Origin of the sequence: Campylobacter concisus (assembly GCF_003048615.2) — a bacterium.
Lineage (GTDB): Bacteria > Campylobacterota > Campylobacteria > Campylobacterales > Campylobacteraceae > Campylobacter_A > Campylobacter_A concisus_C.
Map to the genome: position 1 here is coordinate 805,041 of NZ_CP049263.1, position 57,347 is coordinate 862,387.

Here is a 57,347-nt window from a genome sequence, read left to right on the forward strand (position 1 = left end):
AGAAGAGGTATTTGTAAAAGATAGCATCGCTCTTGCAGTTACAGTAAATGGCAAGAAAAGGGCTGAGTTTGAAGTAGCAGCGAGTGAGAGTGAGAGTGAAATTTTAAAACAAGCTAAGCAAAATGTGGCTAAATGGCTTGAAGGAAAAGAAATTTTAAAAGAGATTTATATAAAAGGCAAATTAGTAAATTTTGTCATTAAAGGATAAATTTTGAGATATTTTTTAGCGTTTTTTATTGCTATATTTATCTGCGGATGTGGCTATAAACCAGTTTCAAAGATCTCGCAGGATTTGGTTGGAGATAGAGTTTATGTTGATGTTATCATCAGCAAAGAAGAGCCAAAAAATAGTGTCTGGATAAAAGATGCAGTAAAAGAGGGTATGGTCGCAAGGCTGCATAAATCACTATCAAGCAAAGATAGCGCTGATACTTCGATAATAGTTTCGGTAAAAAGCTTAAATTACGAGGCGATCATCTATGATGAATACGGCTATATCACATCTTATAAAGCTCTTTTAACTCTAAACTATAAAACCAAATTTAAAGATGGCCATGTCGTAGATATACCTGCTACTGGCGAGTATGATTTTAGTGTGGCAAGACGTCAAAAGAGCGTAAGATACGCAGATAGTATCATTAGCGATACTCAAAAGTATGAAGCTATAAAAGAGGCTTCAAAAGAGGCGTTTGATGAGTACATCGCAAATTTAGCTGTAAAAGGATATAAAAATGGCAGCAGTAACCGTTAGTCAAATAGTCAAGGAAGCCTTGAGCGAGATAAAAGATCGCCATTTGATGCTAACGCCAGAAAATTACACCGAAGTTTATAATGAAATTTCTAAAAAATATGGCTTTACAACTGAAGAGAGCAAAAAGATAGAAAAATATATCTCAAGGCTTGGTGATGACTATAAAGCGCAAGCTATAAGCCTTCATATAAAAACGGTTGATGAGTTTGTAGCTTTTATGACAGCTAGGCTCTCTCATGGTGCTAAAAATGGCACAGCCCAAGTGGTTGATGATAAAAAGTTAAAGTCACTAAATGCCTTTGCAAGAAGAATCCTCCAAGCCATCTCTATGCTTCACAACAAAGATGCAAAAGCTCTAGCAGAGCAGGGCATGCAGCTACTTGCTAGAAGATATGATGAGAAAAATCTTGAAGAGATGTGCCTTAAATGGTTTGATTTTGTAAGCTCTTACGATACTGAATTTTTGGACTTTTTGAAATATTATGGCGTGAGAGACTTTGACGATCTAAAGACTATGAGCGCTGAGCTTGAGAAATTCTTATCTCAAAAAAATGAAAATGCAGAAGAAAACGCTCTAGTAGAGCTTTTAAATTTTGCGCTTGAGCCTTCTATCACAAAGGAGCTTGGTGAAGAGCTTAGCAACATTAGAAGCGTTTTGAAACAAAATCCACAAAGCCTAAATAGCAAAGAATTTCAAGATAAGATAAAAGGTTTTGTTGATCGCAGGATCGAAGAAGATAGAACCGAGATCATCGAAAAGGTTGGCTCATTAAACAACATCTTGCAAAGCATAGGCGATAGGATTTCAGATATCGCAGCTAGCTCTCAAAGTAGCTCCGCTAAGGTGCAAAGCATCAAAAATGATCTTAAAAATGTAAATTTAAATGCAAATAGCATCGATCATGTAAAGAGCATGCTTATCGAGATCGCAGGTGCCTTGGAGATCGAGAGCAAGGAGCTTGGTCTTGAGATGAATAGTAAGCAAGCGACCATTTCTGAGCTTCAAAACAAGGTTATTAGCCTAGAAAAAGAGCTTGAAGCTGCTAAGCTTGAGAGCAAAGAGGACTTTTTAACAAAAGTGGCTACAAAAAGAGCTTTGATGAGTGAAATTCAGCGTATCGAAGAGGCTTATAAACGTTACGGCACGGACTATTCGATCTGCTTTGTTGATATTGATTTCTTTAAAAAGATAAACGACACCTACGGACACGAAGCTGGCGACGTGATCCTTTCAGCCGTGGCTCAGGTGCTTAAGAAAAATGCTAGAAAAGTTGATTTTGTCGGTAGATATGGTGGCGAGGAATTTGTCATTTTGCTACCAAGCACGAGCTTAAAAGATGGCGTGAGATTTGGCGAGAAGCTAAGAAGCATGATCGAAAATTTCAAATTTATCTATAAAAACGAGCGCATCAAAGTTACCATTAGCTCTGGTGTGGCGACAAGAAGTGCAAATTTAAGTGACACGATGACGCTTGAGGGTGCTGATAAGATGCTCTATCTTTCAAAAGAGGGCGGCAGAAACCAAGTCATGCCAAAGATAATCGAGGAAAAATGAGCCTAGCGAAATTTCTTGATGGCAAGCCACTTTACTACAAAGAGATCGACTATGGTAGGATCATAAGGGCTTATGATACGATCAAAGGCCATCTAAAGCCTTTTAAGATAATCCACATCATCGGCACAAATGGCAAAGGTAGCACAGGCCGCTTTTTAGCGCAAATTTTAAGCCAAAGGGGCGCAAAAGCAGGCCACTACACGAGCCCACATATATTTAAATTTAACGAGCGATTTTGGCTAAATGGCGAGGTCGCTAGCGATGAAATTTTAGAGGTGGCTCACGAGCGCTTACAAGCTCTTTTGAGTGATGAGTACAAGATAAAAACGAGCTATTTTGAGTATATGACGCTGCTTTCTGCGGTGCTTTTTGAGGGTTGTGACTACTTTGTCTGCGAGGCTGGCATGGGTGGCGTGCTGGATGCGACAAATGTCTTTGAAAAAGAGCTAAGTATCTTTACTCCGATCGGTTTTGATCACACGGCGATATTAGGCAACAGCTTAGAAGAAATTTCACGCACGAAATTTGAAGCCATGGGCAAAAGAGCTATCTTAAATGATGAGATGAATGAGATAAGTGTGGCTATCGCAAAAGAGATCGCAAGTGAAAAAGGTGCAACTCTGAGCTTTCCAAGAGAAATTTTAACCAAAGAAAATTTAAACGAGATCGCAAACTACGCAGATAAATTTAATCTACCAGAGTTTTTGCGCTCAAATTTAACTCTAGCCTACGCCGCAGCTAAAATTTTAGATAGTAGCATAGATATCAAAAAGCTTGGCGCTTTATCGCTTCGTGGTAGATGCGAAAAGATCGCTTCAAATTTATACGTTGATGTCGGTCACAACGAGCTTGGTGCAAATGCTGTGGCTAAGAAATTTAGTTCAAAAGAGTTTGGCGGTAAGAAGCTAACACTAATTTATAACTCGTTTTTAGATAAAGACTTTAAGGCAGTTTTAGCAGCTCTAAAGCCAGCCATTGAGGACGTGCTACTTTATCACTACCACTGCGAGGGCAGGGAGCTTGGCGGAGAGCTCATAAACAAAGCACTAAATGAGCTTGAAATTTCGCATAGGGAGTTTGAGTCAAGCGATATGAACGATATAAAAGAGGCAAAAAACGGCAAAATTTACCTAGCATTTGGCTCGTTTCACCTGGTCGAAGCCTTTTTAAAAGAGTACTATGCAAGCAAAGGTCTATGAGTATCTTTTAACACACGCCCCACAAATTCTCATCTGCGAAGATGACAAAGAGGCGGCACTCTGCGCTGACGCGGCCAGTTTTGCTGGCTTTAGCGCATTTAAACTACCTGATTTTAGAGCTAAAAAGGGCGATGATCTAAGAAGTTTTAACGAAGAGCTCTTTGAAATTTCATCCGTTCTTAGCAAATACTATAAATTTGATGGCAAAAAGATCATCATAAGCCCATTTAGCACGCTTTTAAACCCACTTCCAACGCAAAAAAACCTAGAAAGCTCAACGATCAAGCTAAAAGATAATCTAAATTTAAGCGAATTTGCCGACTTGCTCATACGATTTGGCTACGAGTGCGTCGATATCGTTGAGAGCGTTGGCGAGTTTAGCATTCGCGGCGAAGTGATCGACATTTATGGCGTAAATATGGACGATCCTGTTAGAATTTTGCTCTTTGGCGATGAGGTGGAGAGCATCAGAAACTACAACACCGCTACGCAAATTAGCAACAAAAATGAGCTAAGCGAAGCCGAGATCATGCCATTTATCGCAAATTTGAGCAAAGATGAGTTTGAAAAAGTTAGCCAAAAGATCGAGGATATGCAAAGCGATGCCTTGGTGAGTGATCTAAATTCGCTTGGATTTTGGGCGATAGATAGCTTTAGCGACTACTTGAAAGAATTTGACTCAAAGCTTGTTAAAAAGATCGATTTTGAAATTTATGATGTGCCTGAGGAGAAATTTAAGGGCATTGAAATTTTGCCTGAGCCAAAGGTCTATAAAGACTTAGAAGTTACTTTAAATTTTGACTTTTTTGAGCTAAATAAGAGCAAAAGCATAACCGTTCTTTCAAGAAATGAAGGGCTTTTTAAGGGTTATGAGCTTGATGGCTTTGCCAACGTAAAGCTTGAAATTTCGCCCCTTGTAGTAAATTTAACCTCAAGTGACAAGATAGTAGTCTCTTTAAATAAATTTGAGAAAAAAAGGCGAGTTAAGCGCTCAAGCCTAGTGGTCGATGAGCTAAAGGTAAATGACTACGTCGTGCATGAAGATTATGGTATAGGCAGATTTTTGGGGCTTGAAAAGATCAAGGTTTTGGGTGCGACGAAGGAATTTGTGGTTATTGCCTACCAAAATGACGACAAGCTTCTTTTGCCGGTTGAGCATCTAAATTTGATAGATCGCTACATCGCTCAAAATGGCTCTATGGCGGTGCTTGATCGCTTAGGCAAGGCAAATTTTGCCAAGATAAAAGAGAAGGTTAGAGAAAAACTCTTTGCCATCGCTTCAAAGATCGTAGCGATGGCGGCAAAAAGGGAGCTAATCGCTGGTAAAATTTTGCAAAAAGAGGATATCTCTTATCTAAATTTCGTCCAAGACGCTGGCTTTTCATACACGAGTGATCAGCAAAAGGCGGTAAATGATATAAAAGATGAGCTAAAAAGCGGCAGGGTGATGGATAGGCTGCTTAGCGGAGATGTTGGCTTTGGCAAGACTGAAGTTGCGATGAATGCCATATTTACCTGCATAAAATCAGGCTTTAGCGCATTTTTCTTCGTGCCAACGACGCTTCTTAGCTCGCAGCACTACAAGACACTAAGCCAGAGATTTAGCAAATTTGGCATAAAGGTCTTTAGGCTGGATCGCTTCTCAAGTGCCAAAGAGAAATCAAGCCTGCAAAAAGCGCTAAAAGAAAATGAGCCCATAGTTTGCGTGGGTACGCATGCGCTTCTTGGCGTAAAGGCTGAAAATTTAGGGCTTATAGTGGTTGATGAAGAGCATAAATTTGGCGTTAAGCAAAAAGAGCAGCTAAAAGAAATTTCTCAGCACTCACACATCTTAAGTATGAGCGCCACGCCGATACCAAGAAGCCTAAATATGGCGCTTAGCAAGATAAAAACATATAGCATTTTAGCCACTCCACCAAGTTCGAGGCTGGATGTGAGAACAAGCGTGAGAGAGTGGGACGAAAAGGTCGTCAAAGAGGCTATCATGCGTGAGCTAAGACGCGGAGGGCAGACCTTTTACATCCACAACCACATCGCAGACATCGAGCAGACGGCAAATGAGCTAAGAAAAATTTTGCCAAAGCTTAGAATTTTGATACTTCACTCAAAAGTAAATGCAAAAGTCGCTGAAGATGAGATGATGAAATTTGAGCGGGGCGAGTATGACTTGCTACTTTGCACTAGCATCGTTGAAAGCGGCATCCACTTGCCAAATGCAAACACTATAATCGTAGAAAATGCTAATAAATTTGGTATGGCTGACCTGCACCAGCTGCGCGGGCGAGTTGGCAGAAGCGACAAGCAGGCTTATTGCTACTTCTTGGTAGAAGATAAAGATGCCATTAGCAAAGACGCTCTAAAACGACTTGTCGCACTTGAAGGCAACTCATTTTTGGGTGCTGGCTCAGTGCTAGCTTATCACGATCTTGAGATAAGAGGTGGTGGCAACATCATCGGCGAGGCGCAAAGCGGTCACATCGAGGCTATCGGCTACTCGCTATATCTAAAGATGCTAGAAGATGAGATAAATAAGCTTCTTAATCAAGACTCCGCAAAGCTTGACAAGATCGATCTAAAGCTTAGTGTGAGTGCCTTTTTAAATCAAGAATTTATAAGAGAAGATAGGCTAAGGCTTGAAATTTACAGGCGCCTTAGCAAGTGCAAAGAGGTCGCTGAAGTCTATGAGATACAAAGCGAGCTTGAGGATAGATTTGGCAAGATAGATACATTTACAAAGCAGTTTTTAGACCTTATCATCATCAAAATTTTAGCTCTAAAAGCTGGCATAAAGACGATCTCAAATAGCGAGCAAAACATACTAATAACAAAAAATGATGACGAGAAGATCAGGCTAAAGTCACGTAGCAAGGACGATGACGATGTTTTGGCTGAAATTTTGGTCTATCTAAGAAAGGATAAGAAATGATAGATTGGGGTGTGAAGTACGCAGCGATTTATAAGAGTACAAAAGGGATGTTAAAGCCAGTTGAGGATATCGATTTTGTCGATATCGACTCACTTTATGGGCTTGAAAAACAAAAAGAAATTTTGCTAAAAAATACTAGAAATTTTATAGCTGGCGACGAGGCAAATCACGTGCTTCTTTGGGGTGAGAGAGGATGCGGCAAGTCAAGCCTTGTAAGGGCTGTTTTTACTAAATTTTATAAAGAGGGACTTCGTATCATTGAGATCGGCTGCGAGGATCTAAAATACCTTGGCGACATCATCGATGAGATCAGAAAGAGCGAGTTTAAATTTATCATTTTCTGCGACGATCTAAGCTTTGAAAATGGTAGCAATGAGTATAAATTTCTAAAGCCTATCATGGATGGCTCTATCCAAAAACCGCCAAAAAACGTCCTTTTATACGCCACTTCAAACCGCAGGCATCTAATAAGCGAGTTTAAAAGCGAAAATGAAAACTCAGAGCTAATAGACGGAGAAATCCACTATAGCGACGCAGCTCAGGAGAAAATTTCGCTCTCGGACCGCTTTGGTCTTTGGATCAGTTTTTATCAAGGCAACTACGACGAGTACCTAAAAATGGTTGATTTTTACTTTAAAGACTACACTGGCAACAAAGACGAGCTTCACACACTTGCTAAAAATTTCGCCACCCTAAGAGCTAGCAGAAGTGGCAGGACAGCAAAGCAGTTTTATCTAACTTTTAAAGAAAATTTAAAATGAGATCAACTGATCTGTTTTTAGCCCTACTAAATCACAAAAGTAGAAATTTTGACGAGCTAAAATGGCCAGGTGAGGGCACTTTTGAGGTTGTTTTGGGTGCTATTTTAGTGCAAAATACCAACTGGAGAAACGTTGAAAAAGCGCTAGATAATCTAAAAAATGCCAGCAAAGATAGCCTGCAAGGCATTTGCACGCTTGAAAACAGCGAGCTTGCCACACTCATAAAGCCAAGCGGCTTTTACAACACAAAGGCAAAACGGCTAAAGACGCTTTGCCTAGCTATAAAAAATGAATTTGAGAGCTTTGATAATTTTAAAGAAAACGCTAGCCGTGAGTGGCTCATAAACGTAAAAGGCGTTGGCGCTGAGACTTGTGATGCGATACTTGCTTACGCTTGCGGCAAGCCTTACATGGTCGTTGATGCTTATGCGCTTAGGATAATGGCATATTTTGACTACATTTTTGAGAGCTACGACGAGGCTGCTGAGTGGTTTAGCTCGCTTGATTATGATGAAATTTATAAATTTCTTGATAGCGAGAAATTTGACGAAACTGAGGTTTTAAAGCTCTATCATGCACTCATTTTGGAGTTTTGCAAAGAGAATTTCAAAGGTAAAATTTTAAGCCAAAGCGGACAAGAGGTGCTTGATAACATTAAAAATTAAAAATTTTATTTTAAATTTAGCGCAAATTAGGACTTTTTATGTTTTATTTTAAATTCTATGCTAAATTTACGTAAAATTTATATTAGGAGAGGCAATGATATACGACAATATCGTTAAAACGATCGGTAATACACCTATCGTAAAGGTTAAAACAGGTGCTGACGAGGCTGAAATTTACGTAAAATTAGAGTTTTTTAACCCAGGCGGCTCTGTAAAAGATAGAATCGCATTTAATATGATCACAAAAATGCTAGCTGATGGCACACTAAAACATGGCGACACTATCGTTGAGCCAACAAGCGGAAATACAGGTATCGGCGTAGCTATGTGCGGTGCTGCACTTGGCTTTAAAGTGATCCTTTGCATGCCTGAGAGCATGAGTATCGAAAGACGCAAGATCGTTGCAGCTTATGGCGCTCATCTTGAGCTAACTCCTGCAGCTGGCGGTATGAAAGCAGCGATCGCAAAAGCTACTGAGCTAGCTTCTCAGCCAAATCACGTAATGCTAAGCCAGTTTGAAAACAAGTACAACCCACAAGCTCACGAGCTAACAACAGCAGCTGAAATTGTGGCTGATTTTAGCAAGCTTGATGCCTTTGTAGCAGGCGTTGGCACAGGCGGCACTATAAGCGGCGTGGCAAAGGTTCTAAAAGAAAAAGGCTATGACACTAAGATCATCGCAGTAGAGCCTGAAGCATCACCAGTTTTAAGTGGCGGTAACCCAGGACCACATAAAATTCAAGGCATCGGAGCTGGATTTTTACCAAATACAATGGATATGAGCCTAGTTAGCGAAGTAGAAAAAGTAAGCAATGATGACGCACTAAACGCAGCTAGAGCGATCGCAAAGAGCGATGGCTTGATGATAGGCATAAGTGGCGGCGCTTCTTACGTGGCTGCAAAAAGGGTGGCTAAAAGACTTGGCGCTGGCAAAAAAGTGCTTTTCATAGCTCCAGATAACGGCGAGAGATACCTAAGTACAGAGCTTTACGGAGCGTAAAATATGTGGGAGAGTCTAAAAGAGCTAGTTCAAACCGTCCGTGAAAAAGACCCATCGGTGCATAGTTGTTGCTTTTTGGCGATACTTATAAACACTCCTGGCATCCATGCGGTTTTGTTTCACAAAATTTCTCATTTTTTATATGAGAAAAAGTGGTTTTTTCTAGCTAGACTCATCTCGCAAATAGCAAGATTTTTAACAGGCATCGAGATCCACCCGGGAGCGAAGATCGGTAGGAGATTTTTCATAGATCACGGCATGGGCGTGGTTATCGGTGAGACGGCTGAGGTCGGTAATGATGTGATGATGTATCATCAAGTGACACTTGGCGGCACTGGCAAAGAGTGTGGCAAGCGCCATCCAACCGTTAAGAATGGCGTGACTATCGCTGCTGGCTCAAAGATACTTGGTGCTATAACGATCGGTGAAAATGCTAAGATCGGTGCAAACTCAGTCGTGCTAAAAAACGTCCCAGCAAACGCAACTGTCGTTGGCATACCAGCAAGAGTTGTCAGAGTAAATGGGACGAAATTTGAGCCAGAATTTATCATTTAAACTGAAATTCTAAATAAAAATTATTTTTGCTCTTTGTATTTTAAAACTTGAGCGTAAATTTCATCTTTCAGTTTTAATTTTTCTTTTTTCAAGGCATCAAGCTCAGAGGCTTGTGCTGCTTTGCTATCTATCTTTTCATTTAGCTCGTCATGCTTTTTGCAAAGTGCGGCAAAATGAACATCAACCTTTTTCAACTCATTTATGAGATCAGTGTATTCGTGTAACATACGTAGCTCCTGTAAAAAATTTATAAATTTTAACAAGGCTTTGTAAATGTTTGGCTATCCAAATTTAGATCTATAAAAGCTTAGTATTTAAGTCAAATTTATCACAAAATGCAAAAAACTAAACGTATTTTAGCTCTTCTGGCTTGTGTTTGCTCTTTACTAGGCGTTTGGTTAGACGTATGCCATCAACTGTACCGATAACTAAAAGCTTTGTGCCTGTGCCAATTAGAGTGTCACCATTTGGCATCGGGATAAATTTGTTATTTATGTCTCTAATGCCTACCACGTCAGCATTTGTGATATTTCTTAGGTGTGTCTCTTTTAGTCTTTTAAACCTTATCCAAGAGTAGTCAGGCACAAGAATTTCTTCTATGTCGATAGGCGAGCTTTTTGTGTATAGAAATTGCTCGAGTAAATTTTCCATATCAGGTCTTACGCTCATGGCACTTAGACGCTGTGCGACTAGGCGAGATGGGCTTACGACGTTGTCAGCACCAAGTTTTTTAAGCCTTTGTGTGTCATCTTCACTATCGGAGTTTGTGATGATATGGTAAGGTTTTTTGCGGCCTATCTCTTTTTCATAAAGTCTAACAGATGCTATAAGTGCGATGTTGTCAGCTATATTTGGGCTAAGAGTGATTAGTCCTTTTGCACTTGATAGATGCGTTTTTAAAAAGGCGATTTGAGTGTGAGGCTGAGCTTTTATAAAGTATGGATACTTGTAAATTTGAGCTAATTCTGCGATATCTTCTCTGTCATCAACCACTACAAATGGTATGTGATTTTCGCGAAACTGAGCACTAAGCTCGATCGTGTAGAGGTTGTGATAACAAATAACGAAGTGATTTTTTAGTCTTGCGATCTTGTAAAGCATACGCCTTTCCTTTAAAATGCTAATTAATGTGCCTCTTTTTAGAACTTCTACAACGATACCGATTGATAGCGTAAAAATGATGAAGCCAACAAGGATAAATGTTATAGTAAAAATTCGCCCCTTTGGAGTTATGGGCGCAACTTCGGTAAAACCGACCGTCGTGAAGGTCATACCTGCTTGGTAAAAGGCATCTATGAGAGAGAAGTTATCTATAAAGATATAACCAAGTGTTCCAAAAAGTAACAGTAGTACGACTGAAATTAGTGGAAATCTAAAAGGTTTTAGTTGTTCGTAAAGCTCAGTATCTAGGCTTATTTCTGGTTTTGCGGAGTTTGACCAGTTGAGGAATTTTAAAAGTCTTGAGAGAAAAGACATAAATTCCTCTTCATTTTATCTCTTAGTTTGACTGCTTTTTCATAGTTCTTAGGGTAGAAGCAGCAACTTTTATTCTTCTTGTTGTGCCATCTTCTAGAGTAACACGGATAGTTCTAAGATTTGGTAAAAATCTTCTTTTGGTTTTATTGTTGGCGTGGCTCACGTTGTTGCCTACCATTGGTCCTTTGCCAGTTATCGCACATCTTTTTGACATTTTTTTTCCTTATAAACAAAAATTTCTGCTGATTTTATCTAAATAAAACAAAAGCATTGCTTAAATCGTTTTTTTTTTTTTTTGTTAAAGATTAAGTTGATTTTTACTAATAATCTAGTTAAAATAATATTTTTTATTATAAAAAAATCAAAATATTTAAGTAATTTTAAGTGATTTAGTATGCTTAGTAGAGAATTAATAGAAAAAAACGTTAATATTGTTTTACAGATGCCAAGCCTTTTTGATAAAGTAGAGCAATGTTTAACTACTGGTGATTTGGTTGCAGCAAGTGCTATTTTGGAAAACACAGCTTCATTTAGGGTCTATTTTGAATCTGTCTTTAAACGCATCAAGCTTGAAATTCCTTATGATGGCAAAGATATAACAGTAGCAGCAAATATGCTAGGTATCGATCTTTTTAGATCGATCGTGCTTTCTTATTTTATATTTTTAAAATCTCCTAAAACTTACAGAGTATTTAATTTAAAAATTATTGATTTAATAGAATTTAACTCTAAAATTTTATCTGATTGGGTAAGGATCATAAATACTTTTGATGATAAATTTCGTGTCTATCTGCCGTTCGCTTCTTATTCTTTAGCTTGCCTGATAATTTGCGAAAAACTTTTCTCGATGTATCCATATCCTGTTTCTGATATAGTTTTATACTCCGATGTAAGCTACAATAAAATTTTACAAAAAAGGTACGGCTTTAGCCTTTGGGAGATCGTACTAAAAGCGATGAATATGGAACAAAATTCACTGAGTGAAGATGATCGAAAAATGCTTTACTATTTTAAAATTTTACTTTCTTATGAAGCCAGCAGACCTGAGTTTTATGAGTTTGGCATTGATAAAATTTTAGATGTTAGTGTTCATGCAGATATGCAAAGCATAATATTTATAAAAAAAGCGATACAAAAATGAAGCTGACATTTAACGGCTCAATAGCCATTGTGAGGCCATTTGGATTTTTAGAAGTAAATATGGTTCCGTTAAAACTAAGTGATAAGCATATTGGTCAAATATCTTCGCGCAATGTTGATGCTATATTGCTTTCTTTAAAAAATGTTACTTTTTTTAGTCCTCTTTGGCTTAGCGGAGCTATTGAAAATTTAAGCGAAGAAGCGCAGAAACTTGGTATTACACTTGCTATTTGCGATTACAATGAGATTTTTTACGAGCTAATGATCAAAACTGTAAAAAATATCCTAAACATTTCACTTTTTGAAAACGAGCTAATTGCGGATTTGTTTTTAAATAAATTTATAAGTGAGACAAATTCTCAAGTACTTGTCTATAACCCAACTGAGCAGTATAGACACTATCTAGCAGAATATTTAAAAGACCGTACATATGATGTAGTGGAAGCAAAAGATATTAACGAATTTAATAGTAAAAAAAGTTCGTTTACTTGTGTGGTATCGCCACTAAACCATATTAAACTAAGCCAAAAGCGAATAGATACATTTATAAAAGGCGGGATTGTAATTTACTCTGTGCGAGGATTTATCGATTCAGACTTTGTAGAGAATTTTGATCTAGAAATGCATAATATAATGTTAAGGATCGGATATAAATTTTTTATCTTATGGGTAAATATCGCATGTGCTTTAAATATAAGAGGTGCAAATTTTTTAATCAACCTTGCAAATACTGCTCAAAAAAATGGTGCTTTTATATCGCTTTGTGGTGTCAATGAAGCAAATTTGTCAAACGAATTGACAACAAATTTGAAGGGCTCAAACATATTAATATATAAAAATTTGTATGATTTTTATAAAGATAATTCTGTTTTATATCTTGAAAAGAGAACTTTTGATATAGAGCCAGCAAATATAAGTAAAGCAGCTACACAAATTTCACCCTATGTTATACAATGTGTGAGTAAGACGATTTCGTCTTTGGTTGAACAAGATACTTTGTGTGTAGATACAAAAGCTGGCACCTTTGATATAGAAGGTGAATGCGAATTCTTGCGTGTTTGTGTCCAATTTTATGGCGATATTGATATGAGAATATTGTTTGGGTTAAAAAAACAAAGACTTGATAAAATTTGTTCAATATTTATGTCAGATAAAGATGATTTAGATGGTTATTTAAGCGGATATTCTCAAATTTTTAGTATCATTACAAATAAAATTTTAGCCCAACTCTGGCAAAAAGAGATAGAAGTAAAAGTTAGCCTACCTAAGTTTCTGACTGATGAAATGTTTTTTGATCGTAGTAGCGTAGGGATTATAACCAGACTAAATGTGAAAGATGGGGAAACGGGCTTTATATTTATAAGTAAATAAGGATTTAAAATGTACGTTGCACCTAGTATTTTGTCGGCTGATTTCGGAAATTTAGCAGCTGAGATAAGAGCCATTTGCGAGGCTGGGTGCGATCTGGTGCATGTTGATGTTATGGATGGGCATTTTGTGCCAAATTTAACCATCGGACCAGTCGTGGTAAGTGCTGTTGCAAAGGCTGCTACAAAGCCACTTGATATTCATTTGATGGTTGAAAATAACTCATTTTTTGCTGACCTTTTCTTGCCGTTAAAGCCAAAATTTCTAACCTTTCACATAGAAGAAGAGAAGCATCCGATGAGGCTCATCGATCACATCAGAAAAAACGGCGTAAGTCCTGGCATCGTGCTAAATCCGCACACGCCAGTTAGTGCAATCGAGCACATCATCGATGAAGTTGATATGGTGCTTTTAATGAGCGTAAATCCTGGCTTTGGTGGTCAGAAATTTATGCCAGTCGTGCTTGAGAAAACAAGGGCGCTAAGGGAGCTAATAGAGCGCAAAAACGCCAAGTGCCTCATCGAAGTAGATGGCGGCGTAAACGGACTAAATGCGCCTGATCTTGAAGAGGCTGGAGCTGATGTCTTGGTGGCTGGCAGCTATATCTTCTCATCAAATTCTTACGAACAAGCCATCCGCGCCATAAAGCTTGAGTTTTGAAACCAAAAAAACAGCGTTTAGAAAATAGCATTGAAATTTTAGCTAGGCAAAATTTAGGCTATCACGAGTTTATTTTAAGATTTGGCGATATCGAGGAAATTTCATCGCTCATAGACGTGCGCGACCTTGATATGTGGCGAACTCTTGGGCTTGACATCACTAGAAACGAAGATAATGAGATCGAGCTTGGCACGAGATTTAGAGATATTAGCGAGCAGGAATTCTGCGTCGTGGATATCGAAACGACTGGTGGCACGACAAATGGCCAGATCATAGAAATAGGCGCTATAAAAATGAAAAATGGCACCGAAATAGGGCGCTTTGAAAGCTTTGTGGCAGCTAGTGCGGTGCCTGAAAATATCACAGAGCTAACTGGTATAAAGGCAAGTGATCTAGTTGGTGCGCCAAATTTGCTAAACGTGCTGGAGCGGTTTAAAATTTTTCTTGGAACTAGCGTCTTTATCGCGCACAACGTAAATTTTGACTACGGATTTATCTCGCATAGTCTAAATGAGATCGGCCTTGGCATACTGCTAAACAGAAAACTTTGTACCATCGATCTTAGCCGCCGCACCATCGCCTCGCAAAAATACGGTCTTGGCTCGCTAAAAGAACTCCTTGGCATAAATAACACCCACCACAGAGCCCTAAATGACGCAATAGCAGCGGCCGAAATCTTTAAAGTCTGCCTCACACGCCTACCTTTTAGTATCCAAACGACAGAGGACCTTATAAACTTTAGCAAAAATGCCCCAAGCGTAAAGCTAAAACCAGAGCCAGTTTTACGCGGATTAGAGTAAGAATTTATATATGTCAGATAGGCTATTTACTAAAATTTGCAGAGATTTTGTAAAAAAAGAGGCAAATGAGCCAGAAAAGTTCAGTTTCAAATTTTGCTTCAGCTGATGACGAGGTGCTTGCTTTTTTGTCAAATTTGGGGCAAAAATGGCACAAAAGCGATGATGTAGCAAATTTTATAGAGCGAAATTTTACCTTTGTCGGTTCAAAACCACTTTTGCAAAATTTAAAAGATTATAAAACGGCTGATTATGAAAATTTTGCTGATATTAAAAATTTTCTAAGCTCACTCACAAGCATTCAAAGTAAAATTTTAAGTGGCGAGATAGGCTACGTTGGTGATGGTCTAACAAGCGTAGAGCTTAAATTTGCACCTGAATGCTTTTATGATCTTTTAAAATTTATGGTTGAAAATGTCCCACAACATCACTATTTTTGCAGCCTAAAAGAGGGCTGGATATTACTCATTGCGATGGAGGGATACGTAGAATTTGGCGTTTTAGATAAACAAACTTTTTGAATAAATTTACACGCAAATTTAAAAATAAATTCCGTCCATAAAAGTCCTAAAATTTAGCAAAAAAGTCAAATTTACACGCAAGCATCGCCTTTTGCTAGCAAAATTTAATCATTTTTTTTATATAATCCAAATTTTTCACAAAGGTAGATAATATGGATAGAAAATCGTGGAGTTCAAGACTTACATATATTTTAGCTGTTGCAGGGGCTACGGTCGGCTTTGGCGCGACGTGGCGGTTTCCTTACTTGGTCGGTCAAAACGGCGGCGGGGCCTATGTTCTCGTGTTTTGCATAGCGATGATAGTCATTGGTATTCCTATGATTTTGGTTGAAAACGCCATCGGCAGGCGACTAAAGTGCAACGCCGTAGACGCATTTGGCGGCACGATAAATGGCAAAAAGATCAGCAAAAAGTGGCAGATAGTGGGCTGGATGGGGCTTGTGGGCGCATTTGGCATTATGGCTTATTATATGGTTATCGGTGGCTGGGTCTTAAACTATATCGCTCAAATTTCATTTGGCCTGCTTGATCTCTCGCACATCGTGAGCTTTGAGCAAACTAGCGCATTTTACGAGCAAAATATCGTCAGCAACCCACTAGCCATCAGCTTTGCGACCCTTGTTTTTGTGCTAGTTAATTACGCTATCTTGGTGCAAGGCGCAGTTGGCGGCATCGAGCGCTCAGCAAAATACCTAATGCCACTTCTTTTTATCTTAATGCTAGTCATGATCGCTAAAAATATCACGCTTGGGGGTGCGATGGAGGGTGTGAAATTTTACTTAACGCCTGATTTTTCAAAGATAAACTTAAAACTTTTTGTTGAGGTCTTGGGGCAGGTTTTCTTTGCGCTTTCGCTTGGATTTGGCGTGATGATAACGCTCTCAAGCTTTGTGAAAAAAGACGAAGGCTTAGTTAAAATTTCTATCATCACAGGCATCTTAAACACCGTCATAGCCGTGCTTGCTGGCTTTATGATATTTCCGTCGCTCTTTAGCTACGGAGTCTCGCCAGATAGCGGTCCTAGCCTAGTTTTCAAGTCGCTTCCGATCGTCTTTTCGCACATGCCGTTTGGCGGATTTTTCGCGGTGGCGTTTTTCGCGCTTCTTATGATAGCTGCGCTTACGACGTCGCTACCGATATATGAAGTAATCATTACAACGCTGCAAGAGAAATTTAAGATAAAACGCAAAAAAGCGATATTTTTAGTGCTTAGCGTCATTTTCGTGCTAGGAAATTTACCATCACTTATGGCTACAAATTTACTAAGCCACGTGAGTATCTTTGGTAAAAATATCTTTGACGCATACGACGCAATAAGTGCTACCATATTTTTCGTGCTAACCTCACTTGGATGTGCGATATTTGTGGGCTGGGTGCTAAAAGATGAAGCGAAAAAAGAGATCTTGCAAGGCAGTGAAAAATACGCAAAGCTTATAAATATTTGGTTTTTCTATATCAAATTTATCGTGCCTTTTGTCATTTTGGTGCTATTTATCAGCAGTTTTTACGACAACTTTTTGAAGTAAAATATGCGTGAGCTTGTAAATTTTGATAGTGGTGAGCGCCTAAGACTTAGCGTAGAAGATAATGCCTTAGTGAGCATGAGCCAAAAAGGCGGCAAAACAAAGCAGAGTAAAAAAGAATTTGCAAGCGAGACGGAGGCTAAAAAAGCCTGCGTCAAAAAAGAGTGGGAGAGCCTAAAAAAGGGCTTTAACTTGCAAGATAGCGAGGCAAAGACTGGTGAAGCGAGTCTGCACGTTTATATCGGCGGCGGATACACTGGAGCGCTCTCGTTTGCAGGCTTAAGAGATGAAATTTACGTTTATAAAAGTGGCGGTCAAAAAGATGGAGGCAAGCCTAGCGATCTTTTGGTGAAGCTTGATCGAAACGGCACTATAAAAGAGCAGATCGCCTTGCCAAAGCCGCTCGCGTGGCATGCCGAGCATGTAGGCGAAAATTTACTTTTAGACCTTGACCATGAAATTTACATTTTTGAGCCAAAAGATGCTAAATTTCGTGAAATTTTAGCCGAGCAAAATCTCAAGCGAAATAACGAGATAGCAAGCTTTATCTGTGCTTCAAACGGCGTGGCTATTTTTGGTATGTTTGGGCAGATTTTTACTTTTTGTGAGGGTAAAATTTCAAAACTTGGCGAGTATAAATGCAGCACAAAAAACCACGTGCCGATACTTTGCACAGCTCTTAGTGCGGATGCTAGCATGCTTGCTCTTTGCACCAAAGAAAATGAGCTGCAAATTTTAAATGCAAAAAATGGCGAAATTTTAAGCGAGCTAAGAGCAGAATTTGGCGTGCTAGATAAAATTTGCTTTTTGGACGAAAAGACGCTTTTACTTAGGCAACATCTTGAAAACAAGCTATTAAGCCTTGATATCAAGAGTGCAAAGGTGACAAAGCAGCCTTGGATAAAGGATGAGTACCTAAGAGCGAGCGAGTTTTGCGCGGAGGCTGGCAAGCTTGTGGTGATAGATCAAAGCAGGGGCTATGCTATCAATCTAAAAAGTGGTGATGTGAGAGCTGAATTTACGCTAGATCATGTCGTGAAAAGCTGCGAGGCTAAATTTATAGATGGCAAGCTCGCAGTTAGAACGGACTATGGCTGCTTTAGTCTTTATGAAATTTAAGGGAGAATATGTTTTATACACTTTTATCTATCTATATTTTTTATGTGATTTTTAAGCTTTTTTTGGCGAATTTGCAGATCGGCTTTGTAAGAGCTGAAGCCAAAAAAGAGCCAGTGGTGCTTGAAGAGAGCGAATACAAAAACGCTGCAGACGCCGCCGTGACAAATCTAAAATTTGAAATTTTTAGCCTCATCTATCACGCCGTTATCTTCTTTGTGTGGATAAGTTTTGGGCTAAAAATGCTCTCAAACGCTTGCATAAAAGAGGGCACTACGTTTGAAAATATCATCTTTGTGATGAGCTTTTTGCTGATCTCGTCGCTGCTTGATCTGCCGCTAAATATATACGAGAGCTTTGTAAAAGATAAAAAACTTGGCTTTTCAAATATGAGTGCAAAGATATTTTTGGTTGATACTATTAAGTCGCTAGCGCTAATGCTCATTTTTGGCTCGGCTTTCGTCTGGCTCGTGCTTTTATGTATAAATTTTCTTGGCGATTTTTGGTGGTTTTGGGCGTTTTTGCTAAGTTTTGGCATCGCTTTAATTATAAATTTAATATATCCAACGCTCATCGCACCTATCTTTAACAAAATGTCACCGCTTGAAGATGGCGAACTAAAGGGCAAGATAGAGGGTTTGCTTACAAAATGTGGCTTTAAAAGTAGCGGCGTTTTTACGATAGATGCTAGCAAGCGCGACAACCGCTTAAATGCCTATTTTGGCGGGCTTGGAGCGACAAAGCGAGTGGTGCTTTTTGACACGCTGATAAAAAAGCTAAGCACCGCAGAGATCGTGGCGGTTTTGGGGCACGAGCTTGGGCACTTTAAGCATAAAGATATTCTAAAGATGATAGCGCTAAGTGCCATTATGCTATTTTGTCTATTTTTCATCTTTGGAAACGTTGGCGCAAGCGCATACGAGGCGATAGGACTTGGGCAAAATGGCGCTAGCATCATCATCTTTTTGGTGCTTTTCTCGCCTATTTTTAGCTTTCTTTTTTCGCCGATCATTTCGCACTTTAGCCGCAAAAATGAATTTGGCGCAGATAGATTTTCAAAAGAAATTTCAAACAAAACTGACATGATAAACGCCCTAACCAAGCTTGGCAGCGAAAACAAAGCATTTCCAAAGTCGCATTGGCTTTACTCATTTGTCTATCACTCGCATCCAAGCCTTTTTGAGCGGATAAATGAGCTAGAAAATGAGAGTTGAAGAGGCTCTAAGAGAAGCAAATTTAAGGCTAAAGCCACTTTGTGAGAACCCAAGCAGGGTGACTAAAATTTTGCTCATGAGCTACCTTGATGTGACCGTTGAGTGGATATTTTTAAACCAAAAGAGCGAATTTGATGAGAGCGGCTACTTTGCCCTTGTAAAGCGCTTTGAAAGCTACGAGCCACTTGAGTACATTACCGGCAAGGCTGGCTTTTATGGGCTGGAGTTTGAGGTAGAAAGTGGCGTTTTGATACCGCGCCCTGAGACTGAAATTTTAGTCGATAAAGTGCTAGAGATAGCAAGCAACTACAAAGCGCCAAAGATCGCTGAGATCGGCACTGGTAGCGGGATAATAAGCGTCATGCTTGCCCTTAAAACAAACGCTAAAATAGTAGCCACCGATATAAACGAAAAGGCTCTAAAACTAGCTAAAAAAAATGCGCTCAAATTTAATGTAAGTGATAAAATCGACTTTGTAAAATGCTCATACATAGATGAAATTTCAGGCGATATCGACATTTTGGTCTCAAACCCACCTTATATCGCGCGAGACTATAAGCTTGATAAATTTGTGATAAATGAGCCGCATGAGGCGCTATTTGGCGGCGAGGTCGGAGATGAAATTTTAAAAAACATCATCCTTATCGCTAGAAATCGCAGCATAAAAAATATCGCCTGCGAGATGGGATATGATCAAAGAGCTAGCATGGAGATGGCGCTAAAATTTAATGGCTTTAAAAGCACATTTTACAAGGACTTAGCAGGCTTTGACAGGGGCTTTTGCGCGAGATTAAAACTATAAAGGAGAGAGGTTGAGAAGTATCTATTTTTTACTATTAGCAGCGGTGATCGGCACTGAGCTAACGCTTGGAATTTTGGTCGCACCAGTCATATTTTTCCCGCAAAGCATCATAGGCGAGGGGGTGCTCACGCATTTTATGAGCGGGCAGATGATGACAAAGATATTTTTAAAATTTAACTATGTTTTGCTATTTGTAAGCGCATTTGTGGCAGTTAGCGAGCTCTTTGATCTAAGAAAAAAGCTTGCATTTTCACTAAAATTTAGCACATTTATGCTCTCGTTTTTAAACTTAGCCCTAGCACTTAGCTTTGTCTTTATCTTTACGCCTTTTATCGTGCAGGCTCAGGACCTTGGCACAGAGGCGACGCAGACAGCGGAGTTTGCCAAGATGCACAGCACAAGCGAATATGTGATGAAAGTGATGCTTGTTTTGCAGCTCATTTTGTTTTTTGTGAAATTTAAGATCAGCCAAGATGAACGCCAAGCCTGATATCCAAATCTTAACAAATTTTCTCGCCGAATACACGACAGCGATGGTGAGCGCTGGCACATACACTGCGCGCGTAGAAAAGTGCGTCGACCGCATAGCTAAGCACTACGGATACGACGTTAGCGTGACCATTTTTGTGAAGTATTTTACCATTAGCGTGATGGACTCACAGGATAACTCCTTGCGCCGAACTTATGTGAGAAAGATCCCTCTAGGGCAGGTTAGCTTTAATAGAATTTCCGAGCTATCCTCACTTAGCTGGCAAATTTTAGATGAGGGTTTAAGTTTAGACGAAGCTAAAGAGAGCTTTGATAGTGTAATGAGTGTCAGTGCAAATAAATTTGCTAGCTCACTTATCTTGATAAGCCTTGCAAATGCGGCATTTTGCAGACTTTTTGGAGGCGATGCTGGCTCGGTTGTTTGCATATTTTTTGCAACGCTTGTTGGCTACACTCTTAAATTTGCCCTTGCAAAAATGGGCGTAAATTTAAAAATTCAATACGTCCTGACATCCTTTGTCGTCTCATTTATCGCCTATCTTGGCGTATCTTACGGGCTTACACATACAAGCGACGTGGCGATAGGCTCGTCTGTGCTCTTTATGATGCCTGGCGTTTTTCTCATAAATTCAGTCTTTGACATCCTAAATGATAACACCCTTGTTGGCATCAGTAGAGCCATAAGCACGGGTATCCTCATACTTTGCATGGCTGTTGGCGTCTATATCACGCTAACGCTTAGCAGCGCGGAGATATTAAATGTTTGAGCTTTTAAGTGAAACGCTTGTAGATGCTGGCTTTGCTGCGGTGGCTGGGCTGGGCTTTGCCTATGCTAGCTCGCCTCCAAAAAGAACTCTCATCTTTTGCGCTTTGCTTGCTGCATTTGCGCATGCTAGCCGCTTTTGGATCATGCAGATGGGATTTTTTAACATCAGTGTCGCAACGCTCATTGTCTCTTTTATGAGCGGAATTTTAGGCATGCTCTTTGCCAAACGGCTAAAGGTGCCAGCTGAGATCATCGCATTTCCAGCGCTTTTGCCGATGGTGCCAGGAGTTTTTGCGTATAAGGGGATATTGGCACTTTTTTCATTTTTAAATGAGACAAGTATCGCTAAGAAAAACGAATATCTAATCATATTTTTTGATAACGCTATCACGACTACGACGGTCTCACTAGCCTTAGGTGTGGGCGTTTCGGTGGTGCTTATTTTATTTTATGATCAGTCGCTTACGATAACTAGAGGCGCTAAAGGCAAGCCTAGTAAGAGCAAATAAAATTTAAAGGAGCTTTGCTGTGAAGATAAGAATTTATTACGAAGATACCGATGCAGGCGGTATTGTCTATCATACAAACTATATTAAATATTGCGAGCGAGCCAGAAGCGAGGCGTTTTTTGAGGCTGGGCTAAATTTCACAAAAGAGGGCGGATACTTTGTCGTTTCAGCTCTTGAGGCTAAATTTCTCGCTTCAGCCGTGCTTGGCGATGAGGTTGTTGTGAGAACAAAGCTCATAGAGCTTAAAAAGGCAAGCCTTGTTTTAGAGCAAGAAATTTATAAATTTGATGAAAAAGATGCCGAAAAAGTGCTCTTTAAAGCGACTATCACGCTAGCTTTTATGAAAGAGGGCAGACTAGCAAAGATAGATGAGAGCATGAAAACTTTTATAAATGAGGTTAAATTTTAGCAAGCAAAACTGCTAAATCCCGCTTGTGCTGTTTTGCTCCTGCGAATTTGCCTCATTAAAGTGATCGCTTTTTGTATCATAAATTTTCACATCATATAAAACTTGCGAGCCTTCAACCCTCTCTGTGAAAATTTTGCTGGCACTTTTGTTTATAAAATTTGTATAGATATACTCCACTCCCAAGGCACTTGAGTAGCCGATCTGTGAGTATCTAAAATCAACTCCAAAAAGATCTCCAAGCCCTAAAAATCTCTCATCAAGCGAATTTAGCGAATTTGCCACAAAGAGGTTTTGCCTGTCTCTTTGCGTGATGGCGCTAAAGATATTTGGCAAGAAATTTATCTGCGTGCTTAAAAGCGCGTAAGGCTTTATCTCAAAGCCTCTCATCTGCGTTGCTACAAGAGAAGCTTTAACTATAGGGATGTTTAAAAAGACGCTTGCGTTATCAAATTTAGACTTTTTGCTTAAAGTGTTGTTTAAATTTATATCTTTGCCAGTGATCGAGCTCTCGTAGTAGTCGCTACTTTGCATGCGTACATACTCGTTTAGCTTTTGTGCTAGCGCGCTGCCATCGTCAAAGGCGACTATTTTTTCGTTGGCAAAAGCGAGCAGGGCTGAAATTTGCGCTTTGTAATCAACTCCGCCAAAGATCAAATTTGGCTTTGGAGCTGTCACAAAAGAGCTATGAACGCTTGGGATGTAGATGAGTTCGTTTGGCAAGATGAGAGAATTTACCATGTTTGCGCCATTTTGAGTAAGGGCTGCTATGAAGTAGATAAAACCCTCGTTTCTAGCGTTTTGAAGCGCGTTTTGAAGGCTAGGCAAACTTTCGTCGCTGCTATTTATAAATTTCACTTCAACATTTGCATCTTGCTTTAAGATGTAGCTCAAAATAGCGTTTGATACGACATTTGCGTATGATTTTATGATCTTTTGTGGGATAATAACTGCGATCTTTTGTGCGCCATCAAGCTTTAAAACAGCCTCGCCGCCAAGCGATGTGTAAAGCTCCAAAAGCGCGCTATCATCTATCTTTGCTGGCTCAAATCTCGCCATAAAACTAGCAAGCATATCGCTCTTTACAAGCTCGTTTAGGCAAGAGATGTCGCAAAATTCTGGCTCTAAATTTATGTAAGTGATCTTTGCTGGTGGGATATTTGAGAGGCTTTGATTTTTTGTGATGTTGCTTTCAAATTTTGGCTCGTCAGTAAGCGTGTCTTGCATCTCATCTTGTGCCGCAAAAAGGCTCGCAAATATAGCTAGAAAAAGTAAAAATTTTCTCATATCACTCCCTTGATTTTTCTCAAATCATCTATGTAAATTTTCTCAAAACTTGGGTTTTTACTGATCCACTCTGGTGAAAAAGTTGGCATTATAAACCTGCTATTATCTTTTAAGATACTTCCTCTTATGCCTGAAAATCCGCCCTTTGAGAGCAAATTTGGATAAAGATGCATGAAAGCTTCCTCTCCTAAAGTGATGATAATTTTTGGCTTAATAAGCCTTATCTCTTCTAAAAGATATGGCCTACAAAGCTCAAATGAGCTCTTTAACGCTGGATTTTTCGCGTCACTATTTGAAATTTCACAGCGTAAAAGCAAGCTTATATAAACACTATCTTTTTCTAAATTTAAGCCATTATTTATAGCTTTTTCTAAAATTTTGCCGCTTGTGCCTTCAAAATAATCATCTTTTTTGCAAAGCGAGATAAACATTATCTTGCTATTTTTATCGCCAAAGCCAGTAAAAACGCACTTTGAGCTATTTCTTAAAAAGCAAAGAGAGCACTTTTTTATCTCACTATTTAGCTCGTCTATGTTGTTATAATCTTGATATTTGCTTAAATTAAGAAAATTTTCATCTATAAAATTGTAACCGATCGCTTTTAAAAAAAGTAATTTTTCTAAGAGATCTTTATTTTTATGAAATTTCATTTTTGGATTATAACTTGATTTACTTAAAGTTTAAATTATAGTTTTTTCGGGCTGATTTATTCAAAGGAATTTAAGTATTGCTTTGATAAAATCCCACTTTTTATATTAACTTTAAGGATAGAAATGAAAAGGACTTATCAACCTCATAAAACCCCTAAAAAACGCACTCACGGCTTTCGTTTAAGAATGAAAACTAAAAATGGCCGCAAGGTTATCAACGCTAGACGTGCTAAAGGTAGAAAAAGATTGGCTGCTTAGCTGGTTTTGAGTCACTAAGTGACTCGAGAGAATTTTCTCAGGTTTATAAAGAGGCCAGTAAATGGCACTGCGACGCTTGCGTAGTTTTTTATAAACCTACAATTGAAAAAAAATTAGCAGTTGTTGCTAGCAAAAAAGTGGGAAAAGCAGTAGTTAGAAATAGAGCAAAGAGACTTTTAAGAGCTGCTTTCTTTTCTATTTCTAACGAGCTAAAAGATGGCACTTACATTATGGTCGCAAAAAATGGAATTACAGAAATTTCATTTGACAAAATTTGTAAAAATTTGAGCTGGTCTATAAAAAAAATGGGATGTCTAAAATGAAAAAATTTGCGATTAAATTTATCGCTTTTTATCAAAAATATATTTCCATACTTCTGCCAAAAAGCTGTCGCTACTATCCGACTTGCTCACAATACGCCATTTGGGAATTTCAAACAAACAGCTTTTTCTCTGCTTTTTTTGCAACATTCATGCGAATTTTAAGATGCAATCAACTTTTTAAAGGCGGTATCAACTACCCAATCATCCGCAAAAAATTTAACTCATGTTTTATATTTCAAAAAAGCGATGCCAAAAATGTAAATTTCTGGTTTATCCCTTGCCAAAATAGTAAATTTTATGTCGTAAAAGTATTAGATAAATTAAAGGAAAAAAATTAAATGGAACAGATGTCTATGCAAAAAAGGTTGCTTCTTGCAGCACTTTTGTCAATCGTATTTTTCATAGTATATGACTTTTTTATGCCAAAAAGAGCTCCACTAGAGCAAAACCAAACAACAATCTCTCAAACAATGGATCAAAGCAAAGCCCCAGCCTCTACTAACGATACTCCAAAATCAAATGAAAATTTAGCTTCAAACGAGATAATCGCTACCATCAAAGGTCAAAGCTATGAAGCAAAGATAGATAAGTTAGGCAGGATTGCGAAGTTTTATCTCACCGAAGATAAGTATAAAACAGAAGATGGCAACAAAATCGAGCTTGTTTCACAAAATCCACTGCCGCTTGAGCTTAGATTTAATGATAGCACTTTAAATACTGATGCTTTTAAGGTTGCATATAGCAGTGACGCTAGCGAGGTAGATGCTAGCAGCGAGCCTAAAACTATAAAACTCACTCAAAATTTAAGCGGCGTTACAGTCACAAAAAATATCAAATTTTATCCAAATGGTCATTACGAGGTTGAAGTAAATTTAAGTAAAAGTGTTGATTATTTCATCACTCCTGGCTTTAGACCAAATATCGCGATAGATAGCTACACGGTTCATGGTGTCATGCTTAGAAATACAGACGATAGCCTAAATATCATAGAAGATGGCGATGCAAAAGAGGTTAAAAAGTATGCAAACACAACTATAGCGGCTGCATCTGATAGATACTACACAGCGCTATTTTACTCATTTAATAAGCCATTTGAAGCTGTTGTTGATAAAGATGCAAATAACAATCCTATCGTCTTTGTAAAGGCAAACGATAGTCTAAAACTAGGCGCTTACATCGGACCAAAAGAGCATAAAATTTTAAGCTCGATGGATGAAAGACTAAACGACGTTATTGAGTATGGTTGGTTTACATTTATAGCAAAGCCGATGTTTGCATTCTTAAATTTCTTACATAACTACATCGGCAACTGGGGTTGGGCGATAGTTGTGCTAACGCTTGTTATAAGGATAGTTTTGTTCCCGCTTACATATAAGGGTATGCTATCGATGAATAAGCTAAAAGAGCTTGCTCCAAAGGTAAAAGAGATCCAAACAAAATATAAAGATGATAAGCAAAAGATGCAAGTTCATATGATGGAGCTATACAAAAAACATGGTGCAAACCCGATGGGTGGCTGCTTGCCGATCTTGCTTCAAATTCCGGTATTTTTTGCGATCTACCGCGTTTTACTAAATGCGATCGAGCTAAAAGGTGCTCCTTGGATACTTTGGATACACGATCTTTCAGTGATGGATCCATACTTTGTGCTACCTATCTTGATGGGTCTAACGATGTTTTTACAACAAAAACTTACACCAACAACATTTACTGATCCTATGCAAGAAAAGGTTATGAAATTCTTGCCGTTAATTTTTACATTTTTCTTTGTGACATTCCCAGCAGGTCTTACGCTTTACTGGTTTGTAAATAACGTTTGTTCAGTCGTTCAACAAGTCTTTGTAAATAAACTTTTTGAAAAACATAAAAAAGCTGCGGAGGTAAAAGCTCAATGAAAATAGAAGCAAATACCCTCCAAGAGGCATTTCAAAAGGCGGCCGAGCAGCTTAACTGTTCAGTCACTGAGCTTGATATAAAGGTCTTGCAACACCCAAGTGGCGGAATTTTTGGATTTTTTAAAAAGACAGCGATCATTGAGGCAAATTTAGAAAATCAGCCAAAACCACAGCATAAACCAAAGAATGATAGAAATTTTGCTAAAAAAAGTGATGAAAACGAGCCTGCAAAAGAAGAGAAAAAACAGGGCAAAAAACACGATCATAATGATAAAAAGCGAAATCCTAAAAAGCATAAAGATGAGAAAAATGAGGCTAAGTCTGAGCAAAAAGAGCATAAAAATGAAAAGCCAAATTTAAGCGAGAAAAACTCAGCTCTTGCTAAAGATGCCTTTGCTGAAAAGGGCGAAAAAGAGGCTGAAGAGCCAGGATATGTCATAAAAAGACTTGATGAGCCAAAAGAGCAAAAAGAGACTAAAGTGGCAAAAGAGCCACAAACTAGCAAAAGTGCTCCTAAAAATATCCTAGATACTTCAATTATCGAAAATTTCAACCATACAGATGAAGAGAGCGCGCCTCAAGCTTTACCAAAAGAGAAAAAAGAGAAGGTTGTAATCGACTTTGATAAAATTTTGCCTGAGATAAAAGAGGGCATGACGCGTCTTTTTAAAGCAAGCTGCTTTGAGATAGACAAGGTAGAAGTTAGTAAATTTAACGATGAGACCGTGCTTATCGAGCTAGACGGTGCTGACGCGGCGCTACTTATCGGCAAAGAGGGTTATAGATATAAAGCGATCTCTTATATGCTCTATAACTGGCTAAATTCAAAATACAACCTCGCTATCCGCCTTGAGATCGCGCAATTTTTGCAAAATCAAGAAGCGATGATGGATCAATATCTAAATGGTGTGATCGAGCGTGTGCAAAATAGCGGTAGAGCTCAAACAAAGCCACTTGATGGAGTTTTGGTTAAGATCGCGCTTGAGAAGCTTAGAGAGAAATTCCCAGATAAATATGTCGGCATAAAAAGTGGCAATGACGGCAAATTTGTCGTCGTAAATGACTTTTTTAAAAAATGAGTGAAACTATCGCAGCCCTTGCCACAGCTTATGGCATCGGCTCAGTTTCTATCGTAAGGCTTAGTGGCAAGGACGCCCTGACCACTTCTTTAAAACTACTTAAACTTTCAAATTTAGAGCCAAGATACGCAAAACTAGCCAAAATTTACTCCCTTGATGATGAAATTTTAGACGAGGGCATCGTTATATATTTTAAAGCCCCAGCAAGCTTTACTGGTGAGGATATCGTCGAGTTTCAAACCCATGGCGGCGTGATGGTGAGTGAGAGAATTTTAAATGAGCTAATAAGAGCTGGCGCTAGGCTTGCAATGCCTGGCGAGTTTAGCAAGCGAGCATTTTTAAATGGCAAGATGGATCTAGCAAAGGCTGAGGCGATGCAAGGGCTCATCACTTCAAAAAGTGAGATCGCTGCTAAAATTTTAACGCGCCAAATGCAAGGCGATCTTAGCAAATTTGTAGGCGAGATCAGGGGCGAAGTGGTCAAAACTCTTGCTTTTGTTGAGACGATGATTGACTACGCTGATGATGATCTGCCTGCAAATTTGCTAGAGCAGACAAAAGATATGCTTTTAAAAAATAGCGAGAAATTAGAGCGCATAGTCACTCTTAGCGAGCAAAGAATGGGGCTGATAGATGGCTTTAAAATCGCTATCGTTGGCAAGCCAAATGTTGGCAAAAGCTCTATCTTAAACTCATTTTTGGCATACGAAAGAGCGATCGTTAGCGACGAAGCGGGCACAACTAGAGATAGGATAGAAGAAAATTTTAAGATAGGCTCGCATCTAGTTCGCATAATAGACACCGCAGGCATCAGAAAAGATGCTGGAAAGATCGAGCAAATCGGCATAAACTACTCAATCTCTGCCATAAACGAGGCCGACATCATCCTAGCTGTCTTTGATGGCTCATCTTTAAGCGACGAGCAAGATAAAGAGATAATAAAGCTCGTTTCTAACTCAAACAAAAAAGCCTTTTTTATCCTAAACAAAAGCGATCTTGAGTTTAAATTTGACATAGAGCTAGAGGGCGCTATCAAAATTTCTGCAAAAACTGATACAAGCGTAGTTTTAAAAGAGCTTGAGGGCTATCTCAAGACGCAAGACACCGACGAGATCATGCTAAGCTCAAACCGCCAAATTTTAAGCTGCAAAGAGGCGAGCGAGGCTTTAAAAAGAGCATTTTTAAGACTAAGTGAAGAGGAGCTAGAAATTTTTGCTTATGAGCTAAATACCGCGATAAAGGCGCTTGCAAGCATCACAAAACCATTTGAGAGAAGCGAAATTTTAGACGAGATGTTTAGCCATTTTTGTTTAGGAAAATGATACTTTTTTTGGCTAAAATCTGCGCTTTTTAAGGGAGAGAATATGAAAATTTTACTTATAAATGGTGGCAAAAAATTTGCTCATTCAGATGGTAGGCTCAATCAAACACTTCACGATCTCGCAAGCGAAAAACTAGCAAAAATGGGTCACGAGGTAAAGCAAACAACAATAGATCAAGGCTATGATATCGAGGCTGAAGTTGAGAAATTTCTCTGGATGGACGCCGTAGTTTGGCAGATGCCAGCTTGGTGGATGGGCGAGCCTTGGATAGTGAAAAAATATATCGACGAGGTCTTTACAGCAGGACACGGCAAGCTTTATACGAGTGATGGCAGGCATAGGATAGATCCAGCCAAAAACTACGGCAAAGGCGGCTTGCTAAATGGCAAGAAATTTATGCTAAGCCTTACTTGGAATGCCCCAGCTGAGGCATTTAGCGATCCAAATGAGTTTTTTGAGGCACGTGGCGTTGATGGAGTTTATTTTCATTTTAGAAAGGCAAATGAATTTATGGGCTTAAAGTCGCTTCCGCACTTTATCTGCTGCGATGTTATCAAGATGCCAGACGTGCCAAGATACCTAAAAGAGTATGAGGCGCATCTTGAAAAAGTTTTCAAAGCGTAAAAAACAAATTTCTACCGCTCTTTAGCCATTTGCGCTAGAGGGCATTTAAATTTATATCTATTTTGGTTGGGGAAAATGAGGACAAAATTTCTATTTTTAGCTGCAGTTATATTTTTTGCAGGGTGCGCTGGCAAGCAAATTTTAAAGCTAAGCGATGAGGCAAATTTACTCTATCTTGAAAATAACGAAACCTTGCACGAGATGAAATTTTATAAGCTGCAAAACAGCCTAGATGACTTTAATAAATTTGCAAACATTGTCGGTAAGGCTGAGATAAAAGCAGCCAGCACAAATGCAGAATTTAGTGCTCTTGGCGATCTCATGCAAGGCAGCGAAGCAGACAAAATGGTGCTTGTTAAAAATTTGGGCACAAATCATGAGCTCATCTTGTCAAATGCTAGTGACATAGAGGAGCTAGCAAATGCAAAAAATATCAAATTTTATGAAATTTCAAATGGCGCTATCAAAAGCGTAGTTTATAGCACAAAAAGCATGCCAGTTTGCGAAGCTTTTGCAGGTGGCAAAGAGGTGATAAAAGTAAAAAGCGTGACAAATCACCCTTTGAAAAATGGCTTTTTTGCGGTGATCTTAAACTCAGATATATCTAAAGATCAAGGCTTTTTTCTAAGAGAGACGAGCTATTATTTCAACCTTTCAAGCGAAGATGAAGAGAAGATTAAGGCTGATACGCTAACGCAAAATTTTTATAAAACATTTATCGAAAGCGACCTCGTAAAACAAGGCGAAATTCTCTCAAATGTGCTTTGTTTTAGTAAATTTCAAAAGGCTTTTTAGTAACTTTTTATAAGCAAGGTTGTAAAATAGCTTAAAATTCTTAAAAGGTTACATCAATGGATAAAGCTACCATACAAGCACATAAAATCAGCGACGAAGAGTATGAAGAGATCTTAAAAATTTTAGGCCGTGAGCCAAATTTACTAGAGCTTGGCATATTTTCAGCGATGTGGAGCGAGCACTGCAGCTACAAATCAAGCAAAAAATACCTAAACGGCTTTCCGACAAAGGCGCCTTGGGTCATCCAAGGACCTGGCGAAAATGCTGGCGTCATCGACGTTGGTGACGGGGTTGCGGCTGTGTTTAAGATGGAGAGTCACAACCACCCAAGCTTTATCGAGCCGTTTCAGGGCGCTGCAACTGGCGTTGGTGGAATTTTAAGAGATGTCTTTACGATGGGCGCAAGAGTCGTTGCGAACATGAACTCACTTCGTTTTGGCGAGATAAGAGGTGAGAGCGAGCTAGCCAAAAAGCATAGATATTTGCTAAAAGGAAGTGTGGCTGGTATCGGACACTATGGCAACTGCATGGGCATCCCAACGATCGGCGGCGAAACTACATTTGATCCTAGCTTTAATGGCAATATCCTAATCAACGCTTTCGCGCTTGGACTTTGCAAAAGTGATGAAATTTTCTACGGCAAGGCTGAAGGCGTGGGCAATCCAGTTATTTACGTGGGCTCAAAGACCGGCAGAGACGGACTTGGTGGCGCTGTGATGGCGAGCGATAGCTTTAACGACGAAAATAAATCACTTCGCCCAACGGTGCAAGTAGGCGACCCATTTGCTGAGAAACTGCTCATGGAGGCGTGCTTGGAGCTCTTTAAAAAAGACTACATCATCGGCATCCAAGATATGGGCGCAGCAGGACTTACAAGCTCTAGCTTTGAGATGGCTGGCAGAAGTGGCAGCGGTATGAAGATGTATTTAGAGCGCGTACCGATGCGCGAAGTTGGCATGACGCCTTATGAGCTAATGCTAAGCGAGTCTCAAGAGCGTATGCTAATATGCGCAAAAAAAGGCTATGAGCAAAAGGTACTTGAAATTTTTAGAAAGTGGGACCTTGACGCTGAGATCATCGGTGAGGTCACAAGTAGCGGTGTGATGCAGCTTTACTGGCACGGCGAGCTTGCAGGTGAAATCCCTATTGGCCCACTTAGCGAGGCAGCTCCGGTGCTTGATCGTCCAGTCGCACGTCCAAAATACCTTGATGAGATAGCAAATTTAAAAATTCAAAACAATGTCGATAACAAAACTGCATTTTTCAAGCTTTTAAAAGAGCCTGAAGTGCTAAATAAAAGCTTCATCTACGATCAATATGACGCAAATATCCAGACAAATACGATAAAACAGCCAGGTCACTTAGGCGCTGCAAGTATCAGAGTAAAAGGCACTAAAAAGGCCGTCTCTATGGCTGCTCAGTGCGATCCAAGAGCAAATTTCGTTGATCCAAAAATAGGCGCTGCAAGAGCTGTCGCTGCAGCTGGTAGAAAGGTAGCGATGAGCGGCGCTGTGCCACTTGCGATAACTGACTGCCTAAACTACGGCAACCCGCAAAATCCAGAGGTTATGTGGCAGTTTAAAGAGGGATGTGAAGGCATAAAAGAGGCTTGCCGTGAGCTAAATACGCCAGTTGTTAGTGGCAATGTGAGCCTTTATAACGACACTGACGGCGTAAGCGTCTATCCAACTCCAGCCATCGTCACGGTTGGTGTAAATGAAGATGCAAATTTAAACCTAAAAAGCACATTTTTAAGCGAGGGCAGGGCGATTTACTTGCTTGGCGAGACAAGCGGTGAATTTGCAGCTTCGCTTTACGCAAAGGCTCTATTTAACGTGGTTGGCGGCAAGCTAAAAGAGGTTGATTATAAAGCTGAGCGAGCCCTTTGGGACCTAGTAATCGAGGCAAATAAAGAGCAAATTTTAGAGTTTGCAAATAGCGTAGGCGTGGGCGGTCTTGCTATCACGCTGGTAAAAATGGCTAGCATCTCAAACATCGGCGTAAAATGTGAAGTTAAATTTAAAGAGCCAAATTTTATCTTTGATGAGAGCTTTTCAAGAGCGGTTGTGGGCGTGAAAGACGAGGCTAAATTTGAAGCGCTTGCGACTAAATTTGGTGTGAAATTTGAGAAGATCGGCGTTAGTGGAGGCAAGAGATTTAAGCTAAATGAGATAGATGAGAGCTTAGAGGACGTAAGAGAAATTTATCTAAATGAGTTTGCAAAAATCGTAAAAAAGGAGGACTAAGAGATGTTTTCTAAAAAGGAAAAAGTAAGCGGAGAAAAGGAAGTAGAGCAAAACGAGAAAAAGGGCGTGGCAAAACCGCCAGTGCTCTTTAGCGATACTCAAAATTTGATAAGTACGATCGAAAAAAGGCTAAATGCCCCTTTGATAACCTACTACAACTCAAACGCTGGTAATGTCTGCGGCAACGACGCAAGCGCAATGTATGAAATTTTAAAGGGTAAAAAGATAGACACTGCCTATCTTTTCATAAAAAGTGATGGCGGAAGCGGTATAGCCGCACTTAGGATCATTAGCACCCTTAGAAACTACTGCAAAAATTTAATAGCACTGATCCCATCAAACTGCGCTTCAGCTGCTACTATGATGGCGCTTGGCGCAAATGAGATCGTGATGGGCCCGCTTGCCTATCTAACGCCAGTTGATACATCGCTCAAGCACGAGCTAAGCCCTACAAACAAGGGCAACGAGCTAGTTAGTGTCTCTATGGACGAGCTTAGCCGTGTAGTCAAGCTCTGGAAAGAGCAGGACAAGGATAGACCAAACGACACAAACCCCTATAACTCGCTATATGAGTATATCCATCCGCTAGTTTTTGGTGCGGTTGATCGTGCTAGCTCGCTTTCGCTTAAAATTTGCTCTGAGCTACTTAGATATCACATAGATGATGATAAAAAGATCGTTGAAATTTCAGAGCGTCTAAACGCAGACTATCCAGCGCACGAGTATCCGATACTCTTTCGTGAGGCGCAGGAGATCGGTCTGCATGTCAAGAAAATGGACGATGATCTAAACGAGATGCTTCAGGAGCTAACGCTACTTTACTCAGAGATGGGACAGCGAGCCTTTACTGACTACGATGAGAACAGCTATCACGATAACAACATCGCAAACATCATCGAGACAAACGGCAAGCAAATTTACTATCAGATCGATAAAGACTGGTTTTATCGTCCTGAGGAGCGCCGCTGGAACGTGATGAACGACGAGAGCTCATGGCGCAAAAATGAGCTAGTAAATGGCAAGATAAAAAATACAATCTATCACTTGTGGTAATATGTCTGGAGTCCTGTTTTTACTGATATTAGGCGGTGCGATATTTTTATTTATGAATGTCCAAGCAGGTAGTAACCGCAAGAAACAAGCAAATGTAGATGAGGCTAAATTTCTAGTCTCACTGCTTGCAAAAGTCGCTAAAAGTGACGGCAGAGTTAGCGAGCTAGAGGCTAGGCTGATCACTCAAGTGCTTGATGATCTAAGCCAGAAAGTTAGCGGTGTTAGCGGCGTGCGTGAGTATCTAAAAGAGGTCTATAAGAGCCAAAAAGAAAATGTAGATAACGCCTATGAAACCGCCAGAAACTACAAGCGCGCGTTTAATCTAAACTACAATACCTGCGTGGCTAGGCTCACTTTTTTTCTAAATTTAGCCTATATAGACGGAGAATTTAACAAAAGCGAGCAAGATGTTATAAGAAATATCGCTTATGGATTTGGCATCGACAAAGAGACGCTTGATGAGATAATCTATAAATTTGATAGCTTCTATGGCTCAAGATTTGGAGCGGATCACGATGAGATGAGCCAAGAAAACGATGCATTTGAGGTTTTAGGACTTAGCAAAAATGCAAGCCTTGATGAGGTAAAGGCTCGCTACAAAGAGCTTGTGAGGCAGTATCACCCTGACATTTTGATGGGCAGGGGCGAGAGTAAAGAGATGATAGAGCGCTCTACTAAGAAGCTTCAGGAGATAAATGAGGCTTATGGGCGATTAAAAGAGAAATTTGGAGTTTAGATGAAGAAATTTGTGATTTTGCTTTTGGCTGTGGCTGGCTTTTGCAGAGAGCTAAACGTAAGCGATCTTGATGGAAATGAGATCAAATTTGAGCTAAAAGATAGCACGCTTTTTGAAAATAGCAAAAAGATCGGCGAATATAATAAGACAAGCGCTGCTAGCATCATCCTAGCTGGCAGTGATGGTGTTGAGGCTGATTTTAAGGCAGTTAGAGCTAAAAATTTAAATGAGTTTAAAGAGTATATATTTTCAGATGAGGGCGGCATAAAGGTGGTGAAATTTAGCGCTAAAAGCCCGATCTGCAAGGCATTTAGTAAAAAAGAGGCTGTAAATTTAAGCGTGCTAAGTTCAAGCTATTTTGGTGGCAAACAAATTTCAAACTATGCCTTTAGTGTGGATATCGCAGGTGGCGAGTTTCAAAATTTAGTTAAAAAGAGCCACTTTGCAGTAAATGCTAGCGGCAAAAGTTTAGAAAAACTAGAAAACATAACAGAAGAAAATATCAAAAAAGACACAGCGATGGGGCTACTGGTGCTTGAAAAAGCGATGTGTTTGGCGGAGAAATAAATTTAAAAAGGAAGACAAATGAAGGAAATTTTGTTAGCGGTTGTGATAGCGATAGGATTAAGCGGGTGTTTTGCTCCGCTAAAGCCTATGTATTTTAAGACGAAAGATAAGGTTGTCGAATATAGTTTTGACGACAAAGGTAAATTATATGAAGATGGAAAATTACTCGGAGACTACACTAATATCTCACGGGCAACACAGGTGTTGCTTAGAGATGATAGTGGCAAATCCTATGTGAATTTCAATGTTTATAAAACAAAAGGTGTGAAGTCGGCAACTATATATCTGTTTCAGCGAGGATCAGAATTTTCTACTATCATAACAAAGAGTAATGGCGATAGTATTTGTTACTCTTATATGGCAGGAGAGAATTTAGATATTAGTGGATTTGCAAGTGTTTATAATAAGCAAGATATACTTTTTTCATACACTTTTGAGGGCACGTTATACAAAAAAGAGTCTAAAATGCAAAAAATTAATGAATTGTATGTTAGTAGAAGTTTCTTGGATGCTAATGGTGGCGAGGAAAAATCAAAAGTGATTAGAGGAGAGATAATCAAACTATATGCTTCTTATAAGCTAAAATTTATAAGAGATATTTTGAGTAAAGAGTGTAGATAATAAAATTTAATAAAGGAGAAAAAATGAGAGCATTGCTTAGCGTTAGCGATAAAGAGGGCATTGTAGAGTTTGCAAAGGGGCTAGAAGAGCTTGGCTGGCAGATACTTTCAACTGGTGGCACCTATAAACTTTTAAAGGCTGAGGGCGTCAAAGCCACTGAGGTTAGCGAATTTACGGCGTCACCTGAGATGTTTGAGGGCAGGGTAAAGACCCTTCATCCAAAGATACATGGTGGCATCTTGCACAAACGCGATGACGCTACACACGTGGCTCAGGCAAAGGAGTATGGCATCGAGGGCATCGATCTAGTTTGCGTAAATTTATATCCATTTAAAGAGACTACGATTAGGACTGATGACTTTGCCGAGATCATCGAAAATATCGACATCGGCGGCCCAGCTATGGTAAGAAGTGCTGCTAAAAACTTTAAAGATGTGCTTATAGTCACAAGCATGCTTGATTATGATGAAATTTTAAAGCGCCTAAAAGAAAAAAGCGATGATTACGAGTTTAGAAGATCGCTGATGATAAAGGCGTTCGAGCATACAGCAGCCTATGACAGCATGATCGCAAACTATATGAATGATAGATTTAATGGCGGTTTTGGCGATGCTAGATTTATTGTGGGAAGCAAGGTTTTTGACACTAGATACGGCGAAAATCCTCACCAAAAAGGCGCGCTTTATGAGTTTGATTATTTCTTCACAAACAACTTTAGAGCCCTTAAAGGCGAGGCAAGTTTTAATAATATGACCGATATAAATGGCGCTTTAATGCTTGCAACTAGCTTTGATGACGCTCCGGCAGTGGCTATCATCAAGCACGCTAACCCTTGCGGCTTTGCGATAAAAGATACGCTGCTTGAGAGCTACGTGGCAGCGCTTAAGTGCGATCCGATCTCGGCATACGGCGGTGTGGTGGCGATAAATGGCACGCTTGATGAGGAGCTAGCTAAAAAGATAAATGAAATTTATGTTGAAGTAATCATCGCTGCAAATGTCGATGATGCCGCGCTTAAGGTGTTTGAGAGCAAAAAACGCATCAAAATTTTCACTCAGGATAATAAATTTTTAGTCCGCGCAAATGATAAATTTGACTTTAAGCACATCGATGGTGGATTTGTATTTCAAGAAAGAGACTTCGTAAAAGACGAAGAGCTTGAAAATATGAAACAAATGAGCAAGAAATTTGCAACTGGCAGTGAGCTAAAAGACGCTCAGATCGCTTGGAAAGTGGCTGCACTAACAAAGAGTAACTGCGTAGTTTATGTAAAAGATGGCGCGATGGTGGCTATTGGCATGGGTATGACTAGCCGTGTGGATGCTGCTCGTGCGGCCGTGGCAAAGGCAAAAGAGCTAAAGATCGATCTAAGTGGCTGCGTGCTTGCAAGCGAGGCGTTCTTCCCATTTAGAGACAGCATCGACATCGCTAGCAAAGTCGGAGTAAAATGCGTCATCGAGCCAGGGGGTAGCATCAGAGATGATGAGGTGATAGAGGCTGCTGACGAGCACGGCATGTCGCTATATTTCACCGGCGTTAGACACTTTTTACACTAAAATTTAGGGGCACTTTGCCCCTTACTTCACACTTTATAACTTTAAATTTTATATAATCCTTCAAAAAAGGAGCTCACATGAAAAAGATATTAAATTTTCTCTTGGTTTTGGTGGTATTTTTGGGTGTAAATTTGATGGCAAAAGATGAGTTTATAAAGGAGCAGACGATGGCAGGGCAAAATTTGAAAGAAATTTATTTAGCAGGTGGCTGCTTTTGGGGCATGCAGGGATATTTTAAAAAGATATTTGGCGTGGTGGATACAAAAGTGGGCTACGCAAATGGTAAGAGCGAGAGCACAAGCTACCGTGAGCTGCACGAGAGCGATCACGCCGAGACACTTTATGTGAAATTTGATGAAAACAGGGTCGCTTTGGCTGAAATTTTGGCTCATTTTTTTAGGGTGATCGACCCGACCTCGCTAAATAAACAGGGCAATGACGTCGGCAGGCAGTATAGAAGCGGGATTTACTATGTTAGTAAGGACGATCTGCCAGTTATTGAGAGCTTTATGAAGATAGAGCAAAAGAAATTTAAAGATAAGATCGTGGTTGAGGTCGCACCTCTTAAAAATTTTATCATTGCCGAGGAGTACCATCAAGACTATCTTGATAAAAACCCTTTTGGATACTGCCATATAGATCTAAATTTGGCAAGCAAGCCGCTTTACGATGAGGCTAAATTTAAGCCGCTTAGCAAAGAGGAGCTAAAGAAAAATTTAAGCAGCGAGCAGTATGCCGTGACGCAGGAGGCGGCGACTGAGAGGCCATATAGCAGCGAGTATGATAAATTTGACAAAAAGGGCATCTATGTTGATATCACCAGTGGCAAGCCGCTCTTTTCAAGCGCTGATAAATTTGATGCGGGGTGTGGCTGGCCAAGCTTTACAAAGCCTATCACAACAACGGCGCTTGCCTATAGCGAGGATAACTCTTTTATGATGAAAAGGGTTGAAGTTAGGTCTCAAAACAGCGACGCACACCTTGGACATGTCTTTGATGATGGACCAAGCGATAAGGGCGGGCTAAGGTACTGCATAAATGGCGCAAGCCTTAAATTTATACCGCTTGAAGATATGGCTAGACTCGGATACGAGGAGTTTATCCCTTACGTAAAGTAGCTTTTGTTGAAGCAAATCAATGGTTTGAAAAGTTTAATCAGAGTATAATTCTCCAAAATCAAAAGGAGAAAAAATGAGTGAATTTTTCAAAAACGCAGAGCAGTTTAGCGTCGATGGTGCGACGGTGCCGTTTTATAAATTTAGTGAAAATGGTGTAAGCTTTGTGGGCTTTGACTCACGTCCTTGCGTGCCGCCAGAGCCAATGATGAACGCGCTTTTGGCTATCAAATTTGCTGATAAAAATACAAAGATCGTGATGGTAAATCACAAATTTCCAGCTGGGCTCATCCCAAAGATAGAAAAGAGCTTTGACATTAAGCGCGAGGACCTTGAGGGCGGAGCTGTGAAGATGACTTTTAGCCTAAAAGAGGGTGCGAGCATAGAAAACATAGACAACAGCCTTTGCCATTAAGATGCTTTTAAACACTTATGCGCCGCCATTTAAGCTAGTTGGCGGCTACTTTATCGCTGGCATTTTTTTCTTAGTGCTTAGCGCCCCGTCCTTTTTTTACGCTGATTTTGAGGCGATTAGTTCGCTAAATACGGCTGGCTTTTTGCATATATTTTTCGTGGGCTTTGTGATAAGCATCATCATCGGAGCTCTCTATCAGCTAACCTCGGTCATCTTGGAAAAGCCATTTTTTACGGTCAAAGGAGCTATTTTAAATTTAGCCATCTTTTGCCTGTCGCTACTTGCTATGAGCTATGCGATGATATTTGGCGAGGCCAAAATTTTACAAATCAGCGCAGTTTTTCTCTTTGGCGCACTTCTCTTTTTTGGCTCAACCTATGCGCTAAGCTTTATGGGCAATCAAAAAAGAAGCTTTGCTGCCTTTGCGCTCTTTGCCTCGGCGATATTTTTGCTAGTTGGCATAACGCTTGGATTTTGCCTAGTGATGATACTTGGCGGCACGCTTATGCTTGATTTTACTATGACGCTAAAATTTCACGTATATTTTGTGCTGGGTTTTGTGCTTTTTGTGATACTTGGGGCTGCAAGCGTGCTTTTACCGATGTTTGCTTTGGCTCATGATCTTAAATTTACACTTAGCAAAGCCTCTCTTTCCTCTTATATTTTGGCTGGAGTTTTGCTGGCAATCGATGAAAATTTAGCTATTTTTGCGGTGGCTGTGGCGGCTTTGCTTTTTATAGCTCAGGCGTTTTACATACTGAAAAAGCGCGTGAGAAAGGCGTATGATTACTGGAACGTAAATATTGCTCTTTCACTGCTTGCTTTGCTTTGCGCTGCTATATTTATGATTTTTGAAAAGCTAAATTTGGCTGCATTTTTTATGATATATGGCTTTTTATTTGCTTTTATCGTGGCTCATCTTTATAAGATCGCGCCATTTCTCATCTGGTATCACTACGTAGCACCCTTTGTTGGCAAGGCAAAAGTACCGCTACTTGATGCGATGATACTAAAAAAAGCTGCATATTTTGCCATAGTATTTAATGCCATTTCTCTTGTGTGCTACTCTTTGGCGGTTAGCTTTGAGATGAGAAATTTGGTCTATGCAAGTATGATTTTTATGGCTTTAAGCATCATTTTACTTGCTGTAAATATGATAAATGTTTTTAAATTTACTGGTTTTAAAGGATAAAAAATGAAAGAAAAAATTTATGATGCTCTATCAAATATCGTCGATCCCGAGGTTGGCTTTGATATCGTTTCGCTTGGACTGATATACGACGTAAGCTGCGATGAAAACGGCAAAGCAAAGGTAACGATGACGCTTTCAACCAAGTCTTGCCCGCTTCATGAGATGATACTTGGCTGGGTTGAAACGGCTGTGCTTGGTGTAGAGGGTGTGAAAGAGTGCGAGATCGACCTAGTTTGGGAACCTGAGTGGAATATTCAAATGGCAAGTGATTTTGTAAAAGCACAGCTTGGAATTTGAAATTCATTATATGACTTGTAATTTAATGCTGGTAACTAAAAAATTCTGGAAATTAATAATGAGATAATTAGAGAGCAAAAAGCTCTCTACAAATTTTAAGGAGTTGTTTTTATTTAATTAATCCATTTGATGACGCATAAATGATGGAACATCAAGCTGTGCCATATAGTCCTCGTCAAAGCCACCACTTACTTTTTTAAGTCTTAGGATACGTTCTTTTTTTATGATGTCATTCGTATTGGATACTTGTGTATCTTCATTTTTCTCTACCTCTTGCTGAGATCCTTGAAAACCAGTTGCAATTATAGTAACCTCAACTTTGTTGTCTTCTATTTTGTCATCAGTTGTTGTGCCAAATATTATCTCAGCATCTTCATCTGCCGCCTCATGGATAATGCTCATTGCATTATAAATATCAGTTAATGGGCAGCTAGGACTAATTCTAAAGTGGACTAATATACCAAATGCACCGTTTATTGTCATGTTATCAAGAAGTGGCGATTGTATAGCATTTTTTATTGCTTCTTGTGCCGCATCTTCACCATTTGCTTCACCAACACCCATTAACGCTAAACCTCTATGACTCATAATTGTTCTGACATCAGCAAAGTCTAAATTTATATCGCTTTTTCCTGAATCAAGTACAATTGTGCTCATACCATTCACTGCTCTTGCAAGAACTTCATCCACCATTTCAAAGCTCTCTTTTATGCCTGCATTCTTATCAATAAGCGTTAAAAGTTTATCATTTGGAATAACAACAATAGAATCGCTTTCTTTTCTAAGTTCTTCTAATCCACAATCAGCTAATTTTCTACGTTTTTTACCTTCAAACATAAAAGGCATAGTTACAACAGCAACTGTTAATGCACCAATATCTTTAGCTGCTTGAGCCACTACTGGAGCAGCACCAGTTCCTGTGCCACCACCAAGACCAGTACCTATGAATACTATGTCGGATGTCTCAAGTGCGCTTTTTACTTCATCATAACTCTCTTCAGCTGCAGCTTTTCCTACTTCTGGTCTCATACCAGCGCCTAGACCTTTTGTTGTTTTCTCACCAAGTTGAATTTTTGTATGTGCTAGAGAATTTTCAAGAGCTTTAGCGTCTGTGTTGGCCACTATAAGGTCTATATTCAAATTTGGGTTAACTCTAATAATATGGTTGACCATATTACCACCACCACCACCTACACCTACAACTTTTATTTTTGCGCCGTAAATGCTTTTGTTTTCTTCTACTGTGAAGTTACTCATTTTTAGAATTCTCCTTAAAATAATTGTGTAATACTATGCCAAAATTTTGCAAAAGCATTTGGCTTTTTTTCTTGTTTACTAATATCTGCGATGTTAGCAAGTTCTTCTTTATTGTTTGAATCATCTAATGTATTTAGCCTAAAATTTATATCAGAAAGGCTATTGTCTTCTTCTGTGCTTTTATTTACGTCCTGTGCATTTTGAACTAAAATTTGTTTATTGTTATCTTCGTCAAAAACATTTCTAAAAGTTGCTTTTGGTTTTGAAATCGCTTCACCATGATATCTCATCTTTTTCTCTGAATCGATCTCATAAGGAGTAAAATCACCAGCACCATACAAGCAAAGTCCAATAGCACAAGAGTTTGCTGGATCTCTCAAAATTTCAAATAATCCATCCATCTCTTTTGGTTTAGCAATCCTAACAGGCATTTTGTCAAATATTGCAGACGCTAAATCTCTAATGCCGTCTAACTTTGTCATGCCTCCTGTTAAAATTATGCCAGCGCCAATACTATCTTTATATCCACTATCATCTAACATTTTTGCAAGTACCATAAGGGTTTCTTCTGCTCTTGCATAAATGACATTTGAAATAATATCTAGCGAAACTTCGTGGCTTTTTGCCTCATCACCAAGAATAGGTAGTTCTATTAGATCAACTGATTTATTTATTAAAGTACCATAGCCTAGTTTAATCTCTTCGGCTTTTGGTAGAGGGGTATGAAGTGCCATTGATAGATCGTTGGTAATATTTGCTGAACCGACTGGTAAAAATTCATTATATCTTATAGAATTCCCAGAGTGTACTACAAGATTGCAAGTAGCTCCTCCCATATCAACAAGAGCGGCACCTAGTTCTTTTTCATCTTTTGTGAGCGTTGATATTGCTGAAGCATATCCTGAAAGAACTATATTGTCCAATTGAACACCTGCTAAGTTTATAGCTTTTCTTAGATTGCTAATAGACGACTTCTGTACAGTTACAATATGAGTTTGTACTTCAAGTCTTGTACCATTCATTCCTATTGGGTCTTCAATATGTTCTTGTCCATCTACCTTGAAATTATAAGGAAGAATATGCAGCTTTTCATATTCGTGCGGTATATCAGCCGTATGATCAGCCATCTGCATAGCACGTTCAATCTCTTTTATGCCTATTTCATGATTTGGAATGTTTACAACACCGCTGCTATCAACACTTTTCGTATATGCTCCTGAGATAGAAACTATAACTCTTTCATAATGTGTACCAGCAACTCTTTGTGCTTCTATTAGTGCATTTTTTATAGATTTTGCCGCTTGCTCTATGTTGGTTATTACACCTTTTCTTATACCTTGTGTTTTTTCAGTTCCTATTCCGATTATCTTTATCCCACTTTCATCATGCTGTGCTATGATTGCACAAACTTGGAAAGAACCGACATCTATACCTAAAATTTTCGTACTCAAAATATTTTACCTTTTGACATATTCTTTAACTTCATAATATTTTAGAAGTTTGTTTGTTAAATCTTTTATCAACTCATTGTTTTTAAGCATTGCAACATTTTGTTGTGTTATTTGCTTATAGTTGTTATTTATATTGTTAGTAAGCAATCTTTGTTCCAAAATATCGTACACTACGGCTTTGTCATCTAATATAACATAACCTTTTGTGTTGTTAGTGTCAAAAAGTTGAGATACAAAAGCTCTTGTATCGCTCTCATTTAAGCCCGCAATAGAGCCATTTACCTCTCTGCTAACAAAGCCAATATCTGTGCCTTTAAAGTTTTGTAGAGTATCTTTTGCTTTTGCTGTTAAAATTTCTTTTTCTTTTTTGCTTTTGTAAATTTCAAGCACATTGGCTCTTGCTTGTTCAAAGCTCATAGGTTGTGGAGGAGTTATACTTTTTATTCTAGCTATCAAATAGCCATCTTTGTAGATAAATGGTTTTATCACTTCGCCAACTTTTGCGCCCTTTATCTCATCAAGTGAAAAAGTAGCGTTGTCTTCATTTACACTTATAAAACCGTTAGTTGCAAGCTCAGCTTTTTTAACAGCGACATACTTTTCTAAAGCATTAGTTTTACTTTGCTCTATGTTGTAGTCTTTATTAACTTCAGCTTTTACCTCACTAAAAGGTTTTATCTTGTCATCAGAACCCTTATATTTATCTTGGTTCTCGTTATAGTAAGATTTTAAAACGCTTTCATTTGCGTCGCTTTTTTCTGACTCGACAAAGTATGTATCTATACCATAAAGTGTCTTTGTCATATAGTTATTTTTATTTATCTCCCAAAGATCTTTTAGCTCTTTCTCGTCTACTTTGATCTCGTTTTGATCAGCATTTACTACTTGCACAGCTAATTTATCTTGCATGAAAAAGCTAGCTTCCATCATGGCGATATCTTCTTTGCTTGCAGGTAAATTTAAAATAGTTCTAAGTTTATCTAGTAAGATAGTTAGTTTTAGATTATCTTCAAAATCAGTTGGATTTATCCTAGCTCTTCTTAGCACATCGTAGTATAAATTTTTGTCAAAAACGCCGTCTTTTTGAAATGTTGGATCGACGATTATATACTTTAAAACATCGTCTTTATTAACGCTTAGACCGATGTCGTCTGCAAAATTTAATAGTAAATTTTCTTGAATAGCAGCCTGAAGTGCAGCATTTTCTAAGCCTAACTCTTCAGCTTTCTCTTGAGTTAATTTGCCTTCAAATACATTGTTGTAGTACTGATATAACCTATCGTATTTTTGTTGCAACTCTTGAACGCTTATATTTCTATGTCCTACTTTGGCTACCGAAGTAGCTCTGTTGCTGTTTAGGTCGTATGCGCCCCAGCCGACAAAACCAGCACCGACAAAAGCTATCGTGCTTACCCAAATTGTCACGACAAGGTATTTTTTATGTTTTTGCATCCAAGATAACATTAAGTTCTTCCTTTAAAATACTAACAAAGCTTGTGCGATATTTTATAGAAATTTGGCTTAAATAAGCTTAAAATGGGGCTTTATAAAAACGTTTCTTGCTAAATTTTTACTAACATTTTTTATCTTTGTTAGCAAAAATTTAAATGCTAAAATCGCTGTAATCACCAGTAAAATGAAGCAGTTTGCAGCTATTTTCTAACAAGGCTATATCTTTTGCAAGTAGCTGAGGGCTCCTGCTATACGCGTAAACGCCGTATCCTTTGATCACGACGACGTTAGTATTTTTCTCTATCATCGCTCTATAAATTTCTGTCTCAGCACGCTCATACCAGTCGTCAAACTGCTTTGGATCATAGACTAAAATTTCATTAAATCTCATGCATCCAAAATAGTCTTTCGGTGCTATTTTTTCATGTTTCATTGCATAAGCTGTCACGTATGGAGGCATGGCGTAGCAGACAAATTTTGCTTCATTTATGTTTTTGTAGATATTTAAGTGTATATCAGCATCCAAGCTCGCATCATTCCAGCGGTAGTCTTTTTTTGATGAAAGAAGTGTTAGATCACTATCTTGCAAGTCGTCAAAAATGGCACTTTGCTTGTTGATGATGAATTGATTTTTTTCTACTCTTGCCGAGATAGAGCCATGAAAAACACCAAAAAAATTCTTTCTAAACATCGAAAGAGATATCTTTTTTATCTCATTTGTTGAGTGCAATAAGTCCATTTTTTCTCCTATGTTTGGGTGATTATATTTAAGCTATCTTAAAATTTGTGTAAAATTTTATGTAATGATAGCTTTTTAAGTAAAATTTCGATAAATTTTCACACTAATTTCATTAAAGAGGCAGTGTTGCAAAGTCCGCATATTAGCGTTTTACTTGACGAAGTTTTATCTTTTTTTAAAGGCCTGCGTGGAAATTTTATAGATTGCACGCTTGGATATGCTGGACATTCTAGTGCCATTTTGTCTCAAAATGAAAATTTAAATTTGATCGCTTGCGATAGAGATAGTGAAGCTATAAATTTCTCGCTCAAAGAACTTGAGCCATTTGGCAGCAGAGTGAAAATTTATAAGAGCAATTTCTCTGAGCTTATTAGCAAACTTAGCAGCGATGAAATTTCAAATGTTAGAGGAATTTTAGCTGACATCGGCGTTAGCTCTTTGCAGATAGATAAGGATGATAGGGGCTTTAGCCTTGGCTCAAGCGCGCTTGATATGCGCATGGACAAAGAGCGAGGATTTAGCGCCTATGACGTGGTAAATGGCTACTCGTTTGATGAGTTAGTTAGGATTTTTAGAGATTACGGTGAGCTAAAAAATGCCTCTGGGATCGCAAATAAGATAATAAATGCTAGAATTTTAGGCAAGATAACAAGCGCAAAAGAGCTTGCAAATATAATAGGCACAGCCCAGATAAAAGGGCGCGGTGTTAGCCCTGCGATCCTTGCTTTTCAGGCGATCAGGATAGAGGTAAATGGCGAGCTAGATGAGCTAACAAATTTGCTTGATAGTATAGAAAAGGGCGGTTTTAAAGATTGCTTGGTGGCGATTATAACGTTTCACTCGCTTGAAGATAGGATCGTAAAAGAGCGCTTTAAAAAGTGGGCAAACAGCTGTATCTGCCTGCCTGGCATCTACCGATGTGAGTGCGGAAACAACCACGAACTGGGTGAAATTTTAACTAAAAAACCACTAACAGCAAGCCAAAGTGAGCTAGCACAAAACTCACGAAGCAAGAGCGCAAAACTGCGTGTTTTTAAGATAAAAGGATAAAGATGCAAGAAAAAGAAGAGCTGCTAACACTTCACGACGAGGAGCAAAAACGTGAGGTAAATTTAAGCTTTAAGACGCTAGTGATGGTCTATCTGGCGGTTTTTATAGCGCTGGCTCTATTTTTGCCAAAAATTTATATAGCAAATCAAATTTATTATATAAGTAGAGATATCGCCGACATCAGCGGCAAACGAGATATGCTCCTTGAAGAAAACAGAGCTCTTAGCATAAAGCTTGAAAATTTGCGTTATAAAAATCAAATTTTAAACAATATGCAAGAGCGTCAATGGAAATAATCAAGAAATTTAAAAGCTTTACTCGCTACTACGACCCTGCAAATTTCCAGCTCATCTACTCGCTAAAAGCTGCCACAACCATCGCTTTTAACTGCTTTTTGTGCTTTTACTTCTTTCATCTAAGTGGCGCTATCATGGCTGTAAATATCACGATGGGTATCTTCTTTCTTGGCGAGCTTGAGTGCAAGGATAGGAGCAAATTTGCATTTTTGCTGCTTTACATCGCGCTTTCTTGCGCTTTTATGCCCTTTGTTGGTCCATTTATCAGCCTTGGCGTTTGGCTCTCGCTTATCGTATTTGTCTGGATATTTGTGGTGGGCATTAGCCAAATTTATAGCTCAAATTTAAACAAAATTTTACTCGCTGTAAATGCAACAGGGCTAGTTGCCTTTGTGACAAAGGCCGCAGTTGGGCTAAATGTGCCTGATAGTATCGGCGGACTTCTCTTGGCTGGCGTGCTAAGCATCATCATAAAATTTGAAAATTTTGGAAAATACGGCAAATTTACTAAAAAAAGCATCGGCTTTTTACTAGATAACGCCATCTTATCGAGCAAGGCGCTTGGCACGAGCCATTTTTACGCAAGTATTGCAGATTTGATGAGCTCGATTGATAAATCAAAAGAAATTTTCGCAAACAAAAGCCTAAAGATAAAAGATGTTAAGCTAGTTAGAAATCAAGCCAAAGCACTATTTTATTTTTATAAAGTTGAAGAGATCGCTCTTTTGCTTCGAACATTAGGCGCTTCGTTTGAAAGGATCGAGGACAAAGCGCTTTTAAATGAGGTAAAAAATGAGATCGCTTACAACCTTTTTGAGCTTAAAAAAATTTTCAAAAATCAAACTCCAAAGCTAAAATTTGATGCGCTAAATTTAGCTAAAAACTCAAATTTTAAAATTTTTGCAAGCTCGCTTGGCGTGCTTTATGATAAATTTTTGCTTATAAAAGAGGGCGGCGAGGACAAACTCTCGTTTAATAACACAAAAAAGATCACGCTAAAAGAGGCGTTTAAAAAGCTAAATTTAAAAAATGAAATATTAAAAGAGTCTTTAAGGCTTGCCATTTGCATGTCGATAGCCATTTTTATAGCGCAGGCGATGCATATAAATCATGGAATTTGGATAGCCATAGCAGTGATGAGCCTAAACAAAAGCGATGAAGATGCTTTAAAAAATGCTGGCAGAGATAGCCTTCTTGGCGGAGTTATCGGCTTTTTTATCGCACTTGTTTTTGTGAAATTTATGGGTGAATCATACGCATTTTACGTGGTTGTCTTTATCGGAATGTTTTTGGTTTATTATCTAAAATCTTACAAACAAATCGTCTTTGCAACGGCTTTTATGTTTGAATTTACAGCTATTTTTTCGCTTATAAAAAGAGACTTTTTAGCCCTTATGGTAGATAGACTACTTGACGTGGCGGCTGGCTTTTTGATAGTTTTTCTCACTTACTTGCTAACTAGGAAAAATGACTATACAGCGATAAAAAATAGCTTAAGCAGTGCCTTGATAGGTTTTAGAAATTTAGTGCAAATTTCTCTAAATGAGTCAAACAAAGATGCTTTTAGCACGGATGAAAAAAGGGTTTTAGGCTCGCTAAATGAGCTAAACTACGCTATAAAAGTTAGTAAAAATTTAGACGATGATAATATGAAAAATGCAAAATTTATAGCTTGCAAGCTTGATGATATAAATAGCGATCTGGTTAAGCTTAGAAATTATCTAAATTTAGACGACTTAAAAGAGAAAAACGCCTTGCAAAATGATATAAAAATCATCTCAGATAGGTTTTTGATGCTAGATAAAAAGATCAAAAAACTTCCATATTATTTCATAAGCGAGATAGAAGCGAAACTGCTTTGCAAAGACGAAAACGTTAAAAAGCTAATTTTACGTATTACTTTAAAACAAAATGAAATTTACTCAGCGCTCTCTTTTTGAGAGATTAGCTTTTCATATATATATTGTTCTAAATCTTTTTTTGAAACGTCATTTTTAAGAGCGGTGTTGTAAATTTCTTCAACCTTGCTTGAATACTTTTCATATCCAAAATATGGAAAATGCACGCTCCAAGCCTTTTTTATAAGATCCAAGCTTATCTCTCTTCTTGCCCAAACCTTAAACATATCAAATCCGATAAAAACAGCTGAAGTGACGACGGTGGTTGCTATTATCGAGATGTGCGCGTCAGCCTTTGCTAAAAAGTGGTGCGTGATGATGAGAAGCGGAAACAAGACTACAAAGCAGATAAGTGCATAAATTTGATAGAGCTTCACGTGGTTAAATCTAAAATTTAGCTTTGCGCCATCAACTAGCATACCTTCGTTAAAAAGGGCATTTGCTTCAAGTAAATCTCTAAATAAAACTGGCTGTTTTGAGACGAAAAAAATATTTTTAATGATAGTGTTTCTTAGATTTTCTTTCATTTTTTATAGACTTTTTACCTTAAAAATTTCAGCTCATTGTATCTAAAAATCTATAAATTCAAACAAAATTAGATACAATTTGCCTAAAATTTAAGGAGCTAAAAATGGTAGATAAAGCTTTAGAAACGGTCTTTTTAAATGGCGAGTTTTTGCCAAAAGATGAGGCAAAAGTTAGCGCATTTGATAGAGGATTTATATTTGGCGATGGAATTTATGAAGTAGTGCCTGTGATAAATTCAAAAATGGTTGATAAAGAGGGCTTTTGGGCGAGATTTGAGAGAAGCTTAAACGAGATAGATATAAGCCTGCCTTATGAAAAAGAGAAATTTGAAGCGATCTTAAATGAGATGATCGCCAAAAATGCCTTAAAAGAGGGTGGAATTTACATGCAAGTAACAAGAGGCGTGGCGTTTAGAAATTTCTATTTTATGGAAAATTTAACCCCAAGCGTCTTCATCTTTTGCTACGAGAGTGAAATTTTAAACAACCCATCTGCAAAAACTGGCATAAAAGTGGTAAGCGTCGAGGACATCAGGTGGAAAAGACGCGATATCAAATCAATCTCTCTTCTAGCTCAGTGCTATGCTAAAAACGAGGCTCACAAAAAGGGCGCGGACGAGGGCTTTATGGTCGAAAATGGCTTTGTCACTGAGGGCTGTAGCTCGAGCGCTTTTATCATCAAAGATAAAACTCTCATCACCAAGCCACTTTCAAATGAAATTTTGCCAGGGATCCGCCGTATGAGGCTTTTAAGGATCGCTAAAGATATCGGACTAAAGATAGAGGAGCGTAAATTTAGCATGGACGAGGTTTACGCGGCTGATGAAGTCTTTATCTCGGCTGCTACGCTCATACTTTTGCCAGTCATCTATGCTGACGGCAAGGCGATAAACGGCGCAAAAGTGGGCGAAATCTCAAGCAAACTTCGTGAAATTTATGCTAGCGAGCTTTTAAAAGAAGCTGGACTTTGAGAGAAAAGGTCTTAATAAGCGCTTGTCTTGCTGGCATAAACTGCAAATTTAACGGCGAAAATAACCTTTTGAGTAGTGGCGTTTTAGATGAAATTTCAAAAAAATATCATCTGCTTTTTATCTGTCCAGAGGTGTTTGGCGGACTTGGCACGCCAAGAGAGCCAGCCGAGATGAAAGATGGGCTTGTTGTCACAAAAACAGCTAAAGATGTGAGCGAAAATTTTAAATTTGGAGCTAAAATTTGCCTGAAGATAGCTAAGCTAAATGGCTGTAAAAAGGCTATTTTAAAAGCTAGAAGCCCAAGCTGTGGGAGTGGACAAATTTATGATGGAAGCTTCACTAAAAGGCTCATTTTAGGTGATGGCGTAGCGGCAAAACTGCTAAAAGAAAATGAAATTTTAGTTTTTAGCGAAGATGAGATAGGATGGCTTGATGTTTGAGAGGCTAAAAGATAATGTCTGGCTCGAGGTCGTCTTTAAGTACATCATCTTGCTGCTACTTTTTGTCTGCGTGGTGGGGCTTTTTGTAAGCGGCGTGCTCTTTTTAAAGGGAGAGATGAGCGAAATTTCGCTAAATTTGCACATTTTCTTTGGCTTTAGCTTGGTTGTCCTCACCATAATCCACAGCTACGTCAAGAAGAAAAAACTAAAAAAGCTAAGTCTTGAGTTTAAAAATATCTTAAAGCATAAGCCAGTGCAGATGGACTGCAACACGACAAGATTTTTAAACGCGCTAAATGATGTCAAAGTTGGGGAAATTTCAAAGAAATTTGGCTCAGATATTGCAGAAATTTTAAGATCAAACGATATAAAGGTCAAGGATCAAAACGAGACGATGAAGCAAATTTGCAAAAACAACGATGAAAAGATGTTTTATATCTTTGTTTTGATCGTCGAAGCTATATTTAAGGATAAGGAAGAAATTTGAAAAAAGGTATATTTTTAGCACTTAGTGTTGCTTTGTTTTTGGGTTGTTCGCAGACAACAAAACCAGAGCCAAACAAGCAGCAAAATGCCCTGCCAGACGAAAATGTCTATAAGCCAAATGAGCGCATCAGCTTGCTTGAATTTGAAGTAAAACAAGACGCATCGTCGCTACCTCAAAATATGCAAAGTGCGAGCTTTGCTCAGGATGAAATTTTAAAAAGAAGGTTTAAAGTTTTTACTCTAAGAGGCGTGAAATTTAACCCAAATGACGCTTTTTGGGCGTTTAATGTATATAAACCAAGCGAAAAAAGAAAGTATTTTGGTTCAAATTTTAGGCAGATACCGCAAAGCTGGTTTGACGCGCAAAAGGACAATGCAAATTTTGCTGGCTTTTTGCAAATTTCAGCTTACGCTCTAACTTCAGCAAACACAGCTGTAAGAAATTTCCCAACCGACGAGCCGATATTTTTAAACCCGCAAACTCCAGGCGAGGGCTATCCGTTTGATTATTTGCAAGAATCCACCCTAAGCATCGCTCATCCGCTCTTTGTATCGCACCTCTCAAAAGATAGGGCGTGGGCGTTTGTGAGTGATGATGCGGTTTGGGGCTGGGTGAAGGTTGAAGATATCAAATTTATAAGCGATGAAGAGGCGCTTGCCTATCAAAAATCAAGCTTTGTAACGATAAAAACCGACAAGATGCCAGTTTATGACAAGGGCGGAAACTTTTTGTTTTACTCACGTGTCGGCGCGATACTGCCAGTTTTGGCGCAAGATGACAAAAACTACTACGGCAAAATTTATGTAAGAAATATGCTTAGGGAGTTTGTCCTCCCAAAGTCTTTTAGCGCCCTTTTTCCACTTAAATTTAACGACTCAAATTTAAAAACAATTCTTAGCTCGCTTCTTACTCAACCTTATGGCTGGGGCGGGGTGGATAAGCTAAGAGACTGCTCGCTTTTTACAAAAGACTTGTTAGCAAGCTTTGGCGTGTGGCTACCTAGGAACTCAAGGGCGCAGGCAAATATGGGAGAAAAGATCAATCTAAAAGGTCTTAGTAACGCTGCAAAGAGCAAAGAGATAAAAGAAAAGGGCGTGCCATATCTCACGCTCGTGCATCTGCCAGGTCACATCATGCTCTATGCTGGATACAAGGGCGATGATATCTACGTCGTGCATGATGCTTGGGGGCTAAAGACTGCAAACAACGGCCGTGCGCTAATCGGAGCGACCGCGATAACTACGCTAAACATCGGACAAAACAGGAGCGACATACAAAGTGCAAATTTGCTAATTTCTAAGGTTGATTCTATAAATGTGATGAGACCTGAGCAAGGGATGCTAGATAAGGCTAGAAAGATCTCGGCTTTGCAGCGAGCTTATGGCGTAAAGATCGAAGAAAATTTGGTTAAATTTAGTGATGGAACGAGCCTAATCTATGATGATTTTAAACAAAAAGATGAAGAGTGCAGCACTGGCGCTGATATAGAGGATATGAACGCGCTTGATTACGCTGCGTTTTCGCCACTTAGCGCGGCGCTTAGTGATGCTGGCAGATGCAGAAACTACGAGCTTTTAGGCAAAATTTATGGCTCAAGCGAGAGCGCGGTAAAGGCAAATTTGGTTGATGTCATCTGGCTAAAGGATTTTTTAAATTTGCCTTTAAAATTTAACTCTAAAAATGGCGCCGCAGCTGCCTTGCAGGATGTGAGCAACGAGCTAAACGAAATGGTAAAAAGCGATCCAAATTTACTTGAATATCTAAAAGATCCAGGCGGGACATTTAAGTGGCGCATCATCGCTGGCACAAACCGCCTAAGCGCGCACAGCTACGGCATCGCGATCGATATAAATGTAAAAAAGAGCCACTACTGGCAGTGGAGCAAGGGCTATGAGAACTTGATCCCTGAAAAGATCGTGCGAGTATTTGAAAAGCATAAATTTATCTGGGGCGGACGCTGGAAGCACTTTGATACGATGCATTTTGAGTATCGCCCAGAGATGTTTGAGTAGATGAAAGATCAAATTTTAGAAATTTTATCTCGCTCAAATGTCTTTTTAACTGGCGGCGGCGGTGTTGGCAAGAGCTATCTAACCGCCTCCATCATCAGACACCACAAAGAAAATTTCAAAAATGTCGTCATCCTTGGCTCAACTGGCATAAGCGCTGTTAGCCTTGGGGGCGTGAGCTTGCATAGCTTTTTTAAATTTGGCTACTGCAAGGACTACGAGGAGCTAAGACGGCTTGACTACCGCCAAAAAGATAAGCTAAGCAAACTCCGAAATATGCTAGATGCCTGCGATCTGCTTGTAATTGATGAAATTTCGATGGTTAGCTCAAACGTGATGGAGATGATAAGATACCGCTTGCTCACCTCTAAATTTAAGGGCAGAGTGCTTATAGTGGGCGACTTTTATCAGCTGCCACCCGTGCAAAAAGAGCAAAATGAGAGCAAACTTTTTAACTTTTTATACGCCTTTAACTCCAGTGCGTGGGAGGATATGAAATTTACAAATGTCGAGCTGCTCGTCTCAAAACGCACAAATGATCTTAAATTTTATGAAATTCTCTCTCGTCTTAGAGTTGGCGAGCTAGATGATGAGATGATGGCCTACATCGAGAGCTTGCGAGTGGATGCCATAGAGCCAGATAGCGAGACTAGCGTGCTTTTTGGCAGAAACGCCGAGGCTGAGATGCTAAATCAAAAGAGGCTTCTTGCGCTTAATGCGCCACTTGAAATTTCAAACTCGGACGTGCTTGTTATGGATGAAAATTTAGACAAAAAAGAGTTTGAAAAGTGGGCAAATACGCTAAATATCTCGCGAAATTTGGAGATGAAGATAGGCGCAAAAATCATCTTTACTTCAAATAAATGGGGTGAGTACTACAACGGCGAGCAGGGCAAGATCATGCAAATTTTAAAAGAAAAAGGCGCCATATCAAGCGTGATTGTGCAAAAAGATAGCGGCGAGATATGTGAGATAGAAAAGTGCGCTTATAACTTTTGCGCGCTAAATTTAAACGAAGACGAGATCGAGGAGAACGTGCAAGCTTCGCTTTATCAGTTTCCATTTAAGCTTGCCTATGCGCTAACTATCCACAAGTCTCAAGGCATGAGTATAAATTCGCTCATTTGCAACATCAACCACATCTTTGCCAAAGGACAGCTCTACGTCGCACTTTCTCGCGCGGTAAATCCTAAAAATTTAAAACTTTTTTATGATAAGAAAAGTGATTTTAGGCAGCATTTAAGAAAAGTGGTTAAAATTGACGACGAAGTTAAGAAATTTTACCAAGAAAACGTATTTTTGCATATTAAGGAGAGTTTATGAAAAAGCTATTTTTAAGCCTTGTTTTTGGTGTTTTTGCATTTGCAGACGTGCTAAAAGTGAGTGACTTTCAAACAGATATCTACTCAAAAGCTGGACAAAATTTAACAAAAAAGATAAGCATGAACCTTGAAGTAGTCGGACGTGATGTGGAGGAGAACGAAGCCTACGTGCTTGATGCGCTAAACGTAGTTGTTGGCAGCTTTTACGTGGAGGATATCCTAACCTCAATGGGAAAAGAGAAATTTAAAGAGCTCTTTATGAAATATGCAGCCAAAAAGCACTCGCTTGACATCGATGATGTGCTTATTTTAAACATCAAAGTGATAAATAATCTAGAGCTAAGCGAGATCATAAAAGCGATAAAAAGCCAAAATTTATGCTCTGATCCAAGCGTAAATGAAGATGTGATGACAAAGCCAGAAAAGAAGAAAAAGGGCAATGAGATCATCGTCGCACCTGATCCAAATGACGTGGTGCAAAAGCCGATCGATCTAAATAATGTGCAAGAATTTGGGAAAGACTTCGGAGAGAAGTGAGTAAATTTGGCTAAAAGCTAGCCAAATTTATTGATTTACGATGTCGTAACCTTGTGGGATGACTGGAGTTAGCGTCTCTTTTGGGATGAGCGCGTCTTTTACAGGGTTGCTTAGAGTGATTTTTATCTTATTTGATAGCTTGTCTTTATAGTCAATCGTCGTTGGAAGCGTGTTTTTGATCGTTATAAAGTACTCAACTCCGTCATATATCGCCTTATAAAGTGTCGGCTGAATTTGCTCTGCGTGAGCCAAAACCTGCGTCAAATTTGGCGTATCATCTAGCCTTGAGATGATGGCTTGCTCAAGCTCATCCTCGATCACGACCACCCTGTCTTTGTCAAAGTAAATTCTCTTTGGTGTCGGACTTTCATATATCCAAAGCGCGGTGTTGTCGCTTTTGGCGTAAAATCTACCTTTGTAATTTACACTTTTGCCCTCGCTAAAGACAGTTTGAGTAAAGTCACTTTGCAGGCTTTTAAAATTTAAGCCAGCGCCAAATGAGCAAACCGCAACAAGAGATGCAACTAAAAATTTTCTCATTTTTTATCCTTTTTTGGCGTATTCTAGCCCAGTTTAATTAAATAAATAGTTAAACTATGCTAAGATCCAAAGTTTAAAAATTTAGGAAGGTAAAGTAATGATTTCATCGGTATTTAGAAAGATTTTTGGCACGAAAAACGATAGAGAAGTCAAAAAATATATAAAACGTGTGGCGCAGATAAACGCGCTAGAGCCAACTTATGAGAAGATGAGCGACGATGAGCTTAAGATAAAATTTAACGAGCTAAAAGCCCAAGTCGTCGAAGAAAAAGTCACTTTAGATCAAATTTTAAATGATGTCTTTGCGATCGTTAGAGAGGCTAGCAAAAGGGTGCTTAAGATGCGCCATTTTGACGTGCAACTAATAGGCGGTATGGTGCTAAACGAGGGCAGGATCGCTGAGATGAAGACAGGCGAGGGTAAGACCTTGGTTGCGACTTTGCCAGTTATCTTAAACGCGATGAGTGGCAAGGGCGTGCATGTAGTAACAGTAAATGACTACCTTGCAAAGCGTGACGCGACGCAAATGGGCGAGCTTTATAACTTTTTAGGCTTAAGCGTCGATGTGATACTAAGTGGCGGATACGACGATGAAGTAAGACAAGCTGCATATAACGCCGACATAACATACGGCACAAACTCAGAATTTGGCTTTGACTATCTGCGTGATAATATGAAATTTGAAGCTAGCCAAAAGGTTCAAAGAGGCCACAACTTCGTTATCGTCGATGAGGTCGATAGTATCTTGATAGATGAGGCTAGAACACCACTTATAATCTCTGGTCCAACAAACCGCACACTTGATGGCTATATAAGAGCCGATCAAGTCGCAAAACAGCTTACCAGAGGCACTCCAGCTGATCCAAACGTGCCAGGCTCAAAGCCAACGGGGGATTTCATAGTAGATGAAAAAAATAGAACGATAATGATCACAGAAGCTGGCATAAGCAAGGCTGAAAAGCTATTTGGGGTTGAAAATTTATACAACCTTGAAAACGCCGTGCTAAGCCACCACTTAGATCAAGCTCTAAAGGCGCACAATCTCTTTGAAAAAGACGTTCATTATGTTGTAAAAGATGGCGAGGTTGTTATCGTTGATGAATTTACAGGACGTCTAAGTGAGGGCAGACGCTTTAGCGAGGGGCTTCACCAAGCGCTTGAAGCAAAAGAGGGCGTGAAAATTCAAGAAGAGAGCCAAACGCTTGCTGATACAACATATCAAAACTACTTTAGGATGTATAAAAAGCTTGCAGGCATGACTGGTACAGCTCAGACAGAGGCTACTGAGTTTTCTCAAATTTATAATCTTGAAGTTATCTCGATCCCGACAAACGTGCCAGTTAAGAGGATCGATCAAAACGACCTTATCTACAAAACTCAAAATGAGAAATTTAAAGCTGTCATTGACGAAGTCAAAAAGGCTCACGAAAAAGGTCAGCCAGTGCTTGTGGGAACTGCAAGTATCGAGCGTAGTGAGGTGCTTCACGAGATGCTTAAAAAAGCTGGCATCCCACACTCTGTGCTAAATGCTAAAAACCACGAAAAAGAGGCCGAGATCATCGCACAAGCTGGCGTAAAAGGCGCTGTGACTATCGCTACAAATATGGCTGGACGTGGTGTTGATATCAGGATAAATGACGAGGTGAGAGACCTTGGCGGTCTATACATCATCGGCACCGAAAGGCACGAAAGTAGAAGAATAGATAATCAGCTCCGTGGCCGTGCTGGCCGTCAGGGCGACCCTGGCATGAGTAGATTTTATCTAAGCTTAGAGGACAATCTTTTAAGAATTTTTGGTAGCGACCGCATAAAAGTGATCATGGATAGGCTTGGTATCGACGAGGGCGAAAGTATTGAGAGTCGCATGGTGACAAGAGCTGTTGAAAATGCTCAAAAGAAAGTCGAGAGCTTGCACTTTGAGGCTAGAAAGCACTTGCTTGAGTATGACGACGTGGCAAATGAGCAAAGAAAAACCATCTATAAATACCGCGACGAGCTACTTGATAAAAACTACGATATGAGCGAAAAAATAGCTCAAAACAGAGTTGAATACGCTACAAATTTACTTGATACGGCTGAAATTTTCCATGGCGGCTTGAAAGATGATTATGACATTAAAAATTTATGCTCTATCATCCTTG

Annotated in this window: 60 protein-coding genes and 1 pseudogene (2 of these 61 cut by a window edge); 50 read left to right on the forward strand and 11 right to left on the reverse strand. The window is 39.2% G+C overall.

Annotation, left to right across the window (positions count from 1 at the left end; all coding sequences use genetic code 11):
- The 9 genes from leuS to epsC all read left to right on the forward strand — a co-directional run.
- A protein-coding gene (gene leuS, locus CVS89_RS04090; protein WP_107847768.1) for a leucine--tRNA ligase crosses the window boundary here: on the forward strand, nt 1–208 show its 3' portion. The gene continues 2,258 nt to the left of window position 1, outside the view; 208 of the gene's 2,466 nt are visible here — the last part of the coding sequence; its start codon lies off the left edge, out of view; its stop codon occupies nt 206–208.
- A gap of 3 nt (nt 209–211) precedes the next feature.
- Nucleotides 212–751, forward strand: coding sequence for an LPS assembly lipoprotein LptE (lptE, locus tag CVS89_RS04095; protein WP_107847769.1), 540 nt, complete (start codon nt 212–214; stop codon nt 749–751).
- Nucleotides 732–2,306: a GGDEF domain-containing protein gene (locus CVS89_RS04100; RefSeq protein WP_107847770.1), complete on the forward strand. Its 1,575-nt coding sequence runs from the start codon at nt 732–734 to the stop codon at nt 2,304–2,306. Before lptE ends, CVS89_RS04100 begins: the two co-directional genes overlap by 20 nt.
- Nucleotides 2,303–3,505 (forward strand): Mur ligase family protein, encoded by a 1,203-nt coding sequence (locus CVS89_RS04105; protein WP_103650635.1) that lies wholly within the window; start codon nt 2,303–2,305, stop codon nt 3,503–3,505. Before CVS89_RS04100 ends, CVS89_RS04105 begins: the two co-directional genes overlap by 4 nt.
- A complete protein-coding gene (gene mfd / locus CVS89_RS04110; RefSeq protein ID WP_107847771.1) occupies nt 3,486–6,431 on the forward strand; it encodes a transcription-repair coupling factor in 2,946 nt (981 codons plus the stop codon). The genes CVS89_RS04105 and mfd overlap by 20 nt, the downstream gene beginning before the upstream one ends.
- A complete protein-coding gene (locus CVS89_RS04115) occupies nt 6,428–7,192 on the forward strand; it encodes an ATP-binding protein (protein ID WP_107847772.1) in 765 nt (254 codons plus the stop codon). The genes mfd and CVS89_RS04115 overlap by 4 nt, the downstream gene beginning before the upstream one ends.
- A complete protein-coding gene (locus CVS89_RS04120) occupies nt 7,189–7,857 on the forward strand; it encodes an endonuclease III domain-containing protein (protein WP_107847773.1) in 669 nt (222 codons plus the stop codon). Before CVS89_RS04115 ends, CVS89_RS04120 begins: the two co-directional genes overlap by 4 nt.
- Nucleotides 7,858–7,951: 94 nt before the next feature.
- The gene (gene cysK, locus CVS89_RS04125) at nt 7,952–8,857 is read left to right on the forward strand and encodes a cysteine synthase A (protein WP_012139961.1); all 906 of its coding nucleotides are present in this window, start codon (nt 7,952–7,954) and stop codon (nt 8,855–8,857) included.
- Between the two features lie 3 nt (nt 8,858–8,860).
- Nucleotides 8,861–9,412: a serine O-acetyltransferase EpsC gene (gene epsC, locus CVS89_RS04130; RefSeq protein WP_103613944.1), complete on the forward strand. Its 552-nt coding sequence runs from the start codon at nt 8,861–8,863 to the stop codon at nt 9,410–9,412.
- A 20-nt stretch (nt 9,413–9,432) separates the two neighbouring features.
- Here epsC and CVS89_RS04135 read toward each other — a convergent pair whose 3' ends face one another.
- The 3 genes from CVS89_RS04135 to rpmB all read right to left on the reverse strand — a co-directional run bounded on the left by CVS89_RS04135 (nt 9,433) and on the right by rpmB (nt 11,102).
- The gene (locus CVS89_RS04135) at nt 9,433–9,639 is read right to left on the reverse strand and encodes a DUF465 domain-containing protein (protein WP_021088212.1); all 207 of its coding nucleotides are present in this window, start codon (nt 9,637–9,639) and stop codon (nt 9,433–9,435) included.
- 118 nt (nt 9,640–9,757) lie between these two features.
- A complete protein-coding gene (locus tag CVS89_RS04140) occupies nt 9,758–10,888 on the reverse strand; it encodes a potassium channel family protein (RefSeq protein ID WP_009293929.1) in 1,131 nt (376 codons plus the stop codon).
- Nucleotides 10,889–10,910: 22 nt separating this feature from the next.
- The gene (gene rpmB / locus CVS89_RS04145) at nt 10,911–11,102 is read right to left on the reverse strand and encodes a 50S ribosomal protein L28 (protein ID WP_002942221.1); all 192 of its coding nucleotides are present in this window, start codon (nt 11,100–11,102) and stop codon (nt 10,911–10,913) included.
- 180 nt (nt 11,103–11,282) lie between these two features.
- On the opposite strand from rpmB, the gene CVS89_RS04150 reads away from it, so the two are divergent.
- From CVS89_RS04150 to CVS89_RS04210, 13 genes are all read left to right on the forward strand, one after another.
- Nucleotides 11,283–12,029, forward strand: a complete 747-nt coding sequence (locus CVS89_RS04150) for a hypothetical protein (protein WP_107847774.1) — start codon at nt 11,283–11,285, stop codon at nt 12,027–12,029.
- The gene (locus CVS89_RS04155) at nt 12,026–13,399 is read left to right on the forward strand and encodes a prephenate dehydrogenase (protein ID WP_103607029.1); all 1,374 of its coding nucleotides are present in this window, start codon (nt 12,026–12,028) and stop codon (nt 13,397–13,399) included. The genes CVS89_RS04150 and CVS89_RS04155 overlap by 4 nt, the downstream gene beginning before the upstream one ends.
- A 9-nt stretch (nt 13,400–13,408) precedes the next feature.
- Complete coding sequence (gene rpe, locus CVS89_RS04160; RefSeq protein ID WP_009293926.1) at nt 13,409–14,056, forward strand: ribulose-phosphate 3-epimerase; 648 nt, start codon at nt 13,409–13,411, stop codon at nt 14,054–14,056.
- Nucleotides 14,053–14,856, forward strand: coding sequence for a 3'-5' exonuclease (locus tag CVS89_RS04165; protein ID WP_103612712.1), 804 nt, complete (start codon nt 14,053–14,055; stop codon nt 14,854–14,856). The genes rpe and CVS89_RS04165 overlap by 4 nt, the downstream gene beginning before the upstream one ends.
- A gap of 65 nt (nt 14,857–14,921) precedes the next feature.
- On the forward strand, nt 14,922–15,374 hold the full coding sequence (locus tag CVS89_RS04170) for a hypothetical protein (protein ID WP_107847775.1): 453 nt from the start codon (nt 14,922–14,924) through the stop codon (nt 15,372–15,374).
- Nucleotides 15,375–15,526: 152 nt separating this feature from the next.
- A complete protein-coding gene (locus CVS89_RS04175; protein ID WP_103613950.1) occupies nt 15,527–16,900 on the forward strand; it encodes a sodium-dependent transporter in 1,374 nt (457 codons plus the stop codon).
- A gap of 3 nt (nt 16,901–16,903) precedes the next feature.
- Nucleotides 16,904–18,016, forward strand: a complete 1,113-nt coding sequence (locus CVS89_RS04180; RefSeq protein WP_107847776.1) for a hypothetical protein — start codon at nt 16,904–16,906, stop codon at nt 18,014–18,016.
- An 8-nt stretch (nt 18,017–18,024) separates the two neighbouring features.
- Entirely contained in the window at nt 18,025–19,227 is a 1,203-nt protein-coding gene (locus CVS89_RS04185) for a M48 family metallopeptidase (protein WP_107847777.1), read from the forward strand.
- Complete coding sequence (prmC, locus tag CVS89_RS04190) at nt 19,217–20,029, forward strand: peptide chain release factor N(5)-glutamine methyltransferase (protein WP_107847778.1); 813 nt, start codon at nt 19,217–19,219, stop codon at nt 20,027–20,029. The genes CVS89_RS04185 and prmC overlap by 11 nt, the downstream gene beginning before the upstream one ends.
- A 10-nt stretch (nt 20,030–20,039) precedes the next feature.
- Nucleotides 20,040–20,519, forward strand: a complete 480-nt coding sequence (locus CVS89_RS04195; protein ID WP_107847779.1) for a DUF4149 domain-containing protein — start codon at nt 20,040–20,042, stop codon at nt 20,517–20,519.
- Nucleotides 20,503–21,285: a threonine/serine exporter family protein gene (locus CVS89_RS04200; RefSeq protein ID WP_009293667.1), complete on the forward strand. Its 783-nt coding sequence runs from the start codon at nt 20,503–20,505 to the stop codon at nt 21,283–21,285. The genes CVS89_RS04195 and CVS89_RS04200 overlap by 17 nt, the downstream gene beginning before the upstream one ends.
- A complete protein-coding gene (locus tag CVS89_RS04205) occupies nt 21,278–21,793 on the forward strand; it encodes a threonine/serine exporter family protein (protein ID WP_009293668.1) in 516 nt (171 codons plus the stop codon). The genes CVS89_RS04200 and CVS89_RS04205 overlap by 8 nt, the downstream gene beginning before the upstream one ends.
- A gap of 19 nt (nt 21,794–21,812) precedes the next feature.
- The gene (locus CVS89_RS04210; protein ID WP_009293669.1) at nt 21,813–22,202 is read left to right on the forward strand and encodes a YbgC/FadM family acyl-CoA thioesterase; all 390 of its coding nucleotides are present in this window, start codon (nt 21,813–21,815) and stop codon (nt 22,200–22,202) included.
- 12 nt (nt 22,203–22,214) lie between these two features.
- Here CVS89_RS04210 and CVS89_RS04215 read toward each other — a convergent pair whose 3' ends face one another.
- Nucleotides 22,215–23,486 (reverse strand): hypothetical protein, encoded by a 1,272-nt coding sequence (locus tag CVS89_RS04215; protein WP_107847780.1) that lies wholly within the window; start codon nt 23,484–23,486, stop codon nt 22,215–22,217.
- Nucleotides 23,483–24,136, reverse strand: a complete 654-nt coding sequence (locus CVS89_RS04220; RefSeq protein ID WP_107847781.1) for a uracil-DNA glycosylase family protein — start codon at nt 24,134–24,136, stop codon at nt 23,483–23,485. Before CVS89_RS04220 ends, CVS89_RS04215 begins: the two co-directional genes overlap by 4 nt.
- 123 nt (nt 24,137–24,259) lie before the next feature.
- On the opposite strand from CVS89_RS04220, the gene rpmH reads away from it, so the two are divergent.
- The 18 genes from rpmH (at nt 24,260) to CVS89_RS04310 (ending at nt 40,230) form a co-directional block, all read left to right on the forward strand.
- Entirely contained in the window at nt 24,260–24,394 is a 135-nt protein-coding gene (gene rpmH / locus CVS89_RS04225; RefSeq protein WP_002940373.1) for a 50S ribosomal protein L34, read from the forward strand.
- Nucleotides 24,382–24,717, forward strand: coding sequence for a ribonuclease P protein component (gene rnpA, locus CVS89_RS04230; RefSeq protein WP_080658384.1), 336 nt, complete (start codon nt 24,382–24,384; stop codon nt 24,715–24,717). Before rpmH ends, rnpA begins: the two co-directional genes overlap by 13 nt.
- Nucleotides 24,714–25,055, forward strand: coding sequence for a membrane protein insertion efficiency factor YidD (gene yidD / locus CVS89_RS04235; protein ID WP_103578381.1), 342 nt, complete (start codon nt 24,714–24,716; stop codon nt 25,053–25,055). Before rnpA ends, yidD begins: the two co-directional genes overlap by 4 nt.
- Nucleotides 25,056–26,612 (forward strand): membrane protein insertase YidC, encoded by a 1,557-nt coding sequence (gene yidC / locus CVS89_RS04240; protein ID WP_107847782.1) that lies wholly within the window; start codon nt 25,056–25,058, stop codon nt 26,610–26,612.
- The gene (locus CVS89_RS04245) at nt 26,609–27,691 is read left to right on the forward strand and encodes a Jag N-terminal domain-containing protein (RefSeq protein WP_107847783.1); all 1,083 of its coding nucleotides are present in this window, start codon (nt 26,609–26,611) and stop codon (nt 27,689–27,691) included. Before yidC ends, CVS89_RS04245 begins: the two co-directional genes overlap by 4 nt.
- The gene (gene mnmE, locus CVS89_RS04250; RefSeq protein ID WP_107847784.1) at nt 27,688–29,013 is read left to right on the forward strand and encodes a tRNA uridine-5-carboxymethylaminomethyl(34) synthesis GTPase MnmE; all 1,326 of its coding nucleotides are present in this window, start codon (nt 27,688–27,690) and stop codon (nt 29,011–29,013) included. Before CVS89_RS04245 ends, mnmE begins: the two co-directional genes overlap by 4 nt.
- Before the next feature lie 42 nt (nt 29,014–29,055).
- Nucleotides 29,056–29,637 carry an NAD(P)H-dependent oxidoreductase gene (locus tag CVS89_RS04255; RefSeq protein WP_107847785.1) on the forward strand — a complete coding sequence of 194 codons (582 nt, stop codon included), beginning with the start codon at nt 29,056–29,058 and terminating at the stop codon, nt 29,635–29,637.
- 75 nt (nt 29,638–29,712) lie between these two features.
- Entirely contained in the window at nt 29,713–30,432 is a 720-nt protein-coding gene (locus CVS89_RS04260) for a hypothetical protein (RefSeq protein WP_107847786.1), read from the forward strand.
- A 56-nt stretch (nt 30,433–30,488) separates the two neighbouring features.
- Nucleotides 30,489–32,678, forward strand: a complete 2,190-nt coding sequence (gene purL / locus CVS89_RS04265; RefSeq protein WP_107847787.1) for a phosphoribosylformylglycinamidine synthase subunit PurL — start codon at nt 30,489–30,491, stop codon at nt 32,676–32,678.
- Nucleotides 32,679–32,681: 3 nt separating this feature from the next.
- Nucleotides 32,682–33,731, forward strand: a complete 1,050-nt coding sequence (locus CVS89_RS04270; protein ID WP_002940400.1) for an SDH family Clp fold serine proteinase — start codon at nt 32,682–32,684, stop codon at nt 33,729–33,731.
- Between the two features lies 1 nt (nt 33,732).
- A complete protein-coding gene (locus tag CVS89_RS04275) occupies nt 33,733–34,467 on the forward strand; it encodes a TerB family tellurite resistance protein (protein ID WP_107847788.1) in 735 nt (244 codons plus the stop codon).
- The gene (locus CVS89_RS04280) at nt 34,468–35,034 is read left to right on the forward strand and encodes a hypothetical protein (protein WP_107847789.1); all 567 of its coding nucleotides are present in this window, start codon (nt 34,468–34,470) and stop codon (nt 35,032–35,034) included.
- Between the two features lie 18 nt (nt 35,035–35,052).
- Nucleotides 35,053–35,655, forward strand: coding sequence for a hypothetical protein (locus tag CVS89_RS04285; protein WP_107847790.1), 603 nt, complete (start codon nt 35,053–35,055; stop codon nt 35,653–35,655).
- 23 nt (nt 35,656–35,678) lie between these two features.
- Complete coding sequence (gene purH / locus CVS89_RS04290) at nt 35,679–37,211, forward strand: bifunctional phosphoribosylaminoimidazolecarboxamide formyltransferase/IMP cyclohydrolase (protein WP_107847791.1); 1,533 nt, start codon at nt 35,679–35,681, stop codon at nt 37,209–37,211.
- 77 nt (nt 37,212–37,288) lie between these two features.
- Entirely contained in the window at nt 37,289–38,329 is a 1,041-nt protein-coding gene (gene msrB / locus CVS89_RS04295) for a peptide-methionine (R)-S-oxide reductase MsrB (RefSeq protein ID WP_107847792.1), read from the forward strand.
- Nucleotides 38,330–38,402: 73 nt separating this feature from the next.
- Complete coding sequence (locus tag CVS89_RS04300) at nt 38,403–38,741, forward strand: hypothetical protein (protein WP_107847793.1); 339 nt, start codon at nt 38,403–38,405, stop codon at nt 38,739–38,741.
- Between the two features lies 1 nt (nt 38,742).
- A complete protein-coding gene (locus CVS89_RS04305) occupies nt 38,743–39,933 on the forward strand; it encodes a peptidase M50 (RefSeq protein WP_107847794.1) in 1,191 nt (396 codons plus the stop codon).
- A gap of 3 nt (nt 39,934–39,936) precedes the next feature.
- Nucleotides 39,937–40,230, forward strand: coding sequence for a metal-sulfur cluster assembly factor (locus CVS89_RS04310; protein ID WP_103572227.1), 294 nt, complete (start codon nt 39,937–39,939; stop codon nt 40,228–40,230).
- 117 nt (nt 40,231–40,347) lie between these two features.
- Here the strand turns inward: CVS89_RS04310 and ftsZ are convergent, their stop codons facing one another.
- The 4 genes from ftsZ to CVS89_RS04330 form a co-directional block, all read right to left on the reverse strand.
- Entirely contained in the window at nt 40,348–41,487 is a 1,140-nt protein-coding gene (gene ftsZ / locus CVS89_RS04315; RefSeq protein ID WP_103572226.1) for a cell division protein FtsZ, read from the reverse strand.
- Between the two features lie 14 nt (nt 41,488–41,501).
- The gene (gene ftsA, locus CVS89_RS04320) at nt 41,502–42,938 is read right to left on the reverse strand and encodes a cell division protein FtsA (RefSeq protein WP_107847795.1); all 1,437 of its coding nucleotides are present in this window, start codon (nt 42,936–42,938) and stop codon (nt 41,502–41,504) included.
- A gap of 6 nt (nt 42,939–42,944) precedes the next feature.
- On the reverse strand, nt 42,945–44,402 hold the full coding sequence (locus CVS89_RS04325; RefSeq protein WP_107847796.1) for a peptidylprolyl isomerase: 1,458 nt from the start codon (nt 44,400–44,402) through the stop codon (nt 42,945–42,947).
- Between the two features lie 139 nt (nt 44,403–44,541).
- Entirely contained in the window at nt 44,542–45,129 is a 588-nt protein-coding gene (locus CVS89_RS04330) for a class II aldolase and adducin N-terminal domain-containing protein (RefSeq protein WP_002940326.1), read from the reverse strand.
- A 126-nt stretch (nt 45,130–45,255) separates the two neighbouring features.
- Between CVS89_RS04330 and rsmH the strand changes: the two genes are divergently transcribed.
- Genes rsmH through CVS89_RS04345 form a run of 3 tightly spaced genes read left to right on the forward strand, consistent with a single transcriptional unit; the run spans nt 45,256 to nt 48,415 of the window.
- Nucleotides 45,256–46,179: a 16S rRNA (cytosine(1402)-N(4))-methyltransferase RsmH gene (gene rsmH / locus CVS89_RS04335; RefSeq protein ID WP_107847797.1), complete on the forward strand. Its 924-nt coding sequence runs from the start codon at nt 45,256–45,258 to the stop codon at nt 46,177–46,179.
- A gap of 2 nt (nt 46,180–46,181) precedes the next feature.
- Nucleotides 46,182–46,475 (forward strand): hypothetical protein, encoded by a 294-nt coding sequence (locus CVS89_RS04340; protein WP_002940285.1) that lies wholly within the window; start codon nt 46,182–46,184, stop codon nt 46,473–46,475.
- Nucleotides 46,466–48,415, forward strand: a complete 1,950-nt coding sequence (locus tag CVS89_RS04345; protein ID WP_107847798.1) for an FUSC family protein — start codon at nt 46,466–46,468, stop codon at nt 48,413–48,415. Before CVS89_RS04340 ends, CVS89_RS04345 begins: the two co-directional genes overlap by 10 nt.
- On the opposite strand, the gene CVS89_RS04350 is transcribed toward CVS89_RS04345, so the two are convergent.
- A complete protein-coding gene (locus tag CVS89_RS04350; RefSeq protein ID WP_103643168.1) occupies nt 48,394–48,900 on the reverse strand; it encodes a hypothetical protein in 507 nt (168 codons plus the stop codon). The two genes, CVS89_RS04345 and CVS89_RS04350, sit on opposite strands and share 22 nt — an antisense overlap.
- A 104-nt stretch (nt 48,901–49,004) precedes the next feature.
- Between CVS89_RS04350 and CVS89_RS04355 the strand changes: the two genes are divergently transcribed.
- From CVS89_RS04355 to CVS89_RS04380, 6 genes are read left to right on the forward strand one after another with little or no spacing between them, the layout of a single operon-like run.
- A complete protein-coding gene (locus CVS89_RS04355) occupies nt 49,005–49,871 on the forward strand; it encodes a D-amino acid aminotransferase (RefSeq protein ID WP_107847799.1) in 867 nt (288 codons plus the stop codon).
- The gene (locus CVS89_RS04360; RefSeq protein WP_107847800.1) at nt 49,868–50,311 is read left to right on the forward strand and encodes a DUF523 domain-containing protein; all 444 of its coding nucleotides are present in this window, start codon (nt 49,868–49,870) and stop codon (nt 50,309–50,311) included. Before CVS89_RS04355 ends, CVS89_RS04360 begins: the two co-directional genes overlap by 4 nt.
- The gene (locus CVS89_RS04365; RefSeq protein ID WP_107847801.1) at nt 50,304–50,798 is read left to right on the forward strand and encodes a chemotaxis protein; all 495 of its coding nucleotides are present in this window, start codon (nt 50,304–50,306) and stop codon (nt 50,796–50,798) included. The genes CVS89_RS04360 and CVS89_RS04365 overlap by 8 nt, the downstream gene beginning before the upstream one ends.
- On the forward strand, nt 50,795–52,810 hold the full coding sequence (locus CVS89_RS04370; RefSeq protein WP_107847802.1) for an SH3 domain-containing protein: 2,016 nt from the start codon (nt 50,795–50,797) through the stop codon (nt 52,808–52,810). Before CVS89_RS04365 ends, CVS89_RS04370 begins: the two co-directional genes overlap by 4 nt.
- Nucleotides 52,811–54,130 (forward strand): ATP-dependent DNA helicase, encoded by a 1,320-nt coding sequence (locus CVS89_RS04375; RefSeq protein WP_107847803.1) that lies wholly within the window; start codon nt 52,811–52,813, stop codon nt 54,128–54,130.
- Nucleotides 54,127–54,666 (forward strand): hypothetical protein, encoded by a 540-nt coding sequence (locus tag CVS89_RS04380; protein ID WP_009293697.1) that lies wholly within the window; start codon nt 54,127–54,129, stop codon nt 54,664–54,666. The genes CVS89_RS04375 and CVS89_RS04380 overlap by 4 nt, the downstream gene beginning before the upstream one ends.
- 27 nt (nt 54,667–54,693) lie before the next feature.
- On the opposite strand, the gene lolA is transcribed toward CVS89_RS04380, so the two are convergent.
- Nucleotides 54,694–55,206: a LolA-like outer membrane lipoprotein chaperone gene (gene lolA, locus CVS89_RS04385; protein WP_107847804.1), complete on the reverse strand. Its 513-nt coding sequence runs from the start codon at nt 55,204–55,206 to the stop codon at nt 54,694–54,696.
- A 97-nt stretch (nt 55,207–55,303) separates the two neighbouring features.
- On the opposite strand from lolA, the pseudogene secA reads away from it, so the two are divergent.
- Nucleotides 55,304–57,347: pseudogene (gene secA, locus CVS89_RS04390) on the forward strand (preprotein translocase subunit SecA) (its annotated part continues 353 nt past the right edge of the window); the annotation flags it as partial.

Bases quoted from the DNA above. Each gene is read 5' to 3' on its own strand.
- CVS89_RS04345 (WP_107847798.1), top strand. From the start codon at position 46,466: ATGGAAATAATCAAGAAATTTAAAAGCTTTACTCGCTACTACGACCCT.
- CVS89_RS04375 (WP_107847803.1), top strand. From the start codon at position 52,811: ATGAAAGATCAAATTTTAGAAATTTTATCTCGCTCAAATGTCTTTTTA.
- CVS89_RS04135 (WP_021088212.1), bottom strand. From the start codon at position 9,639: ATGTTACACGAATACACTGATCTCATAAATGAGTTGAAAAAGGTTGAT.
- rpmB (WP_002942221.1), bottom strand. From the start codon at position 11,102: ATGTCAAAAAGATGTGCGATAACTGGCAAAGGACCAATGGTAGGCAAC.
- ftsZ (WP_103572226.1), bottom strand. From the start codon at position 41,487: ATGAGTAACTTCACAGTAGAAGAAAACAAAAGCATTTACGGCGCAAAA.
- CVS89_RS04215 (WP_107847780.1), bottom strand. From the start codon at position 23,486: ATGAGAAAATTTTTACTTTTTCTAGCTATATTTGCGAGCCTTTTTGCG.
- rpmH (WP_002940373.1), top strand. From the start codon at position 24,260: ATGAAAAGGACTTATCAACCTCATAAAACCCCTAAAAAACGCACTCAC.
- msrB (WP_107847792.1), top strand. From the start codon at position 37,289: ATGAAAAAGATATTAAATTTTCTCTTGGTTTTGGTGGTATTTTTGGGT.
- CVS89_RS04100 (WP_107847770.1), top strand. From the start codon at position 732: ATGGCAGCAGTAACCGTTAGTCAAATAGTCAAGGAAGCCTTGAGCGAG.
- CVS89_RS04170 (WP_107847775.1), top strand. From the start codon at position 14,922: ATGAGCCAGAAAAGTTCAGTTTCAAATTTTGCTTCAGCTGATGACGAG.
- CVS89_RS04355 (WP_107847799.1), top strand. From the start codon at position 49,005: ATGGTAGATAAAGCTTTAGAAACGGTCTTTTTAAATGGCGAGTTTTTG.
- CVS89_RS04115 (WP_107847772.1), top strand. From the start codon at position 6,428: ATGATAGATTGGGGTGTGAAGTACGCAGCGATTTATAAGAGTACAAAA.
- CVS89_RS04245 (WP_107847783.1), top strand. From the start codon at position 26,609: ATGAAAATAGAAGCAAATACCCTCCAAGAGGCATTTCAAAAGGCGGCC.
- epsC (WP_103613944.1), top strand. From the start codon at position 8,861: ATGTGGGAGAGTCTAAAAGAGCTAGTTCAAACCGTCCGTGAAAAAGAC.
- CVS89_RS04350 (WP_103643168.1), bottom strand. From the start codon at position 48,900: ATGAAAGAAAATCTAAGAAACACTATCATTAAAAATATTTTTTTCGTC.
- CVS89_RS04285 (WP_107847790.1), top strand. From the start codon at position 35,053: ATGAAGGAAATTTTGTTAGCGGTTGTGATAGCGATAGGATTAAGCGGG.
- mnmE (WP_107847784.1), top strand. From the start codon at position 27,688: ATGAGTGAAACTATCGCAGCCCTTGCCACAGCTTATGGCATCGGCTCA.
- CVS89_RS04340 (WP_002940285.1), top strand. From the start codon at position 46,182: ATGCAAGAAAAAGAAGAGCTGCTAACACTTCACGACGAGGAGCAAAAA.
- CVS89_RS04310 (WP_103572227.1), top strand. From the start codon at position 39,937: ATGAAAGAAAAAATTTATGATGCTCTATCAAATATCGTCGATCCCGAG.
- CVS89_RS04220 (WP_107847781.1), bottom strand. From the start codon at position 24,136: ATGAAATTTCATAAAAATAAAGATCTCTTAGAAAAATTACTTTTTTTA.
- CVS89_RS04200 (WP_009293667.1), top strand. From the start codon at position 20,503: ATGAACGCCAAGCCTGATATCCAAATCTTAACAAATTTTCTCGCCGAA.
- purL (WP_107847787.1), top strand. From the start codon at position 30,489: ATGGATAAAGCTACCATACAAGCACATAAAATCAGCGACGAAGAGTAT.
- CVS89_RS04275 (WP_107847788.1), top strand. From the start codon at position 33,733: ATGTCTGGAGTCCTGTTTTTACTGATATTAGGCGGTGCGATATTTTTA.
- lolA (WP_107847804.1), bottom strand. From the start codon at position 55,206: ATGAGAAAATTTTTAGTTGCATCTCTTGTTGCGGTTTGCTCATTTGGC.
- mfd (WP_107847771.1), top strand. From the start codon at position 3,486: ATGCAAGCAAAGGTCTATGAGTATCTTTTAACACACGCCCCACAAATT.
- CVS89_RS04255 (WP_107847785.1), top strand. From the start codon at position 29,056: ATGAAAATTTTACTTATAAATGGTGGCAAAAAATTTGCTCATTCAGAT.
- CVS89_RS04175 (WP_103613950.1), top strand. From the start codon at position 15,527: ATGGATAGAAAATCGTGGAGTTCAAGACTTACATATATTTTAGCTGTT.
- CVS89_RS04380 (WP_009293697.1), top strand. From the start codon at position 54,127: ATGAAAAAGCTATTTTTAAGCCTTGTTTTTGGTGTTTTTGCATTTGCA.
- CVS89_RS04205 (WP_009293668.1), top strand. From the start codon at position 21,278: ATGTTTGAGCTTTTAAGTGAAACGCTTGTAGATGCTGGCTTTGCTGCG.
- CVS89_RS04140 (WP_009293929.1), bottom strand. From the start codon at position 10,888: ATGTCTTTTCTCTCAAGACTTTTAAAATTCCTCAACTGGTCAAACTCC.
- CVS89_RS04305 (WP_107847794.1), top strand. From the start codon at position 38,743: ATGCTTTTAAACACTTATGCGCCGCCATTTAAGCTAGTTGGCGGCTAC.
- yidC (WP_107847782.1), top strand. From the start codon at position 25,056: ATGGAACAGATGTCTATGCAAAAAAGGTTGCTTCTTGCAGCACTTTTG.
- CVS89_RS04330 (WP_002940326.1), bottom strand. From the start codon at position 45,129: ATGGACTTATTGCACTCAACAAATGAGATAAAAAAGATATCTCTTTCG.
- CVS89_RS04280 (WP_107847789.1), top strand. From the start codon at position 34,468: ATGAAGAAATTTGTGATTTTGCTTTTGGCTGTGGCTGGCTTTTGCAGA.
- CVS89_RS04150 (WP_107847774.1), top strand. From the start codon at position 11,283: ATGCTTAGTAGAGAATTAATAGAAAAAAACGTTAATATTGTTTTACAG.
- prmC (WP_107847778.1), top strand. From the start codon at position 19,217: ATGAGAGTTGAAGAGGCTCTAAGAGAAGCAAATTTAAGGCTAAAGCCA.
- CVS89_RS04260 (WP_107847786.1), top strand. From the start codon at position 29,713: ATGAGGACAAAATTTCTATTTTTAGCTGCAGTTATATTTTTTGCAGGG.
- rpe (WP_009293926.1), top strand. From the start codon at position 13,409: ATGTACGTTGCACCTAGTATTTTGTCGGCTGATTTCGGAAATTTAGCA.
- CVS89_RS04365 (WP_107847801.1), top strand. From the start codon at position 50,304: ATGTTTGAGAGGCTAAAAGATAATGTCTGGCTCGAGGTCGTCTTTAAG.
- CVS89_RS04185 (WP_107847777.1), top strand. From the start codon at position 18,025: ATGTTTTATACACTTTTATCTATCTATATTTTTTATGTGATTTTTAAG.
- CVS89_RS04180 (WP_107847776.1), top strand. From the start codon at position 16,904: ATGCGTGAGCTTGTAAATTTTGATAGTGGTGAGCGCCTAAGACTTAGC.
- cysK (WP_012139961.1), top strand. From the start codon at position 7,952: ATGATATACGACAATATCGTTAAAACGATCGGTAATACACCTATCGTA.
- purH (WP_107847791.1), top strand. From the start codon at position 35,679: ATGAGAGCATTGCTTAGCGTTAGCGATAAAGAGGGCATTGTAGAGTTT.
- yidD (WP_103578381.1), top strand. From the start codon at position 24,714: ATGAAAAAATTTGCGATTAAATTTATCGCTTTTTATCAAAAATATATT.
- CVS89_RS04300 (WP_107847793.1), top strand. From the start codon at position 38,403: ATGAGTGAATTTTTCAAAAACGCAGAGCAGTTTAGCGTCGATGGTGCG.
- CVS89_RS04120 (WP_107847773.1), top strand. From the start codon at position 7,189: ATGAGATCAACTGATCTGTTTTTAGCCCTACTAAATCACAAAAGTAGA.
- CVS89_RS04155 (WP_103607029.1), top strand. From the start codon at position 12,026: ATGAAGCTGACATTTAACGGCTCAATAGCCATTGTGAGGCCATTTGGA.
- CVS89_RS04270 (WP_002940400.1), top strand. From the start codon at position 32,682: ATGTTTTCTAAAAAGGAAAAAGTAAGCGGAGAAAAGGAAGTAGAGCAA.
- CVS89_RS04105 (WP_103650635.1), top strand. From the start codon at position 2,303: ATGAGCCTAGCGAAATTTCTTGATGGCAAGCCACTTTACTACAAAGAG.
- CVS89_RS04325 (WP_107847796.1), bottom strand. From the start codon at position 44,402: ATGTTATCTTGGATGCAAAAACATAAAAAATACCTTGTCGTGACAATT.